Origin of the sequence: Actinoplanes auranticolor, assembly GCF_018332655.1 — a bacterium.
Taxonomy (GTDB): Bacteria; Actinomycetota; Actinomycetes; order Mycobacteriales; family Micromonosporaceae; genus Actinoplanes; species Actinoplanes auranticolor.
The window spans coordinates 57,032-97,485 of the sequence record NZ_BOQL01000013.1; the positions used below are offsets into that span (position 1 = coordinate 57,032).

Annotated in this window: 33 protein-coding genes, 1 tRNA gene and 2 pseudogenes (1 of these 36 cut by a window edge); 12 read left to right on the forward strand and 24 right to left on the reverse strand. The window is 67.4% G+C overall.

Going from position 1 to position 40,454, the window contains the following annotated elements:
• The 6 genes from scpB to Aau02nite_RS05625 all read left to right on the forward strand — a co-directional run.
• Window positions 1-480, forward strand: partial view of an SMC-Scp complex subunit ScpB gene (gene scpB, locus Aau02nite_RS48035; RefSeq protein ID WP_438841103.1) — the 3' portion only. The gene continues 450 nt to the left of window position 1, outside the view; only the last 480 of its 930 coding nucleotides appear in the window; its start codon lies off the left edge, out of view; the stop codon is at window positions 478-480.
• A complete protein-coding gene (locus Aau02nite_RS05605; protein ID WP_212987234.1) occupies window positions 467-1,207 on the forward strand; it encodes a pseudouridine synthase in 741 nt (246 codons plus the stop codon). Before scpB ends, Aau02nite_RS05605 begins: the two co-directional genes overlap by 14 nt.
• Before the next feature lie 55 nt (window positions 1,208-1,262).
• Window positions 1,263-1,943 carry a (d)CMP kinase gene (gene cmk, locus Aau02nite_RS05610; protein ID WP_212987235.1) on the forward strand — a complete coding sequence of 227 codons (681 nt, stop codon included), beginning with the start codon at window positions 1,263-1,265 and terminating at the stop codon, window positions 1,941-1,943.
• The gene (der, locus tag Aau02nite_RS05615) at window positions 1,940-3,346 is read left to right on the forward strand and encodes a ribosome biogenesis GTPase Der (protein ID WP_281420959.1); all 1,407 of its coding nucleotides are present in this window, start codon (window positions 1,940-1,942) and stop codon (window positions 3,344-3,346) included. The genes cmk and der overlap by 4 nt, the downstream gene beginning before the upstream one ends.
• Window positions 3,347-3,441: 95 nt before the next feature.
• Window positions 3,442-3,515: transfer RNA gene (locus Aau02nite_RS05620), tRNA-Pro, on the forward strand.
• 114 nt (window positions 3,516-3,629) lie between these two features.
• Window positions 3,630-4,586 carry a tyrosine-type recombinase/integrase gene (locus tag Aau02nite_RS05625; protein ID WP_212987236.1) on the forward strand — a complete coding sequence of 319 codons (957 nt, stop codon included), beginning with the start codon at window positions 3,630-3,632 and terminating at the stop codon, window positions 4,584-4,586.
• A gap of 91 nt (window positions 4,587-4,677) precedes the next feature.
• Here Aau02nite_RS05625 and Aau02nite_RS05630 read toward each other — a convergent pair whose 3' ends face one another.
• The 5 genes and pseudogenes from Aau02nite_RS05630 to Aau02nite_RS05650 form a co-directional block, all read right to left on the reverse strand.
• Complete coding sequence (locus Aau02nite_RS05630; protein ID WP_212987237.1) at window positions 4,678-4,977, reverse strand: hypothetical protein; 300 nt, start codon at window positions 4,975-4,977, stop codon at window positions 4,678-4,680.
• Window positions 4,970-5,923: a tyrosine-type recombinase/integrase gene (locus Aau02nite_RS05635; RefSeq protein WP_212987238.1), complete on the reverse strand. Its 954-nt coding sequence runs from the start codon at window positions 5,921-5,923 to the stop codon at window positions 4,970-4,972. Before Aau02nite_RS05635 ends, Aau02nite_RS05630 begins: the two co-directional genes overlap by 8 nt.
• A gap of 368 nt (window positions 5,924-6,291) precedes the next feature.
• Window positions 6,292-7,514 (reverse strand): annotated as a pseudogene (locus Aau02nite_RS05640) (IS110 family RNA-guided transposase).
• 1,245 nt (window positions 7,515-8,759) lie between these two features.
• Window positions 8,760-9,119 (reverse strand): CU044_2847 family protein, encoded by a 360-nt coding sequence (locus Aau02nite_RS05645; RefSeq protein WP_212987239.1) that lies wholly within the window; start codon window positions 9,117-9,119, stop codon window positions 8,760-8,762.
• Between the two features lie 20 nt (window positions 9,120-9,139).
• A complete protein-coding gene (locus Aau02nite_RS05650; RefSeq protein ID WP_212987240.1) occupies window positions 9,140-10,225 on the reverse strand; it encodes a hypothetical protein in 1,086 nt (361 codons plus the stop codon).
• A gap of 100 nt (window positions 10,226-10,325) precedes the next feature.
• On the opposite strand from Aau02nite_RS05650, the gene Aau02nite_RS05655 reads away from it, so the two are divergent.
• On the forward strand, window positions 10,326-14,189 hold the full coding sequence (locus Aau02nite_RS05655; protein WP_212987241.1) for a serine protease: 3,864 nt from the start codon (window positions 10,326-10,328) through the stop codon (window positions 14,187-14,189).
• 17 nt (window positions 14,190-14,206) lie between these two features.
• Here Aau02nite_RS05655 and Aau02nite_RS47640 read toward each other — a convergent pair.
• From Aau02nite_RS47640 to Aau02nite_RS05680, 6 genes and pseudogenes are all read right to left on the reverse strand, one after another.
• A pseudogene (locus Aau02nite_RS47640) lies at window positions 14,207-14,308 on the reverse strand (IS5 family transposase); the annotation flags it as partial.
• 67 nt (window positions 14,309-14,375) lie between these two features.
• Entirely contained in the window at window positions 14,376-15,104 is a 729-nt protein-coding gene (locus Aau02nite_RS05660; RefSeq protein WP_212987242.1) for a DUF1889 family protein, read from the reverse strand.
• Between the two features lie 28 nt (window positions 15,105-15,132).
• Window positions 15,133-16,563, reverse strand: a complete 1,431-nt coding sequence (locus Aau02nite_RS05665; RefSeq protein ID WP_212987243.1) for an argonaute/piwi family protein — start codon at window positions 16,561-16,563, stop codon at window positions 15,133-15,135.
• Window positions 16,560-17,906: a DUF4365 domain-containing protein gene (locus Aau02nite_RS05670; protein WP_212987244.1), complete on the reverse strand. Its 1,347-nt coding sequence runs from the start codon at window positions 17,904-17,906 to the stop codon at window positions 16,560-16,562. Before Aau02nite_RS05670 ends, Aau02nite_RS05665 begins: the two co-directional genes overlap by 4 nt.
• 894 nt (window positions 17,907-18,800) lie before the next feature.
• Window positions 18,801-19,643 carry a GGDEF domain-containing protein gene (locus Aau02nite_RS05675; protein WP_212987245.1) on the reverse strand — a complete coding sequence of 281 codons (843 nt, stop codon included), beginning with the start codon at window positions 19,641-19,643 and terminating at the stop codon, window positions 18,801-18,803.
• Window positions 19,640-20,386, reverse strand: a complete 747-nt coding sequence (locus Aau02nite_RS05680; protein ID WP_212987246.1) for a hypothetical protein — start codon at window positions 20,384-20,386, stop codon at window positions 19,640-19,642. The genes Aau02nite_RS05675 and Aau02nite_RS05680 overlap by 4 nt, the downstream gene beginning before the upstream one ends.
• A gap of 583 nt (window positions 20,387-20,969) precedes the next feature.
• On the opposite strand from Aau02nite_RS05680, the gene Aau02nite_RS46230 reads away from it, so the two are divergent.
• Window positions 20,970-21,905, forward strand: a complete 936-nt coding sequence (locus Aau02nite_RS46230; protein ID WP_246594930.1) for a transposase — start codon at window positions 20,970-20,972, stop codon at window positions 21,903-21,905.
• 75 nt (window positions 21,906-21,980) lie between these two features.
• On the opposite strand, the gene Aau02nite_RS05690 is transcribed toward Aau02nite_RS46230, so the two are convergent.
• Complete coding sequence (locus tag Aau02nite_RS05690) at window positions 21,981-22,178, reverse strand: helix-turn-helix transcriptional regulator (protein WP_212987247.1); 198 nt, start codon at window positions 22,176-22,178, stop codon at window positions 21,981-21,983.
• Between the two features lie 269 nt (window positions 22,179-22,447).
• Between Aau02nite_RS05690 and Aau02nite_RS05695 the strand changes: the two genes are divergently transcribed.
• Window positions 22,448-22,930, forward strand: coding sequence for a hypothetical protein (locus Aau02nite_RS05695; protein WP_212987248.1), 483 nt, complete (start codon window positions 22,448-22,450; stop codon window positions 22,928-22,930).
• Between the two features lie 927 nt (window positions 22,931-23,857).
• Here the strand turns inward: Aau02nite_RS05695 and Aau02nite_RS05700 are convergent.
• The gene (locus Aau02nite_RS05700) at window positions 23,858-24,100 is read right to left on the reverse strand and encodes a hypothetical protein (protein WP_212987249.1); all 243 of its coding nucleotides are present in this window, start codon (window positions 24,098-24,100) and stop codon (window positions 23,858-23,860) included.
• A gap of 107 nt (window positions 24,101-24,207) precedes the next feature.
• Here Aau02nite_RS05700 and Aau02nite_RS05705 point away from each other — a divergent pair, with 107 nt between their 5' ends.
• Window positions 24,208-24,405: a hypothetical protein gene (locus Aau02nite_RS05705; protein WP_212987250.1), complete on the forward strand. Its 198-nt coding sequence runs from the start codon at window positions 24,208-24,210 to the stop codon at window positions 24,403-24,405.
• A gap of 39 nt (window positions 24,406-24,444) precedes the next feature.
• A complete protein-coding gene (locus tag Aau02nite_RS05710) occupies window positions 24,445-25,578 on the forward strand; it encodes a YaaC family protein (RefSeq protein ID WP_212987251.1) in 1,134 nt (377 codons plus the stop codon).
• A gap of 86 nt (window positions 25,579-25,664) precedes the next feature.
• Here Aau02nite_RS05710 and Aau02nite_RS05715 read toward each other — a convergent pair whose 3' ends face one another.
• The 11 genes from Aau02nite_RS05715 to Aau02nite_RS05765 all read right to left on the reverse strand — a co-directional run bounded on the left by Aau02nite_RS05715 (window position 25,665) and on the right by Aau02nite_RS05765 (window position 38,698).
• Window positions 25,665-26,786 carry a hypothetical protein gene (locus tag Aau02nite_RS05715; RefSeq protein WP_246594931.1) on the reverse strand — a complete coding sequence of 374 codons (1,122 nt, stop codon included), beginning with the start codon at window positions 26,784-26,786 and terminating at the stop codon, window positions 25,665-25,667.
• Between the two features lie 2 nt (window positions 26,787-26,788).
• A complete protein-coding gene (locus tag Aau02nite_RS05720; RefSeq protein ID WP_212987252.1) occupies window positions 26,789-27,736 on the reverse strand; it encodes a thiopeptide-type bacteriocin biosynthesis protein in 948 nt (315 codons plus the stop codon).
• Window positions 27,718-28,881, reverse strand: a complete 1,164-nt coding sequence (locus tag Aau02nite_RS05725; RefSeq protein ID WP_212987253.1) for a lanthionine synthetase C family protein — start codon at window positions 28,879-28,881, stop codon at window positions 27,718-27,720. The genes Aau02nite_RS05720 and Aau02nite_RS05725 overlap by 19 nt, the downstream gene beginning before the upstream one ends.
• The gene (locus Aau02nite_RS05730; protein WP_212987254.1) at window positions 28,878-31,973 is read right to left on the reverse strand and encodes a lantibiotic dehydratase; all 3,096 of its coding nucleotides are present in this window, start codon (window positions 31,971-31,973) and stop codon (window positions 28,878-28,880) included. The genes Aau02nite_RS05725 and Aau02nite_RS05730 overlap by 4 nt, the downstream gene beginning before the upstream one ends.
• Before the next feature lie 90 nt (window positions 31,974-32,063).
• Window positions 32,064-32,249 carry an FxLD family lanthipeptide gene (locus Aau02nite_RS05735; RefSeq protein ID WP_246594932.1) on the reverse strand — a complete coding sequence of 62 codons (186 nt, stop codon included), beginning with the start codon at window positions 32,247-32,249 and terminating at the stop codon, window positions 32,064-32,066.
• 68 nt (window positions 32,250-32,317) lie between these two features.
• On the reverse strand, window positions 32,318-33,625 hold the full coding sequence (gene fxlM, locus Aau02nite_RS05740; protein WP_246594933.1) for a methyltransferase, FxLD system: 1,308 nt from the start codon (window positions 33,623-33,625) through the stop codon (window positions 32,318-32,320).
• 375 nt (window positions 33,626-34,000) lie between these two features.
• Window positions 34,001-34,579: a hypothetical protein gene (locus Aau02nite_RS05745; protein ID WP_212987256.1), complete on the reverse strand. Its 579-nt coding sequence runs from the start codon at window positions 34,577-34,579 to the stop codon at window positions 34,001-34,003.
• Entirely contained in the window at window positions 34,576-35,463 is an 888-nt protein-coding gene (locus tag Aau02nite_RS05750; protein ID WP_212987257.1) for an SAM-dependent methyltransferase, read from the reverse strand. The genes Aau02nite_RS05745 and Aau02nite_RS05750 overlap by 4 nt, the downstream gene beginning before the upstream one ends.
• Before the next feature lie 249 nt (window positions 35,464-35,712).
• Complete coding sequence (locus Aau02nite_RS05755) at window positions 35,713-36,324, reverse strand: GNAT family N-acetyltransferase (protein WP_212987258.1); 612 nt, start codon at window positions 36,322-36,324, stop codon at window positions 35,713-35,715.
• A 17-nt stretch (window positions 36,325-36,341) separates the two neighbouring features.
• Complete coding sequence (locus Aau02nite_RS05760; RefSeq protein ID WP_246594934.1) at window positions 36,342-37,829, reverse strand: APC family permease; 1,488 nt, start codon at window positions 37,827-37,829, stop codon at window positions 36,342-36,344.
• 68 nt (window positions 37,830-37,897) lie between these two features.
• A complete protein-coding gene (locus Aau02nite_RS05765; RefSeq protein WP_212987259.1) occupies window positions 37,898-38,698 on the reverse strand; it encodes a GOLPH3/VPS74 family protein in 801 nt (266 codons plus the stop codon).
• 404 nt (window positions 38,699-39,102) lie between these two features.
• Between Aau02nite_RS05765 and Aau02nite_RS05770 the strand changes: the two genes are divergently transcribed.
• Complete coding sequence (locus Aau02nite_RS05770) at window positions 39,103-40,434, forward strand: hypothetical protein (protein ID WP_212987260.1); 1,332 nt, start codon at window positions 39,103-39,105, stop codon at window positions 40,432-40,434.
• Window positions 40,435-40,454 lie beyond the last annotated feature (20 nt).

The following is a 40,454-nucleotide window of genomic DNA, read 5'->3' on the forward strand; positions in this document are numbered from 1 at the left end:
ATGCAGCTGGCGCAGATCGTCGAGCAGCCGACCGAGCGGGTCGCCGGCATGCTGGAGGACATCTCGGCGCGGTACACCGCGGCCGGGCACGGGTTCGACCTGCGGCGGGCCGCGGGTGGCTGGCGTCTCTACACGCGGCCGGAATATGCGGCCTATGTCGAGCGGTTCGTACTGGATGGCCAGTCGGTGCGGCTCACCCAGGCTGCGCTGGAAACGCTCGCTGTAGTCGCTTACAAGCAACCTGTCACCAGGTCGCGCATCTCGGCCATCCGCGGTGTGAACTGTGATGGCGTCATGCGTACGCTTAGCACTCGCGGCCTCATCGAGGAATGCGGCACTGAGGGCGAGACCGGGGCATTCCTGTACCGCACCACGGCGCTGTTCCTGGAGAAGCTCGGCCTCAACTCGGTCGACCAGCTTCCGCCGCTGGCCCCGTTCCTGCCCGACGATGTGGAAGAAGTGCTCGATGCCTCAGGCTGATCCGGATAGCTCCGTGCGGCTGCAGAAGATTCTCGCCACCGCGGGAGTCGGATCCCGGCGCGCGTCCGAAGACCTGATCTTCCGGGGCCGCGTCACCGTGGACGGCAAGGTCGCCAAGCTCGGCGACAAGGTCGACCCGGCCAAGGTGGAGATCCGTGTGGACGGCGCGCGGATCGTCACCGACACCAAGCTGGTGTACCTGGCCATGAACAAGCCCCGCGGCGTGGTCTCGAGCATGGACGACGAGAAGGGCCGCAACGAGCTGGCCGACTTCCTCGGCACATTCGAGCAGCGGATCTTCCACGTCGGCCGGCTCGACGCCGACAGTGAGGGGCTGCTGCTGCTCACCAACGACGGCGCGCTCGCGCACAAGCTGATGCACCCGTCGTACGGGATCGCCAAGACCTACCTCGCCGAGGTCGCCGGCCCGCTGCCGCGCAACGTCGGGCGCCGGCTGCAGAGCGGCGTCGAGCTGGAGGACGGCCCGGCCAAGGTCGACTCGTTCAAGCTGATCGACGCGATCGGCAAGACCGCGCAGATCGAGATCACCCTGCACGAGGGCCGCAAGCACATCGTGCGCCGGATGATGGACGAGGTCGGTCACCCGGTGTCGCGCCTGATCCGTACGGCCGTCGGCCCGATCCGGCTCGGCGACATGCGCCCGGGCGGTTTCCGCCGGCTGTCGAACGCCGAGGTGAGCGCCCTCTTCAAGGCCGTCGGCGACTGAGCCGGGCCCGCCCGGCACAATAGGTAGTTGTCCGTCAGACGTCCTGGAGGTAGCGGTGGAGCAAGCAGTGCGGCCCGAACGATGCGTGGTGGCCGTCGACGGTCCCTCGGGATCGGGCAAATCCACCGTTTCCCGGCGGCTCGCCACCGCGATCGACGGCATCTACCTGGACACCGGCGCGATGTACCGGGCGATCACCTGGGCGGTGCTGCAGGCCGGCGCCGACCTGCAGGACCCGGACGCGATCGCCAAGATCGCCCAGGAGACCGGCCTGGAGATCGGCACCGACCCGCGCGCGCCGCATTTCCGCGCCAACGGCGAGGACGTCGACGCGGCCATCCGCGGGCCCGAGGTCACCGGCGCGGTCTCGGCCGTGGCCGCGGTCCCGGCGGTACGCCGTCAGCTGGTGCGCCTCCAGCAGGAGATCATCACCGCCGCCCCCCGCATCGTCGTCGAGGGCCGCGACATCGCCACCGTCGTCGCCCCCGATGCCGACCTCAAGGTCTACCTGACCGCGTCGGCCGCGGCGCGCGCCCAGCGCCGCAGCGCGGAGGACGCCACCGACGTGGCGGCGACCGAGGCAGACCTGAACCGCCGCGACAAGCTCGACTCCAGCCGCGCGGTCGACCCGCTGCGCCAGGCCGACGATGCCGTCACGCTCGACACCACGGGCATGGGCATCGACGAGGTCGTGGCAACGCTCCTGAGCATGCTCAACAGCAAGGTGAGTTCGTGAGTGACTTCTCTTCCGAGGTCTCGGCCTTGGAATCCGCACTGCACCAGTCCATGGCGGAGGAAGGCCCCGTCCCGGTCGTCGCCGTCGTCGGCCGGCCCAACGTCGGCAAGTCGACGCTGGTCAACCGCATCATCGGCCGCCGCCAGGCGGTGGTCGAGGACAAGCCGGGCGTGACCCGCGACCGCGTGCCGTACGACGCCCAGTGGAGCGGCCGCCGCTTCACCGTGGTCGACACCGGCGGCTGGGAGCCCGACGCCCGCGACCGCGCGGCCGCGATCGCCGCCCAGGCCGAGATCGCCGTCCAGACCGCCGACGTGGTCATCTTCGTGGTCGACGCCATGGTCGGCGCCACGGACGTCGACGAGAAGGCCGTCCGGATGCTGCGCCGCAGCCACAAGCCGGTCATCCTGGTCGCCAACAAGGCGGACAACCAGAACATCGAGAACGACACCGTGTCGCTGTGGGGGCTGGGACTGGGGGAGCCGTTCCCGCTCTCGGCTCTGCACGGCCGCAACGCCGGTGACCTGCTCGACAAGATCCTGGCCGCGATGCCCCCGGCCCCGGCGATCATCGAGAACGCCCCCCGCGGCCCCCGCCGCGTGGCGCTGGTCGGCCGCCCGAACGTCGGCAAGTCGTCGCTCCTGAACCGCGTGGCCCGCGAAGAGCGAGCGGTCGTGGACTCGGTCGCGGGCACGACGGTCGATCCGGTCGACAGCCTGGTGGAGATGGACGGCGAAGTCTGGCAGTTCGTCGACACCGCCGGCCTCCGCAAGCGGGTCAACCAGGCATCGGGTACGGAGTACTACGCGTCGTTGCGTACCGCCGGAGCCGTCGAAGCCGCCGAGGTCGGCGTCGTCCTGCTGGACGCGTCCGAGGTCATCAGCGAGCAGGACCAGCGGGTGCTGACGCAGGTGGTCGAGGCCGGGCGCGCACTGGTGATCGCCTTCAACAAGTGGGACCTGGTCGACGCCGACCGCCGGACCTTCCTGGACAAGGAGATCGACCGCGAGCTCAAGCGCATCCCCTGGGCCATCAAGGTCAACATCTCGGCCAAGACCGGTCGCGCCGTAGACAAGCTGGCGCCGGCGCTGCGCAAGGCTCTGGACAGCTGGGAGAAGCGCATCCCGACCGGGGCTCTGAACCAGTGGCTGACGGCGCTGACGCAGGCCACGCCGCACCCGGTGCGTGGCGGGCGAGCGCCGCGGATCATGTTCGCGACGCAGGCCGGGGTGGCGCCGCCGAGGTTCGTGCTGTTCACGACGGGGCCGCTGGATGCGGGGTATCAGCGGTTCATCGAGCGGAAGCTGCGCGAGGAGTTCGGGTTCGAGGGGTCGCCGATCGAGGTGTCGGTGAAGCCCCGGAAGAAGCTCGGTCCTGGTGGGCGGGGTAAGGCCCACGGGTAGGTTTCGGCTCGTCCCGGCAGGCCGGTGGTAAGTCGGTTGGAGGGCTGGGGTAGGGTTGAGATGTTGCCGCGCACTGGGGTTCCGGGGCGTGGCATCGGGCTGTAGCGCAGCTTGGTAGCGCACTTGACTGGGGGTCAAGGGGTCGCAGGTTCAAATCCTGTCAGCCCGACAGCGAAAGGGTTTCCGCAGGTCAGATGACTGCGGAAGCCCTTTTTTCATGATCATCGGGTTTGCCCGGGTCTAGCACGCCGCTACTGGACCCTTTGACTCGGCAGGTGACCTGATGCACCCGACACCCCGCCCCCTACCCACCGCTGGCCTGTCCCCGGCATGGACCGGCTATCTACGTGACTGGGATCGTGCCCTGCGCGCGGCCAATCATCCGCAGACCACCCGTTACAACTATCTGCTCGCCGCCGCCCAGTTGGGCCGGTACCTGCGCGAGTACTCCCCGGACCCGGAGGCCGTCACGGCGGCCGATGACCCGACGCGGGTATCGCGGGCGCACGTGGAGTCGTTCCAGGGTTGGATGATCGAGACACGGTCGGCGTCGACGGCGTTGAACAAGCACAAGTGTCTGCAGCAGTTCTTCAAGTTCCTGCTGGTCGAGGAGGAGATCGCCCGGTCGCCGATGGAGCGGGTCGCGCAGCCGAAGACGGTGCAGAAGTTGGTGCCGGTGATGCGCGACGAGGACACCCGCAAGCTGCTGGAGGTGTGCAAGGGCACCGGGTTCGTGCAGTTGCGGGACGAGGCGCTGATCCGGCTGTACGCGAACACCGGCGCCCGGTTGTCCGAGATCGGTGGGCTGTTGGTCGATGATGTGGATCTGGCCACGGACTCGGTGCACCTGCATGGCAAGGGTGCCAAGGACCGGCGGGTGCGGTTCGGTCCGAAGACCGGCCGGGCGGTCAGCCGCTACCTTCGTGCCCGCGCGAAGCGCCCGGGCAGCGAGTTGCCGCAGTTGTGGCTGGCCGAGCGTGGTGCCCGGCCGCTGGCCCCCAACGGCATCAAGATCCGGCTCAAGCGGCTCGGCGAGGCCGCCGGCCTGGATGGTGTTCATGCGCATCGGTGGCGGCACACCTTCGCGCATGAGTGGAAGCGTGCCGGTGGGGACACGGGTGATCTGATGCTGTTGCTGGGCTGGTCGTCCGAGGACATGGTCCGGCACTACGGGGCGTCCGCGGCCGCGGAAAGAGCACAGGAAAACCAGCAGCGCCTTGGTATCGGGGAACGCTTCTGAGGCACCCGCGTCGGTGGTGCTGGGTCGTGGCCCGGCCGGACTTGTCCGGCCGGACCACGACGTCCGCCCTGTCCCGGCTGCCGTCGGTGGCTTACGAGGCGCGTTTACGGCGGCGCGCCGCTGCGGACTTTTCGGCCAGCTGCAGCATGTAGGCGGTGCGGGCGTGCAGTGCCATGGCGGTGCGCACGTCCTCGGGCAGGGTGTTGTCGGGATCGACCTGACGTTCGAACCGGCGCAGGAACGCCTGAGTTCCGCTGGCGGTGCGGGCGGCGCGGTTTGCGGTCGCGGCCCACGAGGCGTGAGCGGCGATCCGGGCTCGTCGCTTGCGCTGCTGGGGGGTCAGCCCGCTCTCCGTCCGGCTCTCGCGAGGTTCGGCGGTGGGGTCAAACATCGTCACCGATCCGGAGCCGGGCCTGGATCTGCTGGGCGCGGTCGGCGGCTGCGGCGGCACCGTAGTGCCGCGGCATGTCGTCGGAGGTCCAGCCCATCACCAGCATCAGGTCGCCGGTGTCGCCGCCGGCCAGTTTCCACTGGTGTGCGTAGGTGTGCCGCCACCGATGCGCGTGGACGTTGTCGATCCCGGCGGCCTCGCCGCGCCGGCGAAGCATGATCTTGATGCCGTTGGCCTGCAACGGGCACGCGCCTCGGGCGGCGAGCCACAGGTGCGGCAGATCGGCTCCTAAATGCTCGCGGCGTGCACGTAGGTACCGGCTGATTGCCCGACCGGTTTTCGGGCCGAACCGCACGCGTCGGTCCTTGGCTCCCTTGCCGTGGTAGCGGATGGTGTCCAGTGCCAGATCCACGTCGTCGAGGCGCAGGTTCGCCACCTCGGACAGACGTGCTCCGGTGTTGCACAACAGGCGGATGATCGCCGTGTCGCGCAAAGGCAGGAAGTCCTTGCCCCTGCAGGTATCCAGAATCGTGGTGGTGTCTTGGTCGGAGATGACGGGGATCAGGGTGGTGGCGGTGCGCGGCTGGCGCAGCCGCAGCATCGGTGACTCGTCGATCTCTTCCTCGTCGACCATCAGCCAGCGGAAGAACTGTTGCAGCGCCTTGTACTTGTTCATCGCGGTGGAGGCTGACCGAGTCTCCACCATCCACGCCTGGAACGCTTCGAGGTCGTGACGGGTGACGTCCACTGGGGTGGCGCACGCGCTGTCCCGATCGTGAGAAGGCTGCACGGCTAGAAAGCGGGCGAGTTGGACAGCGGCCAGCAGGTAGTTGTATCGCGTGGTTGCGGGATGGTTCGCCGAGCGCAGGCTGCGGTGCCAGTCGCGTAGGAATCCGACCCAGCCCTGCGGCAGACCGGTCGTCATCGCATCGAGGTCAAACGTCATGCAGCGACCCCCTTGGGCAGAACGGATTGGCCCTGGTGGCGGGACTCAGGTGGAATCGGGGACGCGACGGCCCGTGGTGTGGGCGTCGACCGCGACGGGGCGTGGGAACCGCGCCGGCTACCGACACGAAGCGCCGGAACGCTGGGGCGGCGTGGTGCCCTGCAGCCGCGACGGCGGCTGTTGGGGCTGGTGAGCCCTGCAGTACGTAGGTGTTGATCTCCATTTTGTCCTCCTCATGACGAAGGGCCGCCACCGCGGGCGGCCCTTATGGGCGATAAGCGTTTACCGATCGACGATCAGCAAACGCCCTCCTGGAGCACATTGGCATATGGCAATGCGGGTTCCGGGGGGTGTCCCTATGGGTTTCGTCAAGCAGCGAGTGCATGCGTGCTGGGCCGTGTTTGGTAGGGCGTTTGGTCGCGGAGCATCGCGAACAGGACGTCGACTCGGCGGCGAGCCAGGCAGATGAGAGCGGCGTTGTGGCGTTTGCCCTGGGCGCGTTTGCGGTCGTAGTAGGCCTTCGACGGCGGGTGGGCAAGGGACGCGAAGGCGGCGAGGAAGAATGCGCGTTCAGCTGCTTGTTGCCGCCGGGAGGCGGGTGCTCACCTCGGATGCTGCTGCCGGAGCGGCGAGTGACCGGAGCGAGGCCGGCGTAGGCGGCCAGGTGTCCCGGGGTGGCAAAGGCCGTGCCATCGCCGACCTCGAGCAGGATCCTCGCTGCGGTCCTGACTCCGATGCCGGGCATCGAGGTCAGGACCTCGGCAAGAGGGTGCGCATCAAGGATCCCCTCAACCTCGGCAGCGACCTGATCGCGCTGCAGCAGCACGTCGCGCAGACTGTCGGCCAGCCTGGGCAGGATTTTCTCCGCTGCTGTGGTGCCGGGAACGGTGACGGTCTGCTCGTCCAGCGCGGCCATGACCTGCTCGATCAGGCGTTCACCCATGCGGGGCGCGTTCTTGGTCGCGATCGACACCAGCTTGCGACGGCCGGCCTTGCGCAGACCCGCCGGCCCGCCGCAGCGCGACAGCAACTCGAGGACGGCTTTGTGCTGCACCTTCGGTCCGATGACACGTTCGAGGGCGGGGTGGATCTGCGTGAGCAGTCCGCGGATCCGGTTGGAGACGCGGGTGGCCTCACCGGCGAGGTCGTCGTCGTAGCCGACGAGGACTTCCAGCTCTGCCAGGGTTTCGTCGCCGGCGTCGACGCGGCGCAGCGTGTGGGGCAGGGTGCGGGCGGCGTCGGCGATGACGTAGGCATCACGGGCGTCGGTCTTGGCGTTGCCGGGGTGAAGGTCAGCGATACGGCGCATCGCCAGGCCGGGCAGGTAGGCGACTTGATGGCCGCAGGCGCGGGCGACCGCGACCGGCAGAGCTCCGATCGACGCCGGCTGGTCGACCACGACCAGGATCGGACCATGGCGGGTGAGTTTGTCGAACACCTCCCGCAGCTTGGCCTCGGTGTTGACCAGCGCCGCGTCGTGCAGACGCCTGCCGTCCGGCGTCAGCGCGACGGCATGATGGCCGTCCTTACCGACATCTAGCCCGAGAAATACCTGGTAGTCGCCGTGCACATCGCCTCCCCGCGACGTCACCCACAAGGCCCGATCGCCAGTCCGGCGTCGACTGCCGGCAGCCACGTTACGAAGAGACCTACCCCAATCCTGCAGGGTTGCCCTGTCCCTATCAGCGGTCCGTCGGCGCCACCCAGCCCGGCGACAACACCCCCGGATCATGCATGCGACAGGGGAAGTAAGTCATACCGGGCCAGGCGACCGAGCAGTCCCCGGCTGGGGACGATCAAAAGGTAACGGGGGGGCGGGCGTACCCAGACCCGGTGAACTGGAACGCCGAACTACGTGCCGGATCTCCAGCGGCTCCGCCGATGCGGGCCCAGGCAGGTGTATGGACCGCTTGGCAGCATCGAGCAGGTGGTGGGCCGGTGGGTACGAAGTTTGGATCGAGGCTGGGCTTGGCGTCCGAGTACCCCGGCGAGCATCGACGTCGAAACGCCGAGCCTGCGGTGCTACGCCGACTTCAGTCAGTTTGAGCCTGACCTCATCGAAGATGCAGGTCAGGGCTCGAACCGGGGGACCGCGCAGGGCTCGAACCGGGGGACCATACATGGCAGAATAAGAACCGCATTTTTCTGTTCAGGGGCCATCGGTTACGGTCCCGGCGGTTCGTTACCGCGCCGCACCGACAAGGTCGTGAGAACCCCTCGCGCCACGGTAACCCTGCGTGACCCAAGCCCTCAACACCTCAAAGCCGCGCTGTTATGCCGGTTCGCTGGCTGACGCCTTCGCCGAACCCGACCGTTGTCGCCCCCAGCGGTCGCTACGTCCTGCCGTTGTTTCGTGATTCAGCCGGCCGCGCCCGAATCAGGACTCGTCCGGGGCTTCTGCAGGACAGTACCGTCGCAGACGCCGACCGCGACGTCTCGCACCCAGCAGAAGCGGCTTGGCTCACTAGCACGCCGTGGGGGTACAACTCGATCGAGCTGAAGACGCTGATTGACCTCGGCGTGAAACACTTACTGTCGTACCCTGTGACGCCGCGGTGATCATCTTGCCGCTGTCCGGTCCGTTGCAGTCGGGTTCGTGGAGAGCAGGGTGCCGGGCGTGCTCCGGTGCGCCGGGTGGCGTTGCGCGGCGACGACGCGGTCTCGGTCATGGACGATCCGACCAAGCAGGTCGACGCCGGCGCGCTGCCGGCAGGCCGCGGGTCGAGGTGTGGTCGGCGGTTACTGCGACCACGGACGATCATCAGGCGCTGCGCACCCCCACCCGTCCGGTCCGCAGCCACCCGCATCCGCTTCGGCGACGGTTCATTCCCGAACGTCACCCCGCAGCTGCGGGCGGCAGTTCCTCGATCCTCTCCGAAGGGGTCGATTCCCACCCCACGGTGATCTTGATGTTGGCCTTGGCGGTGCCCTTCACCAAAACGGCGGTGAGCTTGCCGGACTCGACGCCGATATCGCAGCCCAGCTCGATCTTGACATTGTCGGGCTTGACTCGCCGAACGGCCTTGACGACATGTTCGGTGAGCGCCCCAATCGACCGTGTCACGTCGGAGAACTCGGGAAGCCGGCCAGCGACCTCCTCCTCTCCTCCCAGTGCGACGGCCTCGACGACGATGCGTTCCCCGTCGATGACAACGGGGACCCGGATGATGTCGCCGCGGTATTTCGATTCCTCCACGAGTTTTCCTTCCGTGCTCGTCAAACTTCGTGATCCCGGAGTCGTCGCAGGGCCGGCAGGGCGGACGGCAGATCCCGGTAGGTCCGGACGATGCGCGCCAGCGTCGGAGCCACGGCCGACACGAGGAACGGATTCGAGGAACCGAGCGCTTGTTCGCAGACCGATTCCGCTTGTCCGTCGCGTCCGGTGGCCGCCAACAGATGGGCCACGCGAATGGTGATCGGCCCGGTACGCGGACCAACCCGCTCCAGCAGAAGCGGATACTCGTCCGGAACCTCACCCAGGAGCTGAACTAGGACTTCCTCCGCTTGGTCGAGCAACGCGGAATTGGCCGGCGGGCGTGCGCCGACCCGGTCACGCAGCAGCGCAACGGCGGACGAGGCGCTGCCGGACCGGGCAAGCGCGTAGGCCCGGTAGATCTCGGCCTGCACGGCGATCTGCTCGTCGTCGGAGTCCACGGCCAGGGCCAGCGTCTCCGCCGCCTGGGCGTACGCCTTCTCGCCGACCAGATGCATCCCGAGGTCGAAAGCGGCCAACGCCGCTACCTCCGGCGGAGCGAACTGGACGATCAATAGGGTGGCCAGCGGCCAGAACGGGTTGTTGTTCTCCTTCAGCAAGCCGGTGAGCAGGACGGCGGCACGGACCGCCTTCGGCTCCCGGGCGATGGCGGCTCCGAGCCGAGCAATCGCGGCCTGCGCGGCCGCCACAGCGACTTCGCCGTCCCGGACGAAGACCTCCTCCGGGGGCATGTCTGAGACCGTCCGGGCCACCAGGAACAGAAACGTCGCATCGCGAAGGTTCTCCTGTGCCCGGTCGCGGTCCGCCGCAACGGCACGTCCGGGCCGCCAGAAGATCCGTCCCACCGAGTCGGTCGTCCGCGTCGCGATACCGTCCTGCTCGGCGAGGCGCAGAGCGTGATCGATGTCGGCCTCATCGATCGAGGTCTCATCACGGAACGGCGCGAGCCATTTACGCACATCGGATTCGCCGACCTCGTCACCGATGACCCGCTCGAACTCGATCAACAGGTCGATGAGATCCGTGACGAGAAAACGGCCCGGCTCACCCTCGACCTCGGACCTTGGATCACCGGAGACCGGGTGCATCTGGCGGCGGCTCCTCTGGGGCGCGGGACCGGTGGCCAGACCGGTGCTTTCCGGTCTACATTAAACTCCGGTCGGGCCCGGTGGAAGGGGTCTTGTTCACGTGTACGAGCCTCGCGATCAGCTCTCCCGGGCACTGGCCGCCGCCACCGTGGGCATCTCGGCCGACTCCCGGTCGGGGACCGGGTTCTTCGTCGGCACCGGACTCGTTCTGACCTGCGCCCACGTCCTACATGACGCCACCGGTCCGGTCACCGGGCGGTGGAAGGGGCGAGAACTGGAGTTGACGCGGGTCGACGAGTGGTACCAGCCGGGCGACGAAGGCGGACCCGACCTGGCACTTCTCCGCGTGGCGGACGCCGTCGACGCGACGGCGGTCGGACTCGCGGACGTCGTCGCACCCGGCGATGAGCTGTACGTGCAGGGCTACCCAGACGGCGCCTACCGGGCCGGCGACTCGGTCGTGCTGACCGCGCAGGGCCCGTCGACCCGCAGCGACGATGTCGTCCTGGAACGGGCGGACGGTCAGGTGACGGCCGGGTTCAGCGGATCTCCGGTGCTGAACTGGCGGACGGGCATGGTGTGTGCCGTCGTCCGGATAGCGGACAACACCCCGGGAAAGACGCCCCTGGTGCGGCTGACTCCGGTGTCCGCCGTACTGGATGCCTTTGCCGGGGTGCTCGTGCGCGATGCCTCTGCCTCCTGGCGCGACATCCTCAGCGACTCGCAGTTACGGTCCGCGGAAAGCCGGCACCCCGGCTCCCGGCTCAGGGCGTACCTGAGGGCGATCCTCGACGACGAGGCCGCGCAGATCACCGGGCCGTTCGGCGTCAGCGGCGAAGCCCTTGCCGCCGTCCACCAGGCCCCACGACTGGCCTCGGCCGATGGCGAGCCGGTATCGGTCGACGGGCTGATCGGCGACTACTCGGTGCTCACCGGCGAGGCGGGCGTGGGAAAGTCCAGCCTCCTGCGGTTGCTGCGCCGGGACACCGCACGCCGCCTCCTGGCCGGAGAACCGGTTGGGTTCGTCCCGGTGCTGGTCAAGGCGTCCGCCCTGGACGGAAACGGGCGCTCCCGATCGGCGCGGATCGCGGACGCCGTCGGGCTGGAGCTGGGACATCTCGTCAGCGATCCGCTCGTCGGGGACGACTTCCGGGGCGAAGCCCTGCCCGGCACGCCGTGGCTGCTGCTCGCCGACGGTTTCGACGAGATCCTGCGGCCGGAGGTACGGCTTCGGGTGTTAGGCGCTCTTGCGACCGCCCGCGGCGAGCCGTATCTGCGGGTGCTCCTGGCGACCCGTCCCCTGCCACCTGCTGAGGAGCACCTGCTCCGCACGCGAGAGGTTCCGGGGGTGTCGCTGCTCCCTTTCACGCCCGGCCAGAGCCGAGCTCTGGTCAAGGCACTGCTGGGCCACTTCATGGACGACGCCGGTGAGGACACGGACCACGCAGCAAGACTGACCATGCGTATCGAGGCCAGTCAGATCGCCGATCTCGCCCGCATCCCGCTCGTTACCACGATGCTCGCGGTGCTGTACGCCGCCGATCCGCTGCGGGAACTGCCCCAGAACCGCAACGAACTATACGAGATGTACGTGCAGCACTTCCTCGATCGGCAGAAGACTGAGTTCCACGTGCTGCCGCGGCTCCTCGAGATCGCCGGGGACTTCCCCGGCGGCCCGGACGCGGTTACGCGGCTTCTGGACGGCATCCGGGATCTCCTGACCGCGTACGCCGTGCACCAGCGCGGCGATGACGGTCAGCTGCCGCTGGGCCGGTTCGCCGGTAAATGGGCCGAAACGCTCCGGCCAGCGGGGTTCACCCCGGCGGTGTGGCACCGGACGATCGATGATCTGGTGCGCCAGACCGGTCTGGTCGTCCGCGACGACTTCACCCACGCGACCATCGCCGACTATTTGGCGGCCGATCACGTCACCGCACTCCGGCTCGATCGACAGATCACCATCAGTGCGGCAACTGCTTCCTTCCACATCGCGGCCGAGCGCTCTTACCTGAGCTTCCTGGCCGGCGGATGGGTCGGCCGGCATCTCGCCCACCTTCGTTGCTTCTGCGAGCGGCTCGCCGACGGTTCACCTCTGCATCTCGACTTCCTCGTGACCTTGAGCGAGGACGGCGTAGAGGTGCCGGCCGACGTCATCGAGCTGACGATCGAGCGACTCGAGGTGGCGTCGAACAATCCGAAGAAAGGGGCTCAAGGTCGTGTCGTGAGCGCCGCACTGTTGCGAAGGCTCAATCGTGAACGCGCTGTTCCCCGGTTACGGCTGCTCGCCTACGAGCCCCGGTGCAGCGAGCTGACCGACTCCATCTCCGCGGTTCCGAATCTGTGGGCGTTGGACGCGACGACGTTGTTCCTGGAGGTCCGGCCCGAGGAGGCCGATGCCCTGCTGCGGTTTCAGGTCATCGACAACCGCCGCACCGATGCCAGCCGGCTCAGGGCCGCGAGGGAACGGCAGTCCAGGGGTCTGCCACACGCCAGCTTCACCTTCACCCTGCTAATCACCGACCGGGAGGTCGCGAACGAGACCCGCCTGGACGCCCTGCGTGATCTGACCCGGATCGACCTCGCCGAGGCGCACAAACAGGCCCGCGGGCTGATCCGGGACCGCACGATCCGGGTCGATGCGGCGATCGTGCTTGCTGAGGCGGCCCCTTCGCCGGGTTTCGGCCTCCTCGCGGAACTCAGCGAGCACTCCGGCATCGAGGCGGAACGGTGCCATGCCGCCGCGCATCTCCTGCGGTCACCCGAGCATCGGCCGACCGCCGTCGCGGCACTCGTGGACTTATTGGCCGGGGAACGCCTCACCGCGGCCGAAAGGTGGGTCGCCATCGCCGCACTCTCCGAAGCCGGGCACCCGGACGCGCCCCGCATGACGGAGGAGATCGCCCTGGGCGACGGCCCCATAGACCCTGCGGTCCGACTGCTGGCTGCGCACGTACTGGTCACCACCCGCCCGGACCAGGCGGAGCGGATGCTCCCGTTGGCGGCCACCATCGGAGCGTACGAACCTGCGCTCGCGTTCGACCTACTCAGCGAGTGCGTCGCGCGTGCGCCGCAAGAGGGCGTTCAACACGTCGTCGACTTCCTGACCAGCTTCTCCCGCTATGATCCGGCCGACGATCTCCTGTGCGCCACCTGGTTCCCCAGGTTCGCCGGCCTGCTTGCGGAACTCGACGAGGAACAATGCGCCGCCGCGATGAGCCGCATCGTTCACGATCCGGCGGGCTTCCGATGCCGCCGCGAGGCGGAGGAGTTCTGGGGGCGGATCGCACCCGGTCCGTGCGCGGACCACCTCGTCAAGGTCGCCACGTTCCGGTGTCGCGCCGGCGGATTTAACCGGAGGGTTTTCGACCTCTTAGGCGGCACCACCGAAGCCGAATATGCGCTTGCTCGGCTCTCCCGAGTGGATCAGTCACAAGCCGTGGCCGTGGCCCGCGATGCGATCGCGGCCTTCGTCGACGACGACCCCCGCTGGACCGGGTTGGTGGCAGCAGCCGCCGGCGTGCTCGCCCAACACCTCGGGCAACCGGGCCGCGACATCCTCGCCTCGCTCGCTCTCGACCCCCGACGAGACCCGGCGGCCAGAGTCGCCGTGGCCGGGAAACTCCGGAGGCACGACGAGGCCGAGGCGGACCGAGTGACGATGCGGATAATCAACGAGCCCCGAGTGAGCCGCATCCTCCTTGAGATGGGAGGTCATCGGCTCCTCGGCAGGGACGACGAAGTCCGGTTTCTCACCGGCTGTCTATGGGACGCCTCGACGCCCGCCCAGCTACGGGCTATCGCGGTGCACCGGCTGCTCGATGTCGACCCCGACCTGACGCTGCGGATACTGCTCGGCCTTACCGAAACCGAACCTCCCGCCGAACGGGCCTGGGCCGACCAGCACCTGCGGATGGCGATGGAAGAGCTGGAGATCCTCGAGCGCAGAGTCTCAGAGGGTGTCTAGTTCACGTATTTTGTTCGTTATGGCGGTAGGTGTCGCCAGGTTGAGGTGGTTTCGTCAGCCGCTCGTCGGGTGAGGTTGTCGATCATCGCAATGCAAACCATGGTGGCGGAGGTTTCCGGGCAGCGGTGGGGCCGGTTATAGCCGTCCTGGTGGACCGCGCTACGCCCGTCTAACTAGACATACTGGCTAATCGCCCGCGGCTACCTTCTCGCGCAGGCGGTCGATGTAGTCGGAGCGCAACATGCGGTCGGCGCGGGGGCGTTTGCCGTTGTTGATGGCGGTGACGTAGTCGCGCAGGTGCTGCGGGTTCTTGCCGGACCATCCGTGAGTGAGGGCCCAGCCTTGCATTGCCTCGCCGTCCATCGGGATGCCGGCATCGTGCAACGCGAGCAGAATGCTCACCACGGTGTTCTTCTCATAGCCGCGCGCCGCGATGGTGTTGTTGTGGTTGATGCTCTTCGTCATGCCCTCCAGCGCTTCGAGGAGCACGGGTTCGAGCTCAGGCTCCGGGTTCTCCCAGGCCGTGCCATCGCCGAGGATGACCGGCTTGGCCGCCGCAACCCAGGGGTTGAGGTTGTCTTCGTTGTAGGTGATGACGCACAGCGCCCGAATGCGGGGGCCGGAGAAGCGCACGAGTTCGCCGATGTCGTCCATGTCCGCCCACGCCATCAGCACCGGGCCGCGCCCACGCACCTGCGGACCGCCGGCGCGTCCGGTGGTGTGCTCGACGTTGCTGTTTCGGTTGACGAGTTGTTCCAGCTCGCGGCAGTTGCGCAGGTTAGATTTCAGGCTGGTCCAGACGGTGAGCGTGTCGCCGGCCTGAAGGTGATTGCGGCACCAGGTGATGGCGGCGTCAACGCCTTCGTCGTCGTAGCTGGCGACGGCGGTCGGATAGTCCCCGTTGCGTTCGAACATGGTGTTCCTGCTCCTGATGATTGTACGGCTACATGTAGAAGGCGTAGCGGCCTTGGGGGCGGTCGCCGGGTTCGAGGTGGCGAAGGATCTCGCCGACGCGGTCGGCGGTGCGCAGGGTAATGGGCAGCCGGCCGTCGAGCTGGGTCTGGTTCCAGTTCATCTTGGTCAGAGCCAGCAGCTCGTCGGCGAGCTCTTCGGGGCTCGACTCGGCGTCGACCAGGCGGAACGGCAGTGGCCTGGGGACGTACATGCCGGGGTAGGCGTGGTAGAAGGCGATGCTGCCGCGTGTGTAGAGCACGTGTCGGGTCTCGTCGAGGCTGAGCATGGTGCCGCGCAGCGGCGGGTTGTCGCCGTGGCGGTAGAGGCGTACGGGGTCGCTGGCAGGCAGCCAGAGCAGTTCGATCAAATCGATGCCGGAGGCGTCGGTGGCGTTGCGGAATCCGGTGATCTCGGCGGGGGTGTAGGACGACGTCTTGTGCAGCACGACTCGGGCGGGCAGCGTGCGGTGCTCGCTGCGGTAGCGGGCGAGGGCATCGGTAAGCAGGTTCTGGGCGTCGACGCGGTCGAGGTGGGGCTGCAGGTCGTGTCGGGAGACTTTGGCCGGGGCGCCGCGGACGATGACGCCGTCGCCGCGTTGGTTGAAGACTTGGGCGACGCTGGTCTCCAGGGTGGTGTTGTCGCCGCTGCGGTAGAAGGTGATGCCGACGTAGCAGCTGGTCAGGTCGCTGGCCTCGCGGGGAAGGCGCCAGGGCACGCCGCCGGCTTTGTAGTAGAGCGCGGTGTGCAGGTTCCAGGCCCGGGTGGCTTCGTCCTGCACGCGAGGTTTCTCGCTGCTGGCCGGCTTGAAGGTGGGGTCCCAGGTGGTGCGGCGGATGATCTGGATCGGGACGTGATAGCGCATGGCGCGGGCTTTGAGCAGGGCGCGGAAGTCGTCGGCGGGTTCGGGCGGCCGCGCCTTCTTCCACGGCGCGTCCGGGTCGACCTCGCGGGTGGGCCGTTCGGCAAGTTCGTCGGGCCGGGCGATGAGGACGACGTCGCAGCCGGGCTCCTCGTCGAGGATGGCGAGTTCGGCGAGGTAGAGGTCGACGGCTGCGGTGACGGCGTCCTGGGCCTTGAGCCCTTCCAGCTGTCGCAGGTCGCGGTCGCGAATGGTGCGTTGCAGACGCGGATCCCAGTCGAAGCTGGATCGGAAGCCGGCGTCGGCGGCGAAGCCGGGGAACGGGACGAACAGGTGCCCGAGGCGGCTGTCCTTGGCCTCGATCGGGTTGATGCACTTGTCAAGCCAGCGGCGTAGCCCCTGGGTGGCAGCCGGGGTGCCGATGATGCCGGCCCGGATCGTACGCACGGCGGTGTTGGTTGCGTCGGCGGGCCCGTAGTCGGTGATGCCGTGGCGGGGGTCGACATGCCGGGCGCCCGCGCCGAACTCCAGGTTTGGTTCGTCGAGGATGGTCAGATTCATCGCGGCACCTCGAACAGGGCGAGCCCGTCCTCGCGAACCTCGGTGAGGGGCTCGGGGTCGGCGTCGTCGGCGGGCTTGCGTGAGTCGGCCCGCCACGCCTTGTCGTCGATGCCCTTGCCGGCGTCGAAGGTCTCCAGGGTGCCGTAGGTCAGAATATTGTCGCGGAAGGCGAGGGCCTCGTCGTGGCCGTGCAGGTAGTACGCCCACATGCGGGTCTGGTGGTAGACCGCCGGGTTACGGTCGAGGCGCTTGATCCCGGCGAGGTACTCCGACAGCAAGAGCGAGGTGCGGTGGCCGTCGCGGGTGTAGTGGTAGGTCGGCACGAGCGCGCAGTACCAGGCGCCGTCGATGTCGAGGAATTGCCACTCCAGGGCGGCGTGCAGGTAGTAGCTGACCTGAGTGGGGTTGTTTTTTTTGTACTTCGGGGTGAAGACCTGGCGCGTGCGTCCGCTCGCGCTGCGGATGCTGCGGGCGCTGAAGTCCCGGGTCGGCCGCCAGAAGATGATCTTCCTGCCGCCATGCCAAGCGCAGTCCGCGCTGACGTCAGAGCGCAGCGCGTTGTTGAGCAGCTGCACCAGCCAGCGCTGCCGGGTCTCATCGCCGGAGTCGGCCCATTGGGCGACCGGCATCTGCTTCACCGGCCCGGTGATGAGTTTGCCGAGGGCCGAGCGTTCTGGATGGCGCCAGCTGTAGAGCTGGCCGCCACGCAGGATGAAGTCCTCGGCGAAAGGAAGACTCGCGTGCTCAGTGCGCTGGCGGCTCAGGACCTCGCGCGGGTCCTGGGTGTTGATGCTGGCGTGGTACAGGGTGGCCGGGATGGCGACCGGGAGCAGGTTGCTGGTGAGCGTCTCGGGCCGGTCCTCGGCGACCGGGACGTGGGCGTCGCCGTGAGGGTCCGCGAGCGCGAGCAACCGCTGAGCGGCCGAGCGGTCGAACTTCTGGGTGTTCTTGTCGAAGTCGATGCGCCCGGTGGCGAGGTGCTCGGGGTCGGCGAACCAGCCCTGGACGTACATCCACCAAGCCTCCCCGGTCTCGGGGTGCGAGCAGACGAGCAGGACCGGCACGGGCGCGCTCATCCAATAGGTGACGTCGGCGGCGCTGCACAGGAAGTGGAAGCCGTCGTCGTTCTCTCCGGGGAAGCGCCGCTCGCCCTTGCCCTTGCTCTGTACTAACAGGGCCCGGTTGGCGACCTCACCAGTGACCGCGTTGCGCAGCTCGATCTCGCCGTCGATCCCGGCGTCGGTCTTGCGCTCGTGCCAGACGAACCCCATCTCGTAGACGCGCTGGTGGATCAGCGCGATCGCCCCGTCCCCCGTGTGGGCGCTCTTGTCGATCTTCTTCACCAGGTCGCCCTCCGCGTGCCGAGCATGGCGCTGGGCCCCGTCTCCGGGGCTTAGGCGCGAGGCACGGCACGGGTGCCGTCGAGCCCAGCAACCACTCTACGGCGGGGGTATGACAAGAATGCTCCCGTCAGTACCCGGGCGCCTCGCCACCAAGATCATCGCGAAGAGGCAAACCGGCCAGCGGGATGTGTCGCTCGGAGCCACGGTCCCAGCGCAGTCCTCTTTCCTTACCCAAGTGACTCGGTCCACCAAGCTGCGCCGTCGAAACGCATCGTGGTCGGGCGCGGCACTAAGGTGGCGCGCCCGACAGCGGTGCGTACATGATCCGCGAGGCTAGGCCGTCGGTGTCGACGTGCGCGCGGCCGTACAGGATGCGGGCAACGGCACCCGCACACCCTGCCGACCGCGAAGCCACCACGGAATCGGCGGAGATGACATGAATGATGGAAGGAGCACCGCACGAACCAAGACGCGCTGGTCAAGACGACTCTGCGACGTGCGGTTCGCGCCTTCGCACTGCCAACTATGTGGACCATACATGGCAGAATAAGAACCGCGTTCTCCCTGTTCAGGGGCCATCGGTGACCCTCAGGGCGGTTCGTTTCCGGGCCACACCGGCACGGTCGTGAGAACACCGCTCATCGCCGCCACTCTCCGTAGCATGCGCCTGTGACGGCTCGGGCCGGCCACCTGCAGGCCCCTCATGCGAACAGACGGGCGAGTGTCAGTCGGTGCCGCGCTTTATCTGCGGCAGAAGAGTGCGCTGCTCGCGCTGTACGTATAGCGGCTTTCGCCGTTGTTCCGGTGTGATCATAAGACCGGCCGTCAACGGCCAGCCTCGTGGTCCCAGACCAACACGTTGCCTGCGTACACGACTCCAGATACGGCATCGACTCAGACGCCTACATATAGGCTGGTCTTTTTGGCGCGCTTCACACGGTACATTGCCGCATCCGCCTCGCGAACAAGCTCGTCGATACTTTTAGCTCCCGCACTAGCGGACGCTGTACCCACAGAAATTCCAATCGCTATCTGGTCGCCATCAATCTCAATCGGTTGCTCGACGGCGTCCCTAAATCTGTTAAGGAGAGATTCTCCCCCGCTGGCATCGATAGTTAGCGCGGCAACGAACTCGTCACCTCCGCGCCTTGCGACTGCACCATCCGGCGGAATTTGTGCTTCCAGCCGCCTTGCTACAGCCTTCAACACCCGATCACCGACCCAATGCCCTCTCTCGTCGTTGATGGCTTTAAAGTCATCTAGATCGAGAACATACACCCACAAGGGTGGAGACCTTAGCTCGCTGGCCGTCAGCATTATTCGTTCTGCTTGGATTTCAAAACCGTATCTGCTGAGGATTCCGGTAAGCGCATCACGTTCCGCTGCTAGACGCAGGCGTGCAGTGTCTCCTGACGTAGGAGTCAAGGTTGCTATCGCAGTGACTACCGCCCGTTCCAGCTCACCTATCAGCACGGGGTCATAGTCGGGGCGCGTAGTCACAGCCTCAAATGTGAGGCCAGGTTCGTCCTCGAGGCGAGTTACTCGCAGCTGCGCGATTTCGCCCTCAGATGCTGGCAAAATTTTGAAGCCGACAATCCACTCGTGTGGCCTGAAGAGCCACGGAAAGGAAATTCCCACCTGACTTTCGAGGAATTCGGCTCCATCCCCGTTCAGAGCCGGACCTAGCTTGTGACTCCAGCGTACAGTAGGCGACGCGGATCCATCAGTTGAGTTCATTGCCCGACCTCAAGTCTGATTGTCCAGTCGCTCGACTTGTGGTAACTCGACTGTAGTCCCTCCATGCGAGGCGGTCCAGCCTCATCGAATACTGCCAGAGTGACCGGGCGCTGGAGGGCTTCGGTTTGCTCAATTGCCCAACTTGTAAGATTGGGGCAGACCGCCGCGATGAATTTCTTGCGAATGAATGCGTACGTCTCGTGGGTGCGCAGCAATTTACTATCGGGAAGCCCTCTACTTTGCAGGTACTCGCCTGATCTTCTGGCGATCTGCCCACTGGACACCTGCACATCAAGATCTGAAGGGCTTCGATCGACGCCTAATCGATATAGGGAGTCGAAGGGTCGACGCCGCGGCCTGCGACTTGAACTTGGCCAAACCAGCGCCAAATCTTGCATTATTCGTTCAATTTCAAATTCAGTTGGCAGGCGCCCTTGGAGACGCATAAATAGAGCGGCAACTTCATCAATTTCGAACAGCATTTCCTTGTGCGCACCAGAGAAGAATCTGGCGGCGCTGCCCTGGAGTTGGACGTCAGCGTCCGTGATGCCGTCGCTGGCGAGAGCATGCCTCAAAGACTCAACGAAGTGTTTCCAGCCAACTGGACCGCAGCCTAACGGGTAATCTTGATTCCAGAATGCCGAAAAAGATGCGTCAGGGATGCCTAAGAACTTGAGGTCAGCCTCTGTAGCACGATATCCCGTATCGTCCTCCAGAACTACCTCGACCCCGTCTAGCTGCACGGACGCCTCCCTCTCTGGGCGTAGATGCACTAGCCAGTATAAGCCCTTCAAGTAGATAGGGCGCGAATTTGCAATTCGCGCATGCGGCAGTCCCTCCGGCGCCTATGCTGAATGGTTTGAGTTCGCTCATCTCGGCTACTTGTTGACTGGTGGCACGACCGCGCCCGGCCAGGCATGGTCGAGGTGACCGGCGGAGTCGCTCTCATTTCGGCTGCCCACCCGTTGGTGTGGCTCTCATCTGGCGTGCGCCCTGCCGGTCACCGCGGCGCGGAGAGGCTCCAGAGGGGTATGCCCAGCTCAAAGTAGCGATGCCCTCCTCGCCGACATCATCTGTCGCAGCGAGGAAAAGGAGTCCCGATGGCTCAGGTCATCATCGGCGTGGACCCTCACAAGCGTTCCGCGACCATCGAGGTCATCAACGACCGGGAACAGCTGTCGGGCAGGGCCGGTTCGGCACCGACCGCGACGGCTACAAGGCCATGCTCGCCGCCGGCCGTAAGCACACCGACCGCGTCTGGGCCGTCGAGGGCTGCTCCGGGTCGGCCGGCACGTCGCTCAGCGCCTGGTCGCCGACGGTGAGACCATGCTGGACGTGCCCGCGAAGCTGTCTGCCCGGGCGAGGGTGTTCGCCACCGGTCAGGGCCGCAAGAGCGACCCGGTCGATGCCCGCAGCGTCGCCGTGGTCGCTCTGCGCACTACCGGCCTGCGCCAGGTTGTCGTCGACGACACCACGGTGGCGCTGCGGCTGCTGGTCGACCGCCGCGATCAGCTCGGCCGGACCCGCACCGAAGTGGTCAGCCGCCTGCATCACCTGCTGCTTGAGTTAATGCCGGGCGGGGCGAAGAAGTTCCTGTCCGCGACCCAGGCCCGCGCCCTGCTCAAGACCGTCCGCCCGCGTGACGTCGTCGGCAGAACCCGTCGCTGGCTGGCATCAGAGCTGATCCACGAACTTGTTGTCATCGACAAGAAGATCAAGATCGCCAACGCTGAGCTGACCGAGCTGGTCGACACCACCGGCAGCCGGCTGCAGGACCTCACCGGCATCGGCCCGTCCGGCGCCGCCCGGCTGCTCGGCGACATCGGTGACATCAACCGCTTCGCCAGCCGAGCGCACTTCGCGTCCTGGAGCGGTACCGCACCCATCGACGCCTCGTCGGGCGATCAGAACCGGCACCGGCTTTCGCGGGCGGGCAACCGGCGCATCAACCGGGCTCTGCACATCATGGCCATCGTTCAGCTCCGCCGCGACACCGAAGGCCGCGCCTACTACCGGCGCAAAATCGCCGCCGGCAAGACACCGATGGAAGCGCTGCGCGCCCTGAAACGACGCCTGTCCGACATCGTCTACAAGCGCATGGTCGCCGACGCCAAAACGGTAGGGACGGGCCCGGGAGGACAAGCGGGGGCGACTCTGCAATCCAGCGCGGCCGACCTGAACCCCACGATCGACACTTCGGAAAAGTCACTTCCCGGACCCGCCGAGCACCAGCCTAGAACACCCTCCCTCGCCGCCTCTTGACATAGAGGGGTGCCATGACAATGCGTCGGGACGTTGCGCTGTTGCTGTTGCCGGCAAGTGCGTCATGCAGCGCCTTCAGTTCGGCTCCGGGCGGTGCTCGCGGATCCAGTGGTCGACTTCGTCAGTTCTCCAGACCTTGCCCTGAGAGAGGTGGGCTACGGGCCGAGGGAAGTCGGCGCGACTGGTGATCTGGTAGACGCGTTGCCGGCTGACTCCACCCAGACGGACGCGGATCTCATGGGCGCCGACGAGTCGGATCTCGGTTGTAATCATGCTCTACAGTAGTCATGCGTCAACTGGCTTTGCAACTAGAGGAGCGTGCTTCCGGCCGTACTGCTTGGTGCGCTGCCCTCATCTACCGGTCGTGGTTCCGGCCCCGCCGGGTCGGAGTTGGGAGGCCCAGACCCTGACCCTCCACACCGCCGCTGTTGTTCGACACCTGGGAACGCGCCTACTAGCTCCAGTACAAGACCGTCCGTACGAGCAAGCACCCATGATCACCAGCTGGGACGTATTGACTACGTCAAGTAACATCGGTGCTCGTGCGTCTCCTGGCCGTAGAACCGTCGCCTGTGCATGAGTACACCGTGTGGGACAACATCGGCTACAGCCTTCTCCTGTTGGCCTTCCTTACGGCGTGGCTGTGCTACTGGGTGGGGTTCAAGGTCAAAGCGAAGTGCCTCGTAGTGGACGAGTCAACACAGAAACCGTGCACCGAAGACGCAAGAGTCATCCTTGGCTGCGAAGAGCTGCACAAGTGGAAGAAGCCGTGGGCATGGCTCCGCCACCTCGGGGCAGCCTCATGGCTCGACCGTTGGTGCAACCGCCTCCACATCGTTCCACCGTCCTTCGCTCCCATGCCGATGCCACGGGTGGCAACCGCTCCCGCCAGCTTCCCCGCAGCTCCGCAGCCGCAGACGCCAGGAACCAAGATGACCCGGGAAGCCCGGATCGCGGTGTGGGCGTTGATCTTCGCCATCATCCAGGCGGGCACGGGGATCATCGCCCTTGTCGCCAGCCAATAGAAGGCGAGTGTACGAACTGGGGCAGCCGTGGACTGTCTACGCCGCGGTGCGGCTACTGCTTCGGCTCGGCATGCCGGAGTGAGAGCGCCCGGACGGTGACAGGGAAGCGGTCGTCGACCTTCCCGGCGACGCGCTTGACTATGGCGAGGGCGTGTCTAGATCGGCGGACGTAGCGCCGCCCACAGGTGTCGCTGGTGACGGGACCAGCCGCCGCCAGCTTGCGCCGCACGGGCGGCGAAGGGCTCCCTGGGAGCCGACTTGCCCGTGACTTGCATCACAAGTCTGGCATCGGATCCTGTATTCCAACGCACCCGGTGGCGCCAAAGGTCCCGAGCGAGTCAGTTCAGGCTCACTCAATCGACCGCGGAGGCGCTGCGCGTGCAGAACATGTACCTACGAGTTCTTTGGCTCGCCGCATCACTCGCCCTTGGCCTTTGGGCCGGCACGGCCTTGACCCTGCTCTCCTTGGCTGGCGGCCTCACCTTGCCGCTCTCCATCGCCGCAGGAATGGTCGCCAGTGGCGGCATGACCATGGGCATGGTGAAGATCCACCGCTTCCTACACTCGAAGCGATAACCCAACGAGGCGCCCACCGGTTGAGGCCGGTGGGCGCCTCGTGCTGCTTGATCAAGGAGGAGAAACTGCATGGCCGGCAAGGTTCTCTTTCCTCGGGCACGTCCATCTGGCCAGCCAAGCTGGCGAAGCGGCGATCCCGCCCCTAGTTGCGATCAGTGCAGGTTTTCGTCTTCGCTGACGAGCGCAACGCATCGAGCGGCCCTGACGGCACGCGATCGTACGGCGTGCAGCATCCACCTGCCCTATACCAGCGTCGTCGCGGCACTAAGGGTCGTCGTCATGTTGTTGACCTCCTTCTCGGTGTTGCCGTAGAGATCACTCCACCAAGATCGACGACTTTGGATCAAGCTTCTAGCGTCGGCGGATCTGGGTCATCTTTGCCCAGTCCGACAGCTCGGATGGGACCGCGGCGAGCATCCGCTGCAGCATCCGGCGAGCGTCGGCCTCGTGGTCGAAGTAGTGCGTCACCTCGCGGCCGTCAGCACCGCCGGCTCGGCCGAGGACCTGCCAGCCGGTCTTGGTGCGGATCAGGAACACGTCGCGCCGGTTGAGGCCGTATCGCCTGTTGAACCAGTGCTCGACGCGTGCAGCCACACCCGTAGGTTAGAACTGACGTTCGATTGAACCAAGTCGGCGAATTACACCGATGTCATTCGTTTCCGCAGGTAGCGCCCTTGATCGTCCCGTCGTAGCGTCAAGGCGTGGAGCCCAAGGTCCAGCACGCGATGCAGACACCTGATGGTGGCTGGCGCGTCGAGATCGTCAAACGCGGGCGGACCCAGTGGTACCGGGTCATCCACGACGACAACATCATCGACTGGCTCAGCATCGCCGCCGTCCAGCGGATCCTCGGCGAAGCCGGCGTAGACATGGCTGACCTCACAGACGCTGCGGCATAACTGCAGGCGCCCACCTTCTCCATGCGGTAAGACTGGGCGATGACTTGGCAGGACATCCGCGCCTTACGGGCAGCGCCGACAGGGTTCGCCGTAAACGACAAGGGGCGGCAGGCACTATTTCAGGCGGCCCTCGGTCAGGCCGAAGAACTCGCCACGGCCGCAGCGGCGGTCGGCTACGCCGCCAGCCCTCTGCCGTTGTTCTACTCGCTGAGCCAGGCTAGCCGCGCCATCGTTGCCGCCCGCCACCAGGGAGTTAAGTACACGGTCAAGGGGCACGGTCTTCACTTCGACGTGGCGCACAGGCTTCCCGAGCGCGAGAGCACCGACCTGGATCGCACGCTGTACGGCAAGGTGTCCCCTCCCGCGCCGCCACGACCCGCGAAGACCTGCCCGCACTGCGACGAAGTCATCACTCCTGTTGGCCGCCCGACGAGGCAGGCATTCCAGGTTGTTGCAGAAGCGACCGAATCCGCGCAGCTGGCCGGGCCCGCTGAGCTTGGTGCGTTGTGGGCCGCGAACCCCGACCTCACCCATGTGCCGATCCCCGAGGGGTTCGGCCGCTGGCCGACCGTGTTGGACGCGCCGATGGGCGGCAACACGTCAGGACAGCACCCGCCGATCCCCACACTCGGCGAACCAATGGAGAAAACCCACGGCATGGTTTGGGCGCATCTCAACCTGCCCTTGATGACCGGCGGGGAGCTTGCTCAGGTACTCGAGCGGTATCCGACCCTGCGCGGAGCGTGCGGGCTGACCGAGGACTATGTGAGGGCTGGGGCTGGGGACGTGGTGGCGCTGACGTCCGGCGAGAACGAACCGGACCGGATCGCTGTCGTGACAGATGCGCCGGAGGACATCCCCGAGTCGACGCTGTGGAATCTGCGTGCTCTGATGTTCTCGGTGGTCGAGGTTGACACCACCTTGCCGGTTTGGCCGAGGCCGAATTTCCGCGGCTATGCCTCGCCGGCGGTTGGAGGAGGCCTGTCACCGTCGCCGCTGATGCTGTGGTGGGCGTTGCTGCTCGGACTGTCGAGCCTGGCCCGGTACCACCCAGCGGCGTGGGCTCAGGCAATCAACGTGGATTCATCGCGATTGGCGGTGCCGTTGCAGCAGGTCCTGGACGTAGCGGCCGATCGAGTACCCGTGCGGGTGCTCGCCGCCTTGCGTAGCTAGCGGCCCGCTTGAAGGAGTTATCCATAGGCTCGCCGAACGGCACGGCTTGGAGCTTCTGTTGCTTCTAGGTTCGGCCATGTCCAGCCCTACCGGAGGGACAACGCGGACTTCAGCACGGCCGCCGCATCGGTGGCTGCGGTGGTCAGCCGCAGCAGGCTCGATTGTGGCAGCTTCCCGACGCCAAGACCGGACTCCGCGGCGAGGCGGCTGAGGTTGCTGCGTTGGTCGTCGGTGATGCCCTCGATGGATTCACGGAAGCTGAGCACGTCACGTGCGGCGTACCCGTCTGCGGAGTCAATCGCGTCCTCGGCGGCGCGGTTGAGCAGCTCCGGCGCCACGTCAGGGCTGATGGTGTGGGCGAGGGTGGCGATGGTGAGCCCGAGTCTGGCGTGGTACGAGGCGTAGCCGGCCATGGGCTTACGCGCGGAGTACCTCGCGACGGCGGCGGTGAGGTACGGCGACATCAGGGCGTCGGTCGGGTCGGTGCACATGATTTGGAGGCATGCGGCAACCTCCTGTTCCCAGGGCTGTGTGGGGTCACTCTGGGCAAGCGATGCCCGACCTTCGGCAAGCTTCCCCGCCACGCAGTGCGCGATGATCGCGGCTTGGCGACCTTCCATCAGGTGAATCCCGATGCCCTTATAGCGCCGCGCATGCTCTGCGGCCTCCGCCCAACGGCCGGCCAGGCCGAGAGCGCGCACGCCCTCGCCGATGAGTTGGAGCCAGGTCCATTCGCGGAGTTCTCGGTGTTCGCTGGTCGCGCCGACGAGGTTGGCGGTGGGCAACGTCTGGGCGCTGACAACGAGGTCGGTGCCTCGGATGACGGCGTGGAACATCGCTTTCAGGAGGTGCATGGCGGTGTTGCCGTCGTTTGCGCGCAGGTCGAGGCGGGCCAGGTTCAGTACCGGTTCGAGCAGGTATCGGCCTTCGAGGACGGTCAGTGGTCGCGGTAGGCGGCGGTGTGCGTCGATGTGCTGCCAGCACAGGTGCCGGGCAAGGTCGGCCATGCCGCTGTCGCTGGCGATCAGTGCGGCCTTGTTCAGCGCGTGCGCCGCGTCGGCCATGCCGTCCTCGGCCTTGTCTCTGGCGGTCTCGACGGCGTGTTCAATCTCTCTGAAGCGCAAGGTCAGCGCGGGGCATGCGGGGCGGGGACGGCCGAGCAGGGGGAAGCGGCGGACGACGGCGGCGAGGGGCGCGGATGGCAGCATGGTTAGCTCCGGGGCAGGACGGCGGCCTTCGCGGCGTGTGCGAGGGCGCCTTGGGCGTGGGCGGACAGGCCGAGCCTGTTCCAGTGGAAGATCACAACCTGGGCCAGAATGCTGCGCAGACCGCGATCGAGGCTGCCGGTGGTGGCGGCGTCCCCGAGGTGGCGGCCGGCGTGGATGAATGCGGACAGCCAGGGCGCGGCAAATGCGACCGGCCCGGTTGGGGCGAACAGCGGCATGTCGGGCCGAACTTCGACGGCGAGCAGTGGCCGCATCTGCGTCGCGAGCGTGAGGACGCGCTCGGTGTCGGTCTCGGCGGGGATGGGTCGCATCTGGGCTACTCGGTCGAAGACGTCCCCGGCCTCGAACCAGTCCAGCCCGGCGTGTTGCTGCAATGCGCGGATGAGAAGGAGTGACAGTTCGCGGCGGCCCAGCTTCGGCGTCTGCTGGACGGCGTAGGTGAGGACGCCTCGGCTGTCGGCGCAGAACAGCTCATGCACGACAGTCATCGCGTTTTCGCCGCCGAAGGCAGCGGTTTCCGGCTCGTAGATGCTCGGCCGCCAGCCGTCGATTGTGCAGGCCGCAACGAGGTCGTCGAGCGCAGCGGCGACCGCATGATGATGGTCCGTTCGTACGCGCAGCCGCCAGTCCGGGTGTTTGCGCAGGAACCACCAGGCGGCGTGTCCGGCATCGAGCTGGTTCAGGCGTGGTGCGACACGTTCGGCGAAGGTCGCTTCCATGCTCGGCCAGTCTGTTGGTGTGATCCGTGCCTGGAACCAGGCCCGCTCGTGGCGGAGTTGCAGGGCGGCCCGTCCGGCGGCGCGGTAGGTCTCCACCGCGTCGGTGAGGTCCACACCATTAACAGCGGAGCGTTCGACCGCCGTGCCAGCGAGGACCGCCTCCACGCGGGCGGCGAGCTGGCCGGAGGGCAGAGTCAGGCGATCAGCAAGCATGCATCCCACCTCGATTGCGGCGGCTGGCCGGTGCGGATGGTTTGCGTGGTGAGGGCGACGCCGGTGTTCCCGGTCAGGAATCCGGTGTCCCCGCCGTGTTCGGCATCGGTGATCAGCGCGGCGAGGGCGGGGAGCTGCTCCGCGATGACGTGGTTGGTGGTGTCGGCGGCGGCGCGGTAGGCGGTCTGGTAGAGCCCGGCGAATCCGTGGCAGATGCCGGTGTCGGTGAGCATGCCGAGCTGTGGCCGGGTGAGGCACGCGGCGAGGGTGAGTTCGGCCGTGGTCTTGCGGGTGCGGTCGCCGGTGGCGATGGCGGCGAGTTGCTGGGCTCGGGCGATGCCCGCAGCGCCGTAGCACCACGACGGCCGACCGGGGCCGTCGTGGGTAGGGCGGCCGGTGCGCAACTGGTCACGGGTGATCCATTGCGGCCACCACACGCCGGACGCGGAATCCTGTCGCCATTGGTCGAAGAAGGCGCAGAGCCAGCCGATCGCCTCGTTCTGTCCCTCGACGGTGTGGCCGTGGCGGGCGGCGTGGGCGAGGAACGCGAGCAGCCCGGCCGCGCCGTGCGCCATGCCCAGGTTGGCGTGCCCGCCCGGGGTCGGGAGAAGCGGGTCGGGGTCGTGGTCGACCCACCAGCCCGGTACGTGCACCCCGTCGTGGTAGCGGGGTTGGACCATGCGGACCACGTAGCGCAGCACATCGCCCAGCTCGTCGCTGCCGGGTGCGCAACGCATGAGCAGGACGCCGACGCCGATCAACCCGGTGAACAGGTCATATTCGGCGAAGGTGGCGGCACGATCCTGTCGAAGGCGTTCGCCGGCTGCGGTGAGGCGTCGCCGGGTGAGTCGCCGGACATGCACGTCGAGAGCTTGCCGGGCGGCCGGGAAGCGCTCGCACCCATCGGCCGTGGTGGTGTGGAGCAGGAAGGCGATGGCGGGCGCACCGTAGTAGAGGCCGGTGTGCGTGCCCGCGTCGACTCGTCCGGCCGTGGCCTGCTTGATCAGGCGTTGCGCGGTGGCCCAGGTGTCGGCGCCGTTGAATGCCTGTTCGATCGCCAGCAGGGCGTGACCGGCAGTCCCGAAGGCCAGTGATTGCGCAGCAGCCTCGTCGCGGGTGAGGGTCACCGCGCCGGCGGCGGTCATCGTGTACCGGCCAGGGCGAGGCGCCGCATCGCCGCCGCTCGGGCCAGGTGGCCGGTCTTGCGCTCGAACTCCGGGTCCACGCCGACCGCGCGGACGTGGTGGTCGTGCAGCAAGGTGGGCAGCACGTCCATCGGGTCGCGGTTCGGTCGGAGGCTGGCGTGGTAGGCGCGTAAGGCGGTGTTCCGGGCGAGCCAGGCGTGGGCGACGGTGTCGCCGCCGGGCAGCTCCCGCAGGCGGGCGTACTCGCTGGTCGGGTCAGCGAGGGCGCGGGCCAGGTCGCTGAGGGCGCGGTCGGCCGGGTCGGTGCGCTGGTGGAGGCAGGTCAGCAGCGCTTCGTACCCGGACAGGGGGTCGGTGGCCAGTCCGGCGGCGAGCTGGACCATGGACGCGGCGGCGAGTACCTGTCCGGCGATGCCGGTGTGCGTGGCGAGGCGGACTTGGTTGATGGCCGCGGTGGTGTCGGCGGCGAAAACATCCTCGGCCATCTCGAGCGCCGGTCCGTCGCCGTAGCGGGCGGGCTGTTCGTGGTACGCGGTGAACACCAGCTCGGCGGGCAGCCCTCGTGCATACAGGTCGGCGGCGAACTCGGCGAGCCGGGCGGCGACCGGGCCGTACGCGGTCGGCGCGTCGAGCCGGAACATCACGGATACGTGCTGGTCGGCGTCGACGCGGATCATGTCGCGGTGGCGGCTCACCCACCACCGCTGCACCCCGAGCCCGGCCAGGCTGGCACCGAGATCTGGGATGTGATGGGCGATGAGGTCGTCGAAGCGGGCGGGGTTGCCGATCAGTCGGGCGTGCACGACGGCGGACCCGCCGGGGCGGTGCGTCTGACCCGGCGGGGTGGTTGCCGGTAGCGGCCGTGCCGCTGGGTGGGTCAGGGTCATCGGGATGAGCAGCTCGGCGGGTCGGCCGAGCCAGCCGTTTGCGTCGGTGGGGCCGTCTTCGCGCAGTTCAAGCCGGTCGGTGCGGGCCAGCCGGGTCCTGAGCAGCGCACGGTCGAGGGGTTGGTCGAGGTCGACGGGCAACCGGAGCTCGTCATGGCAGGCGATCACGCGGGCCGGTATCCGCCACCGCTGCCGCCACCGGCCGAGAGCCTCGTCCCACCGCTGGTCACCGTCGTGAGCTGCCGTGGCGTCAGCCGGATGGGGGGCGTTGGTGAGGTCGTCGGCTGTCAGCAGCCAGCGGGCCGGGGCCAGGACGGTGCGCCGGTAGCGGATGCGGGGCGTGTAGGGCAGCGTCCGGGCCGGGGCGCCGAGATCCAGCGGACCGAATACGGCACTACGGGCGTCGGCGACCTCGGCGATGAACCTCGCCAGTGGCGGGGTCTGCACGGTGGTGTCCAACGCGTGCGGGATGTGCGCGATGACCCGCTGGCCGGTCGAGACGCAAACCAGGTAGAGCTGGTCGGCGTCGGCGGTGACGGCGAGGTCATCGACGCTGATCACGTCGCCGTCCGGGTGCTCCGACAACGACACCACCGAGGAGATCAGCCGGCCGACCCGAACAACGTTCTCGTTGTGCACACGCCGGGAAGGAAACGACAGCTGCACCGCGACAACGTCTCCCTCCTCGGCGGGCGGCGCAAAGGAGTGGGCGAGGCGTTCGCGGTCGGCGGGGTCGAGCAGGTACGCGAAGCGTCCCGCCATGCTGGTATGGGCTCGGGGTGCCCCCGCGATGTGCAGCTCGAAGTCGCCGCGGTCGACAGCCTCGGGCGAGGCCGCGTGCACGGTGACGCCCAGCTCGATCCGCGACGGCCAGACGGCCGCCGTGGAGTCGCCCACCGTCAGAGCCTCGACGTCGGTGTCCGACAGAACGATCTCAGCGGCGCCGTCCAGCATCGCCTGCTGGATGAGGGCCAGCAGGCGCGCGTCGCGTTCGGTGAGGACTCGCCACGCCGGCCGCGCCCGGGGCGCGCCGAGGTAACCGGACGGGTAGCCGAGCCCGGAGTCCGCCACGAGATCGCGGACCGGGACCAGCGCGCCCGGACCGTACCGGGCGCGGAACCGGGCGTGATAGTCCAGCCATGAGGCTGATCCGAACGGCTGGGTGGACAGCCGCACCAGAAGGCCGGCGGCGCGGACGGCCTCGTCGAGTACGGCTTGGGGAATGCTGACCTCAGCATCGAGCCGGACGTCCACAGCCAGCGGCGGCTTGTCCGTCGGAACGATCACACTCATCCGCGCCGCTACCTCAGCGCGGATCGCCGCCTGCTGCCGCGGGTCAGCGAATTCGTTGTGGCCGATGAGCTTAGTCTGGACCGCGCTGAGCTGGTCGGCGAGCGCCGCGACGTCGGACAGCCGCCCGAGGTCTACGGCGCCCAGCACGGCAAGGAGATGGGCCAGCCCGTCCGCGGCCGTCAGCGGAGGACGCAGATTCGTGATCAGGACATGGCCGTCGATCAGAGCGTGCAGCATCGACTCGATCGTGACCCGTTTGCCGTGGGGAAACTGAGCCCAGATCAGCTCGGTCAGACGGTCGAAGCGTTCCGGGCAGCTGGCGACCGCGAGGATCGTCCGGACGGCGCGGGTGTAGCGGGTGGACGTCTCCTGGACCGGCCCGGGAGTGCGCTGCCCGGGGTCGGCGCGGCCGGCGACGATGAAGCGACCGTCGCGCACGAAGCCGCCGCTGTCGGCGACGACCATCAGCATCTGGCGCAGACCGTGATGGGCCTCCAGACGGTCGACCACTTGGGCGAGCCAATCCGCGTCGACGCGGGCGACGGCCCGGTGCTCGTCGCCGAACCTCGCTGCGGTGGGACCAACTGTCGTGGTGCTCACCCCGGCGAACAGGCCGAACGGGGTAGCCCGCCGCTGCCAGCGCATCAGATAGGACGCGGTCGACAAGACCGCACCACGGACCACTTTCATCGTCAGTGGCCGATCACCGTCGAGGAGCTGCTCCACGCGGGCGACGAGATCAGGGCTGGCCATCGAGATGGCGTCGCGGGTCTCGGGCGACCAGATCGTGAACAGCCAGGCCAGCCCACGCCCGGGGCTGGACAAGTCCGGCGGCGCGAAGGTGCCAGGGGCGGTGCTGGCCCGGACCAGCACCGGGCCGCCCGGCCGATACCGGCGGTCAAGGATCGCCATGCCGAACCTCCATGCAATGAGGGGTTGGGGGGGGGCGCCGGAGCCCGCACCGTCGTGCGGGCTCCGGCAGTGGGAGGTCGGTTTGCCGGGTTAGCGCGGGTCGTACGAGGACGTGCTGCACGCACTGGTGCCGCACGTGTTGCCGCAGCCGTCGCTGGTGCTGCACATCATGATCACCAGCGGCGTCGTGACCTCTACCACCCGCATGTCCAGCTCGAAGTCGTCCTCGGTGACAGCCTCGACGGGGGCGTCGAGGACCGCAGTCGGCGGAGCCATCGACATCACTCTCCTAACGGTGGGGAAGGGGTGTGGACACCTGGTCCGTGCGGCGTTGCGCGCGCTGCTCAGCCGTGGGCGGGCCAGGAGATCGTGATGGCGCCGTGCGTCTTGGTCATGACGGTGGCGTCGGCGGAAATCGAGGAGTGGTCGCTGCCGGTGGGCCAGTACGCGAACGAGGGTTCAGCGTGGCGACCGTCGCGGTCCCATGCTTGGATCTGCTCCACCAACGCCGCAGCGGCCAGCTCGCCGTCGCGGCCGTAGGCCCGGGCGCCGAACTCGACGCCGGCCCCGCCGAGGGCGGGACGCACCGCCAGATACGCGAACGCCGACCCTCGGACGACGCCGAACGGGAACCAGGAGCCGCGCTCGGCGGCCAGGTCGGTGCCGTCGTCAACCGCCAGGAGGCAGAAGCCCGGTAGGTACCAGGCGAACCACAGATGAAGGTCCGCGAACGACGTCTGATGTTTGATCGTCGCCCCGGACCACACGTCGGTCCGTTCCGTGGCGAGCACGCCGTCGAGGTTGCCCAGGTCAGCTGGGACATCGGAGTCGAACCGGAGCTTGACGTTGTTGCCGTTCGGGTCGGGCAGCAGGAACACCCGCTCGGCGTGCTGCCCGGCACCCTGCATCGGCACGAACCCGGCGACCTCGGTCGACGTGCTGACTAGGTGATCACCGTCGCGGCGGAAGCCGATTGTGCGGGTGACACCGTTCATGATCAGCGGCAGGACGAGCACACCATCGTCGGCCAGGTCGTTCAGCCAGGAGGGTTCGATGTCCCATGCCCCTACCGTGACGATGATGGCGTCGAACGGGCCTTCGTCGGGTACGCCGTGCGCTGCGTCGACGGCGGTGACGGTGACCCTGCCGGCGTAGCCGTTCGCGTCGAGCAGTCGCGTGGCGCGTTCGGTGACCTCGGGGTCGATGTCCACGCTGACCACGTGGCCCTTCTCGCCGACAATCTCGGCGATGTAGGCGGCGTTGAGCCCACCACTGCCGATCTCCAGCACCGTCATGCCCGGTTGCAGTTCGGCTTGCTCCAGCATCCGCGCCTGGATGTATGCAGCCGACACCGACGAGATCGCCACCCCATGCTCATCGCGCTTGGTCACCACCGAGCGGTCCACGCCATACGCGACGTCGAGTGCGACCTCGTCCGGCATGAAGCGCTCGCGGGCCACCGCCCGAAACGCCGCCTCAACGGCTGGACTGGTGATCTTCCGATCAGCGCGGAGCGTCTCCACGAGCGCAGTACGCAGCTCACCCGCATGGTCAGCGTTCGACGTGCCGACGTGTTCAGCGGTCACCCGCTTCCGTGGCTGGATGGCGCTATCGGACTCAGCGGTTGAGTCAGTCATGGCCTTTCCCCTCATCACTGGCATGTTGTGAACAACGGACTTGACAACAGTCACGGCACCGCTGGCGGCCGGTGAACCGCGCCGTCGTTAACGCGAAGCCTGGCCCACCCGTGCCTTGGCCACGGTGCAGTACGGCGCTCCACCTCCACGGGGCCGGCGGACAACGAACTCTTCACCGTGAACAGGTGGCGGTGGTGCGAGGCCACCCCATCGCAGCAGTCAGGGCCAGGACAGGCGTGGCACCGTCGAGCAGGGGCAGCCACCGGCGTCGTGAGGTCGTGTGGTCTCTGGCGGGCAGAGTCATACCTCGAGCAGACCCTTTCGAATGGCGGGTAGACAGGCGCTGTAAGCCAGGAAGCGTCCTGAACGTCCGTGGCGGCCAACGGCTGGTCACGGCGGGGTACCGGCGGAAGACAGCAGAAAGGATTCCGGCTCGGCGTCGGTGCCCAACGACACGCCGTGGTCCTGGTAGCCGCTGCGCAGCAGCCATGAGCGCAGCGGCTGGTCGTGGACTTCGGTGTAGAGGGTGCGGCCTTGGCGGTTGTTGAGCAGGCGTTGGCGGTGCAGGAGCAAGTCGGTGACGGCGCGGGCGTGGTGGCCGGGCCGGGCGCCGAGGCACGCCAGATGCTGGTGCGGGTGCCTGGCGGGAACGGCCACGACCAGATCGATGGTGTGCAGGCGGTTCAGCAGGTCGTCGACGCCGGTGCGCCGGGTTCTCGTTACGGGTGGGACGGGGCTGTGGGGGTGGTCGATCCAGCAGGCGACTCCGTCGATCCGCTCGCCGCTGACGGCGAGATCCACACGGCCGAAATACACGCTGGTGGTGAGCAGGTCCGCGAACGTGGCTCCGCGTCCGGTCGTGGCGCTGCCGAGCAGCCGGCCGGTGGGGCTGGCGAGGATCGCCCGGTAGAGCAGAGCGGCGGCGGTGGTGATGTCGTCGGTGTCGGCGGTGCGCAGGGTGGCGATCACGGAAGTCGACCGATCGCGGCGTAGGCGACCGCCAGCTCGGCGGTGGCCTGGGGTTGCGGGTCGCGGTCGGGATGCCAGTCGACGGTTGATACCAGGCCCGGCTCGATGAGGGCGAGTCCGTCGAGGAAGGCGGCGACGTCGCTACGGGTGCGGGCCTTGAACGGTCCGTGCTCCATGCTGGCCGCCATGGCGGCCAGGCGCGCGGCGGTGTCCGGTTCCAGCGGGTCGAAGGTGACATGGGTCAGCGCGACGTACGAACCGGGCGCCAGCACAGTCTTGATGCGGTTGACCGCGGCGTAAGCCTGCCGGTCGTCGACGACGAAATGCAAGACAGCCAGGAGCAGGACCGCAATCGGCTGGTCGAAGTCGAGGACGTCTCGGGTGGTCTTGTCCTCCAAGACGGGGTCGATGTCGGTCAGGTCACCGGCCACGAACTCGGTGACGCCTTGCGGGTCGCCGACCAGCAGGGCGCGGGCGTGAGCGCCGACCAGCTCGTCGGAGTCGACGTAGACGATGCGACAGCTGGGGTCGATGCTCTGGACGATCTCGTGGACGTTGGGCTCGTGCGGAAGCCCACATCCGATGTCGAGGAACTGCCGGACCCCGCGCTGGGCGAGGTAGGCGACCTGACGCTCCAGGCACCGGCGTAGCTCCGCCGCGGCCAGGCGGATGCTCGGCAATGCCTCCTGAAGCCGCGCCGCGGACTGGCGGTCGGCCGCGAGGTTGTCCTTGCCGCCTTGCAGCTCGTCGTAGCGGCGCGCTGGCGACGGGCGGGAAAAGTCGAGCGGATCACCACCGACACACGCGACGTGGTGCTCCACCTCCCGTTGGTGCTCGGCAGTGGAGCCAGCGGGGTTGGGCGGGCCGGATGCGGGATGGGCCATGGTGATCGGAGTCCTTGGCTCTCAAGTGTGCTGTGCTGGGGGAGGCGATGGCGCTAGTACGTTCTGGCTGAGGAAAACGGCGACCATGAAGTGGACGTACTTGTAAACGCGGGGCGACGATCGGCTATCGCGGGGCGTGTGTCGGTTCGACGCCGTCACGCCTCATGCCGGAAACCCGCCCGCGATGAGGAGCGGGCTCCTGTCCTTCTGGTCGGTCGTCGTCCTGGGCCGGCTGGATGAGACCGTGTGCTATCCGTTTCGGGCGGGTCGCCACATGCGGTACAGCACCGTGTCGTCGGTGACCGCGATGGTGGACGGGCTCATGTCCCGGTAGCCGTGCCGGCGGTACAGCGCCCGGTTTTGCAGCCCGGTCGCTTCCAGATAGGCCGGGATGCCGTCGGCGTCGAGCCGGGCATGGGTGTGATCCATCAGCCGCCCACCGAGTCCTTGGCTCCACCGATCAGGGCGCACAGCGAGGAACAACAGGTGCCAGTGCGGATCGCTCGGGTGGTGGGCTTCCATCTGCAAGTCGAGGTGCTGGAACCGGGGCAGATGATCACCGGCGAGCTCCGCCAGATGCTTGTCGTAGCCCTCGGGCTCTCTGACCTCACGAGTGCGGTCGAACCAGACGGCGGCGGCGGTGGCGTCGTTGGTCACGACGACCTGCCCCGCCCCGCCGATGGCGTGAGTGATGTACAGCCGGTACCAGTCTCGGGCGACCGTCCGGCGACGGCCGGGGTCGGGGACGAGGTAGTGGATGACCTTCAGGTGGTCGAACGCGTCGGCGACGATGTCGGCCACGGTGCCGATGTCATCGGGTCCGGCGAGGCGCAGCGTCGGGGTGGTGTCGGTGCTGGTCATGGGTGCGCCCTTTCGGGTCAGAGGATGGCAGAAAGGCCGGAGGTCGATGCGGTGGCGCTGCGGGCGCCGCGACCGATGCCCTCGTAGACCTCCGGTCGCGTGCGTTGGAGGATCAGCCCCCAGGCGGTACCGGCGGCGAAGATCGCCACCAGGGCGAGGGGCACGATGCGAGCGGGCCCGGTGCCGGGGGTGACGCCGAAGAGCCCGGCGAGGTTGTCGACCGCCAGATAGGCCACGACTAGCAGGACGACCGTGGCGAGCAGCGGCGCGATGCGGCGCTGCCACAGGCTTTCGCCGTGTCTTTCCCGGGCGAAGAACGCGATCACGGCGATGCTGGTCAACGTGTAGAGCAGCAGCACACCGAGCCCGCCGGTGGTCGAGCCCCAGTAGAACAACTGGACCAGGGGGTCCCAGCCGGCCACGGCGAAGACGATCAGCACGACCAGGGCGAGGCCGGTCTGGGCCAGGGACGCGTTGCGGGGTGCGCCCTTGATCGTGGTCCGGCCGAGCACCCGGGGTAGGACACCTTCACGGCCCAGGGCGAAGGTGTAGCGGGTGATGGCGTTGTGGAAGGCCAACATCGCCGCGAACGTCCCTGTGCCGAGCAGAATCTTCCCCAGGGTGATCGAACCTTGTCCGAGCATGACCGCGGCCTGGTTGAAGAACAGATCCGCGCCCTCAGCGCTCGCCCGGTCGACCGGCTGTGGGCCGGCGGCAGAAATCTGCACCCAGGACGCCAGCGCGTAGGCGGCGCCGATGACGGCGATGGTCACGTACGTCGCGACCGGGATGGTGCGTTTGGGGTCTTTGCTTTCCTCGATGTAGACCACCGATTGTTCGATCCCGGCGAACGAGGTGGCTCCCAGCACAATCAGCACGCCGAGAGCGGAGCCGGACAGGTCCGTGACGTTGATGGCCGCGCCGGAAAATGTGAACCCTGGAGCGAGCATGATCGCCAGGCTGTACAGCGCGACGAGGGCCGTTTCGGCCACGACCAGGACCACCAGCATGTAGCCGGCCACTTTGACCTCGTTGGCTCCGAGAATCGCCACCAGCGCCCACGCCAAGACGGCGGGAATGAACCAGTGCACATCGAAGCCAAGCCAGTCGCTGAGCAGCGGCGCGCCGATCGCCGCGCTGAACGCGCCGTAGCAGCACAACTGGAAACTGTTGTACGTCGCCAGGGCGAACCAGGAGGTGCCGACACCGAAAGGGCGACCCAGGCCGTGGGCGACGTAGGCGTAGAACGCGCCAGCGTTCGGGATGTGCCGGGCCATCGCCAGATACCCGACGGCGTAGATCATCAGAAGTCCGGCCACGGCGAGGATCGCGATCGGGAAACCGAGCAGGCCGGTCGCCGCCAACGCGAGCGGGACGACCAGGGTGATCACCGTCAGCGGAGCCACGCTCGAGGCAATGGCCGAGCCGATCGCGAACGGGCCAAGCCGGTTACGCGCGAGGGCGTGCGACACGCTGGTCTGGACGACAGAGGGAGGTGCGGACACCGGGGGTTCCTCCTGCAAAGGGGATGACAGCTGGGGTGGTGCCGTGAGAATTGCGGTGATGATGGGAGTCAGCGCATGGCGGCTTCACCGACAGCGGCGTCGGCCGCGCGCAGCAGCTCACGGAGCATCGCCTTGATGCCCGGCTTGCCCGCGTCGCTCAGACCTGCCTGGATCTGCTGGGTAAGCAAGGACCGTTCGTACGGCGACAGGGTCGCCAGCGCGTGGTGGTGTAGGCCGGTGGCCAGGAACAGCCCAGCGAGGAACACCTTCGGCCAGGGCAAGGTTCGTCCGGTCTGCACGGCGTTGGTGATCGTGTTAGCCGGCGTACCGGAGGCGAAGGAATCACACGGCACGTACCGTGCCGTGGTGCCGCGGAACAGCCGGCGGTGCTCTTCACGCCGGACCAGGCCAATGCGAGACAGTCGGTCGAGGACCCTCGTCTCCGCCCGCTGTTCGTAGGCCAGGTACGCCATCCACACGCTGAGCTGATGGCCGCGCAAACGGTGCCGGTTTTCTTCTGTGACCGGCGGCGGCCAGCCCCGCTCCGATGCTCGTGGCCCCCACTCCTCGTGCGCTCGCGCCGTCGTTCGCACCGAAGCCGGCGGCGCTGAAGGCAGCCAGGTCCGCTCTTCAGCCTCGATCTTGACCAACACCGGACGCAAGGCCGGATCCTCCGGCAGCTCACCCGTACTGCGGAAGAGCTCGCCCTCACGCAACTCCAGGAATCGACCATGCACCAGCTCGGCCAGCAGCCCGGCCGCCAGCCCAACCCCTAACGGCCGACTACCGATCAGGCAAGAGCCCTTGACGCCGTCATGCGCCGCAAGCCACAGGTCATCGGTGAGCCGTGTCGGCTCCGCTGACGGCATGACAATGTCCCTTCCGCGCATATACCTTGTCGACGTTGTGGATTGATGAGATGCCCGGCTCAGGTATTACGGTTTACAGTGGAGCTAAGGACGAGCTGGTCAAGCCGGTATCGCCGGTCGCTTGCCGTCAACAATCACAGAACGACAGGACTGCAGGCAGGTGGCATTAGTCGGTGTTTTGATCGGCGTTTTTAAGGCGTCCCGGCTGTGGAGAAGGCGAAGCTCGCGCCTGTGTGTCGTTGGCGGACCGGGCAAGTCCAGTACAGAAGCTTGCCGCAATATGGGTGAGGCAGACTTGTCTGGTGATTCCGTCGCTGCCATCCTGGCCTCACGCACGGCCGCGGCGGTACGTCGTGCCGGCGTATTGGTCGGAGAGCAACGAACCGGGGGAGGTCCGGCGGGCTGTGGCGCTGCATGACGAAGTGCCGAACGACATGCTGATGCGCGCTCGGCGACGTCTGCGCTCGCCATCAGGGTCCGGCCGGGAGATGTCGCGTCAGGAGCTGGCCGATGCGGTAAACCGCTACCTCTGGAGCCGGTATCACATCACATCAGAACTTGACGCCACGTACATCGGCCATCTCGAACAGGGCAGGCACCGCTGGCCTCAGGCACGGCGGCGCGATGCCTTTCGCGAAGTTCTGGGAGCCGCCACGGATGCCGAACTAGGCTTCTACATCAACCGCCGGGCCAGACGGTCCAGAGCCGAGGAGGCGGATGGCGACGTGAAGCGGCGCACGCTGTTGCAGCAGTTCGTCGCTGCAGCGTCCCCGCAAGCGGCTTCCCTAGTCGCGACCCTTACCGCCTACCCGAACAGAGACTCCGCCGCAGGCACTGACAGCCATGCCAACGTCGATAGCCTGAACGGGCGAGTGGTCAAGGTCCGTGCTGCTTATCAGAGTGGTCGGTACGCGACCGCCTTCGCGCAGCTACCCGGCCTGATCAACGAGCTACAGACCGTGGTGCCGGGGACGGAACCGCTTCAGCGGCGATGGCAGACGGTCACGGCGGAGGCCTATCAAGTGGCCAGTGGATTGCTCCTCAAGGCCGATGAAGCCGCCTTGGCCCTGGTCGCCGCCGACCGCAGTATCACCGCGGCCCACGCCAGCGGCAGCCCGCTGTCCATCGGCTCCAGCGCCCGCGCTGTCGTGCACACGCTCCTCGCCAGCGGTCATCCTGGGCGCGCCGCCCACCTTGCGGTGACCGCTGCCCAACAACTCGAGCGAACGGCTGGGGCACCTTCCATCGATTCGTTGTCGCTTTACGGCGCTCTGCTACTGCGCGGCGCCATCGCCGCCGCGCGAGATGAGGACAGGCAACTCGCCCACGACCTTCTCGACGAAGCGGCCACTGTGGGGCGCTTTGTCGGTCAGGACGGCAACGCGCACTGGACGGCTTTCGGCCCTACCAACGTTGAGCTGCATCAGGTCGCCGTAGCCGTCTGTCTTGGCGACGCCGGCGAGGCGATCGACATTGCCTCCCACGTTGATCTGACACCGATCGTCCTCGCGGAACGTAAGGCCGCATTCGTCATCGACGTCGCGCACGCATTCACCCAATGGGGCAAATACGACAAGGCGCTGGATGCCGTGCGCACCGCCGAGTCATATGCACCAGAGGAGGTCCGCTCCCGCCGGTCGGTTCACCGCCTCATCGGTGAGATTGCCGAACGCGGTCCGATCAGGCTGCAGCGAGACGCGCGGGCGTACGGCGTCAGTATCGGTGTCCTTCTGTGAGACCCTAGTAAATAAGGGTT

Bases quoted from the DNA above. Each gene is read 5' to 3' on its own strand.
- Aau02nite_RS05605 (WP_212987234.1), top strand. From the start codon at position 467: ATGCCTCAGGCTGATCCGGATAGCTCCGTGCGGCTGCAGAAGATTCTC.
- Aau02nite_RS05625 (WP_212987236.1), top strand. From the start codon at position 3,630: ATGCACCCGACACCCCGCCCCCTACCCACCGCTGGCCTGTCCCCGGCA.
- Aau02nite_RS05630 (WP_212987237.1), bottom strand. From the start codon at position 4,977: ATGTTTGACCCCACCGCCGAACCTCGCGAGAGCCGGACGGAGAGCGGG.
- Aau02nite_RS05635 (WP_212987238.1), bottom strand. From the start codon at position 5,923: ATGACGTTTGACCTCGATGCGATGACGACCGGTCTGCCGCAGGGCTGG.
- Aau02nite_RS05650 (WP_212987240.1), bottom strand. From the start codon at position 10,225: ATGCACCCGGTCTCCGGTGATCCAAGGTCCGAGGTCGAGGGTGAGCCG.
- Aau02nite_RS05660 (WP_212987242.1), bottom strand. From the start codon at position 15,104: ATGTTCGAACGCAACGGGGACTATCCGACCGCCGTCGCCAGCTACGAC.
- Aau02nite_RS05665 (WP_212987243.1), bottom strand. From the start codon at position 16,563: ATGAATCTGACCATCCTCGACGAACCAAACCTGGAGTTCGGCGCGGGC.
- Aau02nite_RS05675 (WP_212987245.1), bottom strand. From the start codon at position 19,643: ATGAACTCAACTGATGGATCCGCGTCGCCTACTGTACGCTGGAGTCAC.
- Aau02nite_RS46230 (WP_246594930.1), top strand. From the start codon at position 20,970: ATGCTGGACGTGCCCGCGAAGCTGTCTGCCCGGGCGAGGGTGTTCGCC.
- Aau02nite_RS05690 (WP_212987247.1), bottom strand. From the start codon at position 22,178: ATGATTACAACCGAGATCCGACTCGTCGGCGCCCATGAGATCCGCGTC.
- Aau02nite_RS05710 (WP_212987251.1), top strand. From the start codon at position 24,445: ATGACTTGGCAGGACATCCGCGCCTTACGGGCAGCGCCGACAGGGTTC.
- Aau02nite_RS05715 (WP_246594931.1), bottom strand. From the start codon at position 26,786: ATGCTGCCATCCGCGCCCCTCGCCGCCGTCGTCCGCCGCTTCCCCCTG.
- Aau02nite_RS05720 (WP_212987252.1), bottom strand. From the start codon at position 27,736: ATGCTTGCTGATCGCCTGACTCTGCCCTCCGGCCAGCTCGCCGCCCGC.
- Aau02nite_RS05725 (WP_212987253.1), bottom strand. From the start codon at position 28,881: ATGACCGCCGCCGGCGCGGTGACCCTCACCCGCGACGAGGCTGCTGCG.
- Aau02nite_RS05730 (WP_212987254.1), bottom strand. From the start codon at position 31,973: ATGGCGATCCTTGACCGCCGGTATCGGCCGGGCGGCCCGGTGCTGGTC.
- Aau02nite_RS05735 (WP_246594932.1), bottom strand. From the start codon at position 32,249: ATGGCTCCGCCGACTGCGGTCCTCGACGCCCCCGTCGAGGCTGTCACC.
- fxlM (WP_246594933.1), bottom strand. From the start codon at position 33,625: ATGAGGGGAAAGGCCATGACTGACTCAACCGCTGAGTCCGATAGCGCC.
- Aau02nite_RS05750 (WP_212987257.1), bottom strand. From the start codon at position 35,463: ATGGCCCATCCCGCATCCGGCCCGCCCAACCCCGCTGGCTCCACTGCC.
- Aau02nite_RS05755 (WP_212987258.1), bottom strand. From the start codon at position 36,324: ATGACCAGCACCGACACCACCCCGACGCTGCGCCTCGCCGGACCCGAT.
- Aau02nite_RS05765 (WP_212987259.1), bottom strand. From the start codon at position 38,698: ATGCCGTCAGCGGAGCCGACACGGCTCACCGATGACCTGTGGCTTGCG.